We start from the raw sequence: 56418 nt of genomic DNA on the forward strand, positions 1-56418 counted from the left end.
AGGTACTCCGGTTGAAGAGGTTGAAGAAAAAGCGCCTCCTATCGATCCCATCTTGCTGCGTCCTGTAGATGATTTGGAATTAACCGTACGTTCAGCTAATTGTCTGAAAGCTGAAGATATTTACTATATTGGCGATTTGATTCAACGTACTGAAACCGAGCTTCTCAAGACCCCTAATTTGGGTCGTAAATCTTTGAATGAGATCAAAGAAGTGTTGGCCTCTAAAGGTCTGACATTAGGTTCTAAATTAGAAGCTTGGCCGCCTGTAGGCTTAGAAAAGCCGTAAGTTTGAAGATTAAAGGATAATGACATGCGTCATCGTAATGGCAACCGCAAATTAAACCGTACTAGCAGCCACCGTGCTGCGATGCTGCGCAATATGGCGAATTCCTTGTTGACTCACGAAACCATCGTGACAACTTTGCCTAAAGCAAAAGAATTGCGCCGCGTAGTTGAGCCCTTGATTACCTTGGGTAAAAAACCTTCTTTGGCAAACCGTCGTTTGGCTTTTGACCGCACTCGCGATCGTGATGTTGTAGTTAAATTGTTTGACGAATTGGGTCCACGCTTTGCTGCTCGTAACGGCGGCTATATTCGTGTACTGAAATACGGTTTCCGTAAAGGCGACAATGCTCCTTTGGCATTGGTTGAATTGGTTGATAAAGCAGCTGATTCTGCTGAATAAGCAAATTAATATGAAAGCACTACCTGTTTAGGTGGTGCTTTTTTATTTGGATAGACCCTTTATCATTGCGCAGAGTTACAATCCGCCTCGTGTCAATAACTGTTGTAGCTCCCTTTCTCATTTCGCAGTGCTACAATACCCCAACGGGAAACCCTTATCATGTAAGGGTTTCCCGTTTTATTTTGTCTAAAAAAATGAGCTTAAAATAATAATAGTTGGTCGGAATTTACTCTTTTTTCTTGGGTTTTCAGCTCTCCCAACAGCAGTTTCATGGTGGCATATTGCTTTTCTGTTACTTCCAAATAGCGGATTGAGCCTTCTTGCGGTAGGTTTGCACATAGCCTATTGTGGTGTTTTTGCAACGAATCTCGACCTTTGACAATACGGCTGTATACAGAAAGTTGGAGCATTTGGTATCCATCTTTTAATAGAAACTGGCGGAATTGATTGGCGGCTTTGCGCTTGGCCGCTGTGGTAACCGGTAGGTCGAAGAAGACGATAATCCTCATAAATTTGGCCTCACTCATATTGGTATTCTTTTAATGGCAAGATTTCAGGCAGTTTCAGCTGTTTGGCGTTTTTGTTAGTTACGCTGACTTGAAATGAAGAAATCATTTTGTCGATGGCAGCCAAGGTGCTGAAATGTTGCCGTTCGATGCAGATTTGACAGTGAAGGGTCTTGATAAGGTTTTGTTTGAGATTGGAGGTCAGATCAGTTTTCAGACGGCCTTGTTCATGCAAATGTATAACGACCAGATCGGCCAATGGACGTAAGGGTTCGATAAAGTCATCGGCGAGGTTGAATGGATTTAGTTCGCTTTTATGAAACAAGCCTAATGCAGGCAACCAGCCATATAAGGTCAGGGCGCGTGCAACTGCTGCACGGAGCACGGCGTAGGTATAGTTCAATGCGGCATTGACGGCATTGTTGTCATTACGGGTAAACTTTTCTCCAAAGAGGACTTGGAAGTAGAGGGCGGCAGCTTGGGCTTCACAGTTTCCTGTATCGCCTGAACGGACTTCGACTGCCAAAGTGCGCAGCCGTTTGGCTGCAAGATCATTGTCTGTTTCATCTGCGACAAATGCTTGATTCAGGATTTTTTGGCGGACGATATGTTGCCAGAGTTGCTTTTTTAAGGGTTCGCTTAAATTCAGCTGCAGCTTGAGGATTTTAAGTTGGCGGTGATATTGGGCATAAGGCAGCCATTGTCCGCAGGGGAGGAACTGTTCGTCACATGTCAGTAAGGTTGCGCCATGCTCGGCTAAGGCTGATAGGAGTGGGGCAGTAATCAGGGTTTCGCGGTTTTCGATGATGATAACGGCGATGTCCTCTAATGGTACGGTATGGGAATCGCCGTTTTGTTGAATCAGCAGTTGCCGGCGTTGCAAGGATAGTTTGCCGCCGTTTTGAATAAGCAGGCTGCGCCAAGTCATGTTTTTCCCCTTATTTTGATATAAAAAATCCCTGCTTCAGGCCGTCTGAAACAGGGATAGATTAATTTAACGGACAGGCGGGCGTTTTTTCAGACGGCATGGTCTGATTTCTTTGCCCAGTTCGTCAATTTGGTATTTTTGGAATGAAAGGGCGGTTTTGACACCAACACTTTGGAAAATGCCGTTTTTCCCTTTGGTGCTATCTGTGTCATGTACACGGATATCAATCGCTCCTGTGGCTCTATTTAGACTAACAAAATAACCAAAGAATACGTTTTTCTTAGCAGTTACTTTTATTAACTCATTCGAATAAAGTACAAATTTAAATCTGAAGCTTTCATCTATTACAGTCCAGTCCTCTTCATCTGCATAAGCAACAACAGCCCTATCCGGCAAAATCCCTTTCGCTACCTGCCAACTGTAAATCGGTACCAGATAATACTTGCCGCCTTTCTCAAACACATCTACGCGCACCATGGTTGCGTTGTCGGCAATACCGTTATGGTTGCGCACCCATACGCCGGTTTTCTGTACTTGCTCTACGCGTACGGCTTTTACCTGTTGGGTGCGGTTGCCTGCTTTATCGTATTTGTAAAACGGCTCGGCAAAGGCTTTGGCCGGATCGTCTTTATGTGTTTCCAGCCGTGCTTTCAGCGCTTCGTATAGCTTAGGTTCACGCTCCCGATTGACCATTTTTTCCAAGTCTTTCAGTTTTAACTGTGTCAGCGGTACGCGCAACACGCTGATGCCTTCGTCCAGTCGTTTGGCGGATTTGACGGTCTCCATATGGCCTTGCCCGCTCATCTTCCGATTGGGCGCGCGTGAAACAAACAGTGGCGTAACGTATTCATGTACGGCTTCGGGGCGAGATGATAATTTTTCGGCAAGCAACGCGCGCAGTTTTTCTGGGGTATCGGCTTCTTCAAATTCGGGTTTGCCGTCCGGTTTGCCGAAGACGCGAAGCATGACTTCTTGTGCGAAAAATTCCCAAGGTTGCGGGAAGTGTGTTTTTTGATGCAGCACTTCTCCTGTTTCTTTATCTATGGTTTTACCGTCAAACGCGTTCATCTCTTTATAGCGTACAAAACGGGTAATTTTCTGCTGCATGGCAACGGTTGAGCAGGCAACGACGACGGCGTCCAAGGCGTGATGGCGGTCGTTTTCCGCACGCACTTTGCGTAATCCCCAAAAGCCGCGCAACAGATTGGTAATTTGTCCATTGGATGCAAAGACACGTCTTTTCCCTTTACCTGTCAGCCGCATATGGTCGGCAACGAATTGGCACAGGAAACGGTTGACGTAGCGCGTATCGTTCAGATTGCGTTCTTTAAAGCCCTCTTCGTCGAATTTTTGCAGCAGAATCCGTTGTTTTTTACTGCGCGGGAAACGGCTGGTTTCGACACGTGCTTTAAATTCCTGCCATTCGCGGCTGTTGTCTTTGCCGTTGAAGTATTCGTAAGGGGTTTGGTTGCCTTTGTTTTGGTTTTCGCTGCCCAATACCAGCACTTTATTGTTGAAACTGTCGTCCCATGTGCGCGAGAACGGCAGGGCATGGTCGATTTCGACATAGCCTTTTTCGTTCAGACGGCCTAAGTTGATTTCTTTGCCCGAATACAGGCATTTGCCGTATTGTTGCTCGTACAGGCGCAGTTTCAGAATATCTTTGGATTTGGGTTCGCCGACAAAATTGGGGAAATACTCTCGGAATTTAGCGGCGGCTTTTTCCCGGTCTTTACGGTTTTCTTCTTGGCGTTTTTCGATTTCTTTGCGGTCTTTAAACGATTTTCCTACTTCCCTTGCCGTTTCAATATGAATACGTGCAGGAGAGCCGTAACGCCGAACCACGGCATTAATGACCTTACGTGCTTGAGATAAGGCGCGCAAGACGACGGGGTTGCGGATTTCGTCGGCGGGAATCGGTGGCAGATAAATCTCTTCTTCCGTATTTTTCTTGCCGTAATGATCTCCGTAGATTTCGGCACAGGCTTCATCGTAACGTTTGCCTTGTTCCATTAGAGGCACAATTCGGCGCAATGCTTTCAAGGAAATTTGGACGAACTTATCGAAGCTAATGTGTTTCAACAGCGCTTCTAAGATTTTGGGCTGTATACGGTCTTTCAGACGGCCTGTAATATCTTCATCGGTTTTGAACAGGGAGAATGCCATGCCGATTTCATCTTGTAATTCGGGAGAAAGGTTTAATGGGGATTTTTTATCTTTCAATCCTTCTTTTTCCAGTGCACGGCTGATGGCATGGTAGGCCTTCATTTCTATCAATTTGAGGCTTCGGCATTGTCTTTACCATAGCGCAAGCCTTTGAAAAAGGCGGTATCTTCTAAACCCAGCAGCTTACGGGCTTGTGCGTAAGTCAGTTTGGATTTTCTGTATGGCTCGTTCATAAGCGTGGCGCGTTCGGTATCAGTCAATAGCCGCTCGCTGCCTTGCTCTAAAATACGCAGGTTGTTCAGCTTGGTCAGCCAGATGAAACGTTCGGCTGTGTAGGTGTTTTTAGCGGCTTTCGGCTCTGCCGGCTCAAAGGTGCAATGCCCCAACATTTTTTGAATAGCATCGCCGGACAGGGCGGGGCGTTGCGTCATCAGCAGGGTCTCGATACCTTCTTTAAGGCCGTCTGAAACATGCGGATTGCCAAATTCTTTTTGTTTTTCAAACAGTAAATTCAGCTCTGCCTGCAAATCTTTGCGGCTGAACGTATGCGAATAATCACCGCGTTGGTTGCGGATATGGCCGCTTTCTTTCTCAAATTTATTTAAAGCCAATTCGGCCGGTGTGCGGAAATCGCCTGTCTGTAAGGCATGGGCATTGTCGGCTACGCCTTTGAGCAAAGCGCCAAGCTCTTTATCGGCAGTTTCGCCCTCGTTTTTTCTTTGCGACAAATAGCCGCGGTGTTTGATTAAATGCAACAAGACTGCCGACCACTCCAAAGGCGTCAGTTTGCGGTCTAATGCGGCTGCACGAAGTTGCCATGGTGTATTCGGTAAGGATTTAATCAAGCCGTTTTCATCAAAATCGGCGGCTCGTAATACGCCTTCGCGTTTCAATAGGCGACGGGCCCGAAGCAGGCGATGGGCGCGACGGCGAGTCAGGCGGCGAACACTGCGTGCCAAGCGTCTTGCCGCTGCGAGAGAGTCGCCTGTTTTCGGTACTTCCGCACGCTCAAATACGCGCACGCCCAAATCAATCAGGCGGATGGGGTTTTCTTCTTCGTCAATTTCTACCATCGCCCAGCCGACTGATGCGATGCCGATATCGAGGCCGAGGATGTAGTTGATTGGATTGGGTTTGAATGCAGTCATCAGTTTCTCCGTAATGTGATGTTTGGTAAGTATAAATATATCCTAGGTAAGTATTACCATGCAAATGAAATACTTGACCAGGTACCGATTTGGAATTAGAATCTGTCCATATTGTTGCACTGCGAAATGAGAAACGTTGCTACAATAAGGCCGTCTGAAAAGATGTGCCGCAACGCTCTGCCCCTTAAGGCTTCTGCTTTAAGGGGCATCGTTTTGTCTAAATGGCAGGGATTAAAAAGGCCGTCTGAAATTTCAGACGGCCTTTGGTGTTACCAGATATCGGATTTGATTTTGCGTTTCAAACCTGGGTGTTCAGAGAGTTTGAACTCTGGGTCTTTACCCATTTTCAGCTTGGCTGTGTAGTCTTTCAACAGCAGGAAGGCAAGTGGTGACAGGAGCAGGATGGCAACGAGGTTAATCCATGCCATGATGCCCATGGCCATGTCTGCCATATCCCATACCAAGGGTACGTTGGCAATTGCGCCGAAGTAGACCCATGCCAAAACCAGCATACGGAAAACGGCGGTAACCAGCCAATGGCTCTTGATGAATTGGACGTTGGATTCGGCATAGGCATAGTTGCCGATAACGGTTGAAAAGGCAAACATAAACAGGATGGCAGCAAGGAAGCCCGCGCCCCATTCGCCTACCTGGCTGACGATTGCCGCTTGGGTCAGCGCCGCACCGCTCAGGTCGCCGTAAGGCTGTTGATAGATCAAGACGATAAAGGCGGTGCATGAGCAGACGATGATGGTATCGACGAAAACTCCCAGCATTTGAATCATGCCTTGGGAGACGGGGTGTTTCACTTCGGCTGCGGCTGCGGCGTTCGGCGCGGAACCCATACCCGCCTCATTGGAATACAGGCCGCGTTTGATACCCTGCATCATGGTGGTCGAAATCAGACCGCCGAGGAAACCGCCTGCAGCCGAATCGAAGTTGAACGCGTTGGAGAAAATCTGACCGAACACGTCAGGAATCAGGGAAATATTGGTAGCAATGATGAAGAGTGCTATGACGAGATATAAAACCGCCATCAGCGGAACGATAATTTCCGCGGCTTTAGATACGCGGCGGATACCGCCGAAGATAATCGGGGCAGTCAGAATGACCAGGGCGACGCCGACATAGTGTTGATCCCAGCCCCATGCTGCTTTGGTGGTATCGGCGATGGTATTGGTCTGTACGGCTTCAAATACAAAGCCGAAACAGAAAATCAGGCTCAGGGCGAACAAAACGCCCAGCCATTTTTGTCCCAGGCCTTGAGTTATGTAGTAGGCAGGACCGCCGCGGAAGTGGTGGTTGTCGTAGTCCCGGATTTTAAAGAGTTGGGCCAGTGAAGATTCGACAAACGCCGAACTCATGCCGATTAAGGCGGTTACCCACATCCAGAACACCGCGCCCGGCCCGCCGAGTTTGATGGCAATCGCCACACCGGCGATGTTGCCCACGCCTACGCGGCTGGCCAAGCCGGTAACGAATGCTTGGAACGGTGTGATTCCATGCGGATCATCACCTTGTTTGCGACCGCCCAGCATTTCTTTGATACTGCGGCCGAAGAGACGAAATTGTACAAAACCGGTGGTAACGGTGAAAAAGAGGCCTGCGCCTAAAAGCATATATACCAACCCCGACCACATTGGGTCGTTGATGGCGTTTACCCAGCCGTGAAGCTGTTCGAAAAATTGATCCATACAAACCTTTCAGAGTTTCTGCATTTTCAGACAGTCTGTGTGTGGAGGCTGTCTGTAACTGGATGTATTCTAGCAGACTGTCAACAAACTGAAAAACGTTTACATATTCTTTTTTATATTATCTTTTTGATTATCATGTAATTTTATTATTATGGTGTAAAGGATTTATTGATTTTAATTTTCCCGTTTTACATATTTGAACAAAAAGGCCGTCTGAAAACAGAGTTTTGTTTTCAGACGGCCTTGATTTTATTTCAATACGTTATTCGGGACGCATTTGAGGGAACAGAATCACGTCGCGGATGGTTTGCGAATCGGTCAGCAACATTACCAAGCGGTCGATACCGATGCCGCAGCCGCCGGTCGGCGGCAAGCCGAATTCCATGGCGCGGATGTAGTCGGCATCGTAGTGCATGGCTTCGTCGTCGCCGGCGTCTTTTTGCGCCACTTGTGCTTTGAAGCGTTCGGCTTGGTCTTCCGGATCGTTCAACTCAGAGTAGCCGTTTGCCAGTTCGCGGCCGACAACGAAAAGCTCGAAGCGTTCGGTCAGACCCGGTTTGCTGTCGGATGCGCGTGCCAATGGCGACACTTCGACAGGGTAGTCGATGATGAAAGTCGGGTTCCACAGTTTGCCCTCGGCGCAACCTTCAAACAGGGCAAGTTGCAGGCTGCCGATACCCGGAGACGGAGGCAAGCTTTCGCCGTGTTTGACGATTTCTTTTTTCAGCCATTCTTCATCGTTCAACTGCTCATCGGTGTAGTGCGGATTGTATTTTTTGATGGCACCGAGAATGGTTAAACGTTCAAACGGGCTTTCCAAATCGACTTCTTTGCCGTTGTAGCTGATTTTTGCCGTACCGTTTACCGCGCGGGAAGCGTTGCGGATGATGTCTTCCGCCATTTGCATCATGCGTTCGTAGTCGGAGAAGGCTTCGTAGAATTCGATCATGGTGAATTCAGGGTTGTGGCGTACGGACATGCCTTCGTTACGGAAGCTGCGGTTGATTTCAAACACGCGTTCCAAGCCGCCGACAACCAAGCGTTTCAGATACAGCTCGGGCGCAATGCGCAGATAGAGCGGAATATCCAAAGCGTTGTGGTGGGTAACGAAAGGTTTCGCTGTTGCGCCGCCTGGAATCGGGTGCATCATTGGGGTTTCAACTTCCAAATAATGCTCGTTGACCATGAAATTGCGCACGGATTGGATGATTTGGCTGCGTTTGATGAAGGTATTGCGCGATTCTTCGTTGGCAATCAAATCGACGTAGCGTTGACGGTATTTGGTTTCCTGATCGCTCAAGCCTTTGTGTTTGTCCGGCAGCGGACGCAGGGATTTGGACAACAGACGGATGTCGGACACGCGCACGGTCAATTCGCCGTGGTTGGTTTTGAACAAAGTACCTTCAGCGCCGACGATGTCGCCCAAGTCCCAGTGGTTGAAGTCGTCCAAAACTTCTTGGCTTACGCCTTTGTTGTTCAAATAAAGCTGGATTTGACCGGTAACGTCTTGAATGGTGGCGAAGCTGGCTTTGCCCATTTGACGTTTGAGCATCATGCGGCCGGCCACTTTGACAGGAATGCCTTGCGGGTCGAGTTCTTCTTTGCTGATTTCACCGTATTGGTTGTGCAGGTCGGCGGCAAAGCTGTCGCGTTTGAAATCGTTAGGGTAGGCGTTGCGTTCTTTGCGGATGTTGTGCAGTTTCTCGCGGCGCAGGGCGATGATTTGGTTTTCGTCCAACTGCGGCTCGATTTGCGGATTGTTTTGTTCGCTCATGGTGTTTTCCGGAAAAATGAGTCAGGCTGCCGGAGTTTTCAGACGGCCTGAATAAAGTGAAAAATTGGCTCTATTTTACGCGATGTCGGTGTTTTTTTCTATAAAGGCAGAAAGGCCGTCTGAAACCTGAACTGCCTCCCCAAACTGTATTTTTGTGATCGGCTTGTCGGCGATGAAGGGGTTTTTGCGGTGGTCAGTCATGATTTTGGACTGAAGGGTTTGAGTGCGCCGATGCCGCTTTCCTGACAGGCGGTTATCCAACGTCGCAGATGGGTGCGCGAGATGCACTATTGATCTGCGTACGTGTGCAGGTAGTGGAATACGGTTTGGTATTTGAAGTGTAATGCATATAGGGACATAAAAAAACTGCACCTTGTTAGTTGGAGGGCAACTTTGGGGGTGCAGTTCATTCTGTCTAATATCTTGCTCTTCAATTATCAAAACCTCTGGATTGAGATACGGAAATTGCCTCAATACGTCCCGTTTGACGGTAACGCCGAGTTTGATTCGGCGCTTCACCTTTACCCGGATAAATCCCTGTCCCCTGTTCTACTCTAAATCCGAAATGTTTTGGTTGGCGGGCAAATGTTGCGTATTCACGCGCTTCGATTTCTGATAGTTGGATTCCTTTGACTTTGCCCAGCTTGGCTTCTGCGTCTTTAATCTTCATGCCCGGGTGTACACCTGAAGCCGTGTGACAGGTAGGAGAATCGGTTTCCAAAAAATTAATTTTTTTATGCAGTTTTATAGGGGTATCAGGATCATCTTCCCCATCTTGAGAAGCGAAAACCAAGACGTCTTTAGACAGTGCGATGGCAACAAAAGACACGCCATCGGCATCGCTTGTTTTATCCATTTTTGCTTTCGGAAATTTCTGTTTTACCTGCTTCAAGTTTTGCCCCAATTTAATTCCTCCGATACTGTCTTTTTGAATCAAACATTCGGCAGAAGCCGGCATAGCAAGACCCAAGATCAACGCGCTCATTATCCCGATTTTGTGCAACATGGTTACTTTCCTATTTAATAAAAATTAGTTATAAAAAAACTGCACCTTGTTAGTTGGAGTGGCAACTTTTTGGGTGCAGTTTAACCTGAAAAATCAGTTTCAGACGGCCTTTTGTTTCATGAAGGGCCGTATCGGCAGTTAGATATCGGTTTCCAAATAGACGACTTGGGTTTGCAGATATTCTTCCAAACCGTGTTTGCCGTCCGCGCCGCCGATACCTGATTTTTTCCAACCGGCATGGAAGCCCTGCATGGCTTCAAAGTTTTCGCGGTTGATGTAGGTTTCGCCGAAACGCAAGCGGCGGGTTACATAAAACGCTTCATTCAGATTGGTGGTATAGACGGAGCTGGTCAGGCCGAATTCGCTGTCGTTTGCCAAGGCGATGACTTGATCGAGCGTGTCGAAAGTGGCAACCGGCAGGACGGGGCCGAAGGTTTCTTCCTTCATAATGTCCATGCTGTTGTCGGTATCAGTCAGCAGGGTAGGTTCAAAGAAGTAGCCTTTGCCGTCAGCACGTTTGCCGCCGCAAACCAAGGTTGCGCCTTGTCTAACTGCGCGTTCGACTTTCTCGGCAACGGCTTTGACGGCGCGTTCTTCAATCAACGGGCCCATTTCCAGTGCGCCAGGTTCGGCCTCAGCAGGATTGCCGTAGCGCACGCCTTTCATGGCGACGGTCATTTTTTCGATAAATGTGTCTTTCAGGCTGCTGTGGACATATACGCGTTCGGCGCAGTTACAGATTTGGCCGGTATTGCCCACGCGTGAAGCCAAGATGGATTTGACGGCCAAATCCAAGTCGGCATCTTTCAGAACGATGGCAGGGGCTTTGCCGCCCAGTTCCAGCGAGACTTTGGTAATGTTGGCGGCGGCGGCTTCCATCACTTGGCGGCCTGCATCGACAGAACCGGTCAGGCTGACCATATCGACTTGCGGATGCGATGCCAAGGCATTGCCGATTTCTGCACCCGGGCCGTTGACGACGTTGAATACGCCGGCCGGTAAGCCTGAAGCGTGAACGATTTCAGCAAAAATGTGACAGTTGATCGGGGTTACGCTGCTCGGTTTGACGACGATGGTATTGCCTGTTACCAAAGCCGGGCCCATTTTTCGGGCAATCAGGAAGAATGGGAAGTTCCACGGCAAAATGCCGGCGATCACGCCCAAAGGACGTTTGAACAATAAAATGTTTTCGCGCGGGCGGTCGCTTTGGATGATTTCGCCTTCATAACGGCGTGCCCATTCGGCTTGGTAGTCGAGATAATCGGCAGTGAACATGACTTCTATACGTGCCAAATCTTTGGTTTTGCCGCCTTCAGCAACAATGGTGTCGGTCAGCTCGTTGGCACGTTCGCGGATGCCTTGGGCGATTTTGCGCAAGTATGCGCCGCGTTCAACGGCAGGCAAACGCTCCCATGTAGTTTGTGCATCTCTGGCTGCGGCAACGGCACGATCGACATCGGCTTTTCCGCCTTTAGGCTCACGAGCGATGACTTCTTCGGTTGCCGGATTCAATACATCACGCCATGTACCGTTAAAGTCGGTTTCAAAGCGGCCGTTGATATACATAGACAGTTGTTTCATCAAACCTTCTCCTGTTGTTGTAGTTGGATGTAGTTTTAGTCTATGCCTAAATTGTCTGGCATACAAGAGGATTTGGCATGGGTTGATGATAGGTGTTTGGAAGTTTTTAGAAAAAGGTGATGGGTGGAGAGTTGGGTTTGATTGATTCAAGAGGTTTGTGATGCTTTGAGTTACATCTATAACAGCATTGTGGCAAAGCTCGAATATTATTGATGTTGATAATAAGGGAGGTATCAAGTGAAGAAAGGTTTGATGGAGAATATAAAAAAAACCTGCTTTTTTCAAAGCAGGTTTTCATATTTGGTGGGTCGTGAGCGATTCGAACGCTCGACCAACGGATTAAAAGTCCGCTGCTCTACCGACTGAGCTAACGACCCGATGAGCTGTGCATTATAAGGAGCTTGTTTCTTTTCGTCAACTGTTTTTTTGAAATTTTTTTCAAAAAACGTAAACCGGCTGTTATTTGGCGTTAATTCTCCCGTTTTCGAGTATTAATTATGTTATGATTTTCTAATCTGTCAGTTCTGATGGATATTTTTTAGACCAAAGGATATACAACATGAAAAAATTATTGATTGCTGCGATGATGGTAGCCGGCTTGGCGGCGTGTACACAAGAAGCGAAAAAAGAAACCCAAGAGGCGGCTTCTGCTGTTGCTTCCGATGTAAACACTGCTGCTGAAAATGCAGCTTCTACTGTTGATGCTGCTGCTTCTGAAGCCAAAGGTGCAGCTGAGCAAGCTGTTTCTGATGTTAAAGACGCTGCTGCAGATGCTAAAGCAACTGCAGATAAAGCAGTTTCTGACGCAAAAGATGCTGCCGGTAAAGCGGTTGAAGAAGCTAAAGAAGCGGTTTCTGATGCTAAAGATGCTGCCAAAGACGCAGCTAAAGACGCTATGGGTAAAGCTGCCGATGCAACTCAAGAAGCTGCCGACAAATTGAAAGACGCTGCTAAATAAGCTGGTGTTTGATATTTGAAAAGGCCGTCTGAAATGTTCAGACGGCCTTTTTATATCGGCAGATTATTTTTTCTCTTGCTGACGCGTGTACACCAAAGAAGTCAGGATGGACGCGCCCAGTGCGCCGAAGACGACGGACAGGGAAATGGAAATCGGGATATGTATCCAGTGCATAATCAGCATCTTGATACCGATAAAGCTCAACACGAAAGCCAGGCCGTATTTGAGGAAAATAAAGCGTTCGGCAAAGTCTGCTAGTAAGAAGTACATGGCACGCAGGCCCAAGATGGCAAAAATGTTGGAAGTGAGGACGATGAAAGGGTCGGTGGTTACGGCAAAAATAGCGGGGATGCTGTCCACGGCGAAGATGACGTCGCTCAATTCGATCATAATCAATACCAGCAAAAGCGGCGTAGCGATACGTTTGCCGTTTTCGATGGTAAAGAATTTTTCACCGTCAAACTGTTGGCTGGTCGGGATGACTTTTTTGAGCAGGGTCAGGATTTTGTTTTGGGAAAGGTCTTCTTCAGCTTCGGCTTCCGGCTTCATCATGTGAATGCCGGTGTATAAGAGGAAGGCGCCGAAGAGGTACAAAATCCATTCAAATTGTTGTACCAAGGCTGCGCCGATGAAGATCATGATGGCGCGCAGGACGATGGCGCCGAATACGCCATAGAGTAAGACGCGGTGTTGGAATTTGGGTTCGACTTTGAAATAGCCGAAAATCATCAGGAAAACGAAGATGTTATCAACGGCAAGGGATTTTTCAAGCACATAGCCGGTGAAGAATTCGAGGACTTTTTCTTTGGCGACAACGGCCCCATAAATCGGGTTGCCCGCCAGTTCAAAATAGAGCCAGCCTGCAAACGTGCAGGATACGGCCACCCAAATGCCGCTCCAGGCGAGGGCTTCTTTGATGCTGACTTTGTGGGCGCCGTTTTTTTTCAGCGATACCATATCGATGGAGATCATGATTAAGACGGCAATAAAGAAGATGCCGTAAAACATCGGCGAGCCGACGGACGGGTATTGGGTCATAAACAATCCTTGTGTGTGGGGTATGGGTAAGGTTTACCAAGACAGGTAGAACATCGCCTTGGCAAAAAAGACGATAAACAGCATATGGCTGAATACGACGGCGTGTATGTATTTCGACCAGCCGACGGTGAGGGTGTGCCGTGCCATTTTGACGACGGCGATGGCAAAATGTACCAAAACGCTTACTGCCAACAGGATTTTGATGCTCAGCATGATGCCGAAAGAGCTGTCGAATGGGTGGTGAAGTATCGGCAGGTAGCGGTTGTACACCATCACGATGCCGCTGATGAACAAGGTAATGACGACAGGCGGCATTACGCGGACGGCACGATAGGACATGGCACGTTCGACTTCGCGGCGTGATTCGCGCGAAACGCGGCCGGTGTGCAAAACGGAGAGAACCAGCATTTCGAAAAATACGCCGCCGACAAAGGCAATCGCGCAATAAACGTGGATGATGTGTGCCAGTGCGTAGGTACTCATGACGGGTGTTTCCGGTAGTTCAGACAAGTCGTCATTGTATCACTACCGAATGCTGTTGATGTATGCGCAATTTTATGCCAAATATATTAAAATTTATAAATATTCTATCGGAATTTCCGTTTATTTTTGAAGTTAACCGTTCATCAAAAGCTTTATCTTAGTTTAATCAGTCTTTACTTATCAGAAAGTTTATTAATGAAAGGTTGTGCCATACTGCTCCATATACAGCTTAACCCTGATGGAGAATCAAACCATGAAGAAAACTTTTGCAAAAACTGTGACCTTGATCATGTTGGCTGCCTCTTTGGGTGCATGTGCCAATATGACCCAAACCCAACGCAACGCTGCTACTGGTGCGGTATTGGGTGGCGTGGCAGGTAACTTGATTGGTGGCGATACCGGCTCTACTTTGGGTGGTGCGGCTTTGGGTGGCGTTATCGGCAGCCAAGTTCACCATCGTTATTAATTTGTTATTTATTTGAAAATAAATAAGGCCGTCTGAATGTTCAGACGGCCTTTTGTTTTGCGGTTTATTCGTTGACGAACGTTACACCGGTCAGTTGCGATTGCAAAATGGCAGTACGCAAAGCAGTCAGTGCTTTCGGACGGACAAAGTTGCGGCGATAGGCCAAAACGACACGGCGGTGCGGTGCAGTGCCTTCAAACGGGATAATGCTGAAAAGCATGTGGTCGTTTTCGGTCAATGCGGTAGCCGGCATGACGCTGATGGCCAGGCCGCTGGCAACCATGTGGCGGATGGTGTTGATGGAGCTGCCTTGCAGGGTATTGGTCAAACCTTGGATTTTCTGTTTGGAAGCCAATTCGGAACAGCTCGCCAACACTTGGTCGCGCATACAGTTGCCTTCGGACAGCAGCAACACTTGTTCTTCGCCTAAAAGCTGAGGCGTAACGGCATCGAGTTCTTCAAAGTGATGGCCTTTGGGAACGATGACGAAGAAAGGTTCGTCATACAGAGGCTCGGTCACGATGCCCGGCTCTTGGAACGGTTCGGCAACGACGATTGCATCGACATCGCCACGTTTGAGCGACTCGGTCAGGATGTGGGTATAGTTCTCTTCCAGCATCAGCGGCATTTTCGGTGCGGTTTCACGCAGCGCGGTAATGAGCTTGGGCAGAAGGTAGGGGGCAACGGTGAAAATCAGGCCGAGTTTGAATGCGCCTTCCAATTCGTTTTGCTCTTCATTGGCAAGGTGCTTGATGAGTTCTGCTTCTTCCAGAACCCGGCGGGCTTGGGCGACAATGCGCTCGCCTGCTTCGGTCGTGATGATGTCGTTGCTGCTACGGTCGAACAGGGATACCGACAGCTCTTCCTCCAGCTTTTTGATGGCGATGGAGAGGGTGGGCTGGCTGACAAAGCAGCGTCGTGCGGCACGTCCGAAGTGACGTTCTTGTGCGACGGCTACGATGTAACGCAATTCGGTCAAGGTCATGTGTTAAGCCTTTTTTTGTTCCGGCAGGGTGATGTTCAGCTCAAGAACGTCCAAGCCGTCTTGTTTCTCTTGGGAGATGCGGATGTCGTCCAATGATACGTTGACGTATTTGGACAGGACTTCCAACAACTCTTTGCGCAAGGTCGGCAGATAATCCGGAGCTTGGCCTTCTTGTGCGCGCTCTTGCGCGATGATGATTTGCAGGCGGTCGCGCGCGACGGTGGCGGTTTTCGGCTTTCTGCCGAACAGCATATCGAGCAGTGACATGTATTAACCTCCGAACAGTCGTTTTAAGAAACCTTTTTTCTCGGCTTCAAGGAAACGCATTTCGCGGTTTTCACCCAAGAGGCGGGCAATAACGTCTTTGTAGGCTTCGGCTGCGGCGGCATTGTCTTGGTGGATGACAGGTTCGCCGGCGTTGGAAGCTTGCAGAACGTTTTGTGATTCAGGAATCACACCGATCAACGGAATACGCAAGATGTCGCAGATGTCTTGAACAGACAGCATTTCGCCTTTGGCTACGCGCTCAGGGGAGTAGCGGGTAATCAGCAGGTGCTCTTTAACTGTGCCGCCTTGTTCGGCTTTGCGGGATTTGCTTTGCAAAATGCCCAAGATGCGGTCGGAGTCGCGGACGCTGGATACTTCCGGGTTAGTGGTAATGATGGCTTCGTCGGCAAAGTAGAGTGCCATCAGTGCACCTTGTTCGATACCGGCAGGGGAATCGCAGATAATGAATTCGAAGCCCATTTTTTCGCTGGCCAACTCTTTCATCACGTTGTCCACACCTTCGCGGGTCAACGCGTCTTTGTCGCGGGTTTGCGAGGCGGGCAGGATGTAGAGGTTTTCGCAGTTTTTGTCTTTAATCAGGGCTTGGTTGAGTGTGGCTTCGCCTTGGATGACGTTGATGAGGTCGTATACGACGCGGCGTTCGCAACCCATAATCAGGTCAAGGTTGCGCAAACCGACGTCGAAGTCGATCACGGCAGTTTTGTGGCCGCGCAGGGCCAGGCCGGTTGCGATGCTGGCGCTGGTAGTGGTCTTGCCTACGCCGCCTTTACCTGAAGTTACTACGATGATTTTGGACACGATATTTCCTTTTTAAGTACTGATGTTTATTCGGCGTCGATTGCGCTGATAACCAGTCGGTTGTCTTGCAATGATACTTGTACGGGTTTTTTGTGCAGATGCTCGGGCAGGTCTTGCTCGAAGTTGCGGTAGATACCGGCAACGGAGACTAATTCGGCCTGCATGGAATGAATAAAGATGCGCGCGTTGGTATTGCCTTTTGCACCGGCCAACGCTCTGCCGCGCATGGGGGCGTAAATATGGATGTTGCCGTCGGCGATAAGTTCCGCACCTTGGCTGACGATGCCGGTAACGATGAGATCGCCGTTTTCAGCGTAAACCTGCTGGCCGGTACGCACGGGCGTGCTGACCAATACGGTCGGATTGTTGATAACGGTGGCTTGTACGTCTTGCGGCTGCGGTGCTTGGCGCGGAGTAGGTGCTGCTTGTGTGTCGGCTGCCTGGATGGAGTTGCCTTGTTTGAAGACCAAGTGGTAACGCGCTGCCGCTGCCGCCCATGTGTCGCTGGTGTGGTGCAGCCCTAAAATTTGCATGCCGTAACGGGCAAACAGGGAAATCATACCGCCCAAATCGATGGATTCGGGATGGTCGAAATCTTGTACGTCTAAAATGAAGGGAACGAATTCGTCTTGGGATTGGCCTGCCAGTTGGCGCAGGAATTCTTCCAATTCGGTTAGATCTGCGGTGTGCAGATGGATGGATAAGACGTCCAAACGTGACGTTTTTATGTCGAATGCGGGTTTCATTGTAATGAAATAATAAAATTTTTTAATGACGTAAGTTTACCGTGTAAATCTTGGCTATTCAATCTGTTTGGCCGTCTGAAACTAAAATATTTTGTTTGAACGTTTTTCAGCTGTATTTAGTGTGGTTTTTTGGTGTGACCGCAGGTTTCAGACGGCCTTGGGAAAGGGATAGCCGTGTGTATCGATGTCATCGGCGGCGGCCCATGGTGTGTGGATGAGGGTGGAGGGCAGGTGCGCCAATTCGGGGAGGTAACTGCGGATGTAGCTGCCGTCGGGATCGATTTGATGTGAACGGTGGGCATAGCGGACGGTGGCCGTGTCTTGTGCGGTGAGGTGCCAGTTGGCTTGGTTGAGCGCGGGGTCGGTGCCGGTTTGGACGGAGGCTGTCCATGCGATGCCTTGGTTGGGGTCGAAGTTGAGCGCATGGCAGAAATAGTGGGCGCACAGCTGCTGGAGAACGGGGTGTAAGTGGCCGGTGGCTTTGAGGCCGCGGATGGAGGCGTCGATGATGGGCACGCCGGTTTGGCCGAGTTGCCAGTATTCGCGTACCGGAGCGGCATCGGTTGTTTCGGGCAGGCGGCGGTGGTAGGCGAGCTGGTAGCAGTAGTCGCGGAAAATGAGTTTGTCCAGCCACTCGAAATGTCGGTTTGCCAAGCCTTCGGTGGACAGCAGTCGCGGTGAAATGCAGCCTGCGGACAGGTAGGCATTGAGGAGGCTGGTGTTTTTTCGTGCCGGAAAATTTTTGGTAATCGGGTAGTGAACCAAATTCTGTTTGAACGCGTGCCATTGCGTTAAGGCTGCGGTTTCGCCGCCCTGCTGATAGGCAGGCAATACCGTGCCGGTATAGGCTGGAAACAGTGGAATGTTTTGTCCGGTTTGAACAGGCAATTCGGTTTCAGACGGCCTTTGTCCTGAATAAGCCTGCAACCATGCTTGTTTATAGGCGGCAAAATCGGTGTAGGGCAGGCCGTTGGCATCCATGAGGGGGGATTTGGCCAAAATGCCGCGGTCGTTGGCATGTTGCAGGGCAATGCCTGCATGGTCAAAATTATGCCAGAGGTGATTGTCTTGGCGGATTTCGGCTTCGGTGTAGGCTTCGTCTGTGATGACGGTATAGGCATTGAGCGCAGCAGCCAAGGGGAGGAGGTCTTCATCGGAGGCGACAACATATAAAGGAATATGGTGCGCCGCCAGACGGGTATGCAGCTCTTGCGCGGCTTGATAATGGAACAGGCTTTGACGCGGATTGTGGTTTTCAGACGGCCTTTGGCTGACCCAGACGCAGGCGATGGGCAAACCGCTTGCAACGGCGGCATTAAGCGCAGCATTGTCGTGCAGGCGGAGGTTGCGGCGGAACCAGACAAGGACGTAGGCAGATTTCATGAGCATGTTCCGACGGAAAAGGAGAAAACCATTTTATCAGAATCAGCCTCATGTATCAGGCCGTCTGAAAAATCTTTTTGTTTGATTTCGCTATATAATTTTGGTTTTAGCAACGAGATGCAACCATGACCGAGCAAACCGTTTTGGCACTCATTACCTGCCAAACTTATCCCGAACCATCGGACAACTTGAAAACATTGGCGGCATGCTTGGAAACCATGGGCGTGAAAACCGTATTTGATGCGTGGCAAAACCATCCGTCCGCGCCATTTTTGTTGCCTTTGTGCGCATGGGATTATGCCGCCGAACCTGAAACCTTCCGCCAATGGCTGGAGCATGCCGAGAGGGCGGGGCAGCGTTTTATCAATCCGCCCGAGCTGATGGCTTGGAATATGGAAAAGACTTATTTGTGCGATTTGGCGGCGCGCGGCGCGCAAGTGATTCCCAGCGTGTTCGTTCCGCCGCAAAAAGCCGAATTGGCGGACATCCTGAACCAACAGGGCTGGACAGAAGCGGTCATCAAGCCTGCATTCGGGCAGAGCGGCAAAGGCGTGGTCAAAGTTTGTGCGGACGCATTGGACGTGGATATGGCGGATTATCCGCAAGGCATGATTGTTCAACCGTATATCCGCGAAATCGAAACGGCAGGCGAAACATCGCTGGTGTTTTTCAACGGCGTATTCAGCCATGCCGTGCGCCGTCAGCCGCCACAAGGCGAATGGCGCGCCAACTCGGCCTATGGCGTGTCGGTGTTCGGTATTGAGCCGCCCGAGTTTGCCGTCCGTGCCGCGCAAGACGTACTGGCTGCCTTGCCGCAAATGCCGGTTTACGCCCGCGTGGATGGTACATTGGTCGGCGACACATTCCTGCTCAATGAGTTGGAACTCATCGAGCCCGCCCTGTATTTGCACACCAGCGAAGGCGCAACGGAACGCTTTGCCCGAGTGTTGGCGCAATTGCTTGGGCAACATTCATCAACCTGACTTTATCAATATAAATAGCAAGCCTCAGGCCGTCTGAAAACCATCTTTCAGACGGCCTGAGGCTTTTTTTAAACAAGATTTGCGCGTTTGTATTTTTCAATAATGTGCCATTTGTCGATTGTGTCATTTTAATTGTTGCAGTCTTAATTGAAGGTTGATTAACTTTCATTTGGCATTTTATCTCGGCCGCAGCCTTTATTTTTAGCGGATTGTAAACAATCTGGTCGGTCTAAATAGATATCTTTTTAGGGTAAAAATTCAAAAATCTTTTTAAAAAGAAAGATATTGTCTTATTGAATATTCTGTGCTGAAATTACATGACACTACAAAAAGTAGTGCATAAAAAAATAAAACAGACAAAGGAGAAAGCCATGCAATTGTTTTTAGACAATCTTAAAGCCTTTTTCGAAACCATCAGCGGCTGGGTCTGGGGACCTATTATGTTGATGCTGCTGGTCGGTACGGGCATTTTGCTGACCGTTTTGCTGAAAGGCTTGCAGTTCACCATGTTGGGTTATGCGCTGAAACAGGCGTTTGTGCCGTCAAAGAAGCATGAAGACGGCGAAGACCACGAAGGCGATATTTCCCATTTTGCGGCGTTGATGACCGCGCTTTCCGCCACCATAGGCACGGGTAACATCGCCGGTGTGGCGACTGCGGTGGTAACCGGCGGCCCGGGCGCGGTATTTTGGATGTGGATGACCGCCATTTTCGGTATGGCCACCAAATACGGCGAGGGCGTGTTGGCGGTGAAATACCGCGTCACCAATTCCAAAGGCGAAATGTCCGGCGGCCCGATGTATTACATCGAAAAAGGCTTGGGTAAAAATTGGAAGTGGATGGCCGTCGCCTTTGCGCTGTTCGGCACATTCGCTTCATTCGGTATCGGCAGCTCGGTGCAGTCCAACTCGGTTGCGCAGGCAGTGCAAACCAGCTTCGGTGTCGAACCTGCCTACACCGGCGTGATATTGACTGTATTAACGGCCATTGTGCTTTTGGGCGGCATTAAGGGCATCGCCAAAGCCGCGTCCTTTATCGTACCTGCCATGGCAGTGTTTTATGTGGTGGGCGGTATTGCCATTATCGTGATTAATTCCGATGTGCTGATGCCTGCCGTCAAACTGATTTTCTCCGATGCGTTTAGCGCGAAAGCTGTGGCAGGCGGCGCCATCGGTACGGTCATCCGCTACGGCGTGGCGCGCGGCGTGTTCTCCAACGAGGCAGGTATGGGTTCTGCGCCGATTGCCGCCGCCGCCGCGAAAACCGACCACCCCGTCCGTCAGGCTTTGGTTTCCATGACCGGTACGTTTTTGGACACCATCGTTGTCTGCTCGATTACCGGTATCGTTTTGGTCATGGGTCTGCTCGGCGCAGGCGGCGAGTTTGTGAAACCTGAATTGAGCGGCGCGGCACTGACAACCGTCACTTTCCAAAAAATGCTGCCCGGCATCGGTGGCTGGATTGTGACCATCGGCCTGATTTTCTTTGCCTACTCAACCATTCTCGGCTGGTGTTATTACGGCGAGAAATGCGCGGTTTACGTCTTCGGCGAGAAGTTTGCCGGTTTGTACCGCGTCGGTTATGTTTCTTCAGTTATGCTGGGAACCGTGTTGAGCCTTGATTTGGTGTGGCTGGCTTCGGACACATTTAACGGCTTGATGGCATTGCCCAACCTGATTGCGCTTCTGTTGATGGCGAAAGTCATCGTCAATGAAACGCGCGACTTCAAACAAAAAATCAAAAACGGCGAATTGCCGCATTAATATCCAAGGCCGTCTGAATATGAACATTCAGACGGCCCGATGTATATTAAGTTTGTTTTGAAAAAAGTCAGAGGAGGAGAAAAATGAAAGTGCTTGTTTTAGGTGCTGGTGTTGCCGGCGTATCTTCCGCGTGGTATCTGGCAGAGGCAGGACATGAAGTAACGGTCATCGACCGCGCCGAGGGCGTGGCGATGGAAACCAGTTTTGCCAATGCCGGCCAGCTTTCCTACGGCTATACCACGCCTTGGGCTGCACCCGGTATCCCGACCAAAGCGCTGAAATGGCTGTTTAAAAGCCATCCGCCTTTGCTGTTTCGCCCTGACGGCAGCCTGTATCAAATCGAATGGCTGTGGCAAATGCTGCAAAACTGCACGGCAGCGCGCTATCAAATCAATAAAGAGCGCATGGTCAGGATTTCCGAATACAGCCGTGAAATGTTCCGCCGTTTTGAAGCGCAAACCGGCATGAATTTTGAAGGGCGCAAAAAAGGGACGTTGCAGATTTTCCGCCAAGCCAAAGAAGTCGAAGCGGCAGAACAAGACATTGCCGTTTTGGAACGCTACGGCGTACCGTACCGCCGTCTGAAACCCGAAGAATGCGCAGAGTTTGAGCCTGCGCTGGCGCGCGTTACCACCAAAATTGCCGGCGGCCTGCACCTACCTGCGGACGCGACCGGCGACTGCCACCTCTTCACTGAAAACCTATACAAATTGTGTCAGGAGAAGGGCGTACAGTTTCATTTCAACCAAACCATCCGCCGCATCGACCACAACGGGCTGCGCATCAAAGCCGTTGAAACCGAAACAGAACGGTTTGAAGCAGATGCCTTCATCTGCGCGCTCGGCTGCTTCAGCAGGACGGTTTTGGCGCAGTTGGACCTCAATCTGCCCATTTACCCCGTCAAAGGCTATTCCTTGACCCTGCCGATCACAAACTCAGACGGCGCGCCGGTGTCCACCGTTTTGGATGAAAGCTACAAAGTTGCCATCACGCGCTTTGACAACAGAATCCGCGTCGGCGGCATGGCGGAATTATCGGGCTACGAAATCAAACTGCCCGAAAAACGCCGCGAAACCCTGGCTTTGGTCGTCAACGATTTGTTCCCCGAAGGCGGCGACTTGAATCAGGCATTGTTCTGGAGCGGCCTCAGACCAATGACGCCCGACAGCACGCCGCTAATCGGCCGCACCCGCTTTGACAACCTGTTCCTGAATACCGGCCACGGTACTTTAGGCTGGACCATGTCGCTGGGTTCGGCAAAATTGACCGCCGATATCGTGAGCGGCAAAGACACCGAAATCCGCAGCGACGACTTGAGCCTGTCGCGCTATCAGGCTTAAGCTGGAAAGCGATAAGGTTTAGCGGTATTTCAAATTTAAAGGCCGTCTGAAAACCATTTTTCAGACGGCCTTTTGTTTCAAAATCCGTGTATCCAATCAATAAAATAAATAATAACTATTATCATATGCATTAAAAAGTGTTAGTCTGAACCTGTCCCAGCTTTTAGCGCAGGTTTTCTCATGCCCGATTTTTCGATGTCCAATTTGGCCGTTGCCTTTTCCATTACGTTGGCCGCCGGTTTGTTTACCGTATTAGGCAGCGGTTTGGTGATGTTTTCCAAAACGCCCAATCCGCGTGTGTTGTCGTTTGGTTTGGCATTTGCCGGCGGTGCGATGGTGTATGTTTCCCTGACGGAGATTTTCAGCAAATCCAGCGAGGCGTTCGCTGAAATTTATGATAAAGACCACGCGTTTGCGGCGGCGACCATGGCATTTTTGGCCGGGATGGGCGGCATCGCGCTGATTGACCGCCTGGTGCCGAACCCGCATGAAACTTTAGATGCGCAAGACCCGTCGTTTCAAGAAAGCAAACGCCGCCATATCGCGCGAGTCGGCATGATGGCGGCGTTTGCGATTACGGCGCACAATTTTCCCGAAGGCTTGGCGACGTTTTTTGCTACCTTGGAAAATCCGGCGGTCGGGATGCCTTTGGCCTTGGCGATTGCCATCCATAATATTCCGGAGGGCATTTCCATTGCCGCACCGGTTTATTTTGCCACCCGAAGCCGTAAGAAAACGGTATGGGCGTGTCTGCTATCAGGCTTGGCCGAGCCTTTGGGGGCGGCTTTGGGCTATTTGGTTTTGCAGCCGTTTTTATCGCCTGCCGTGTTTGGTTCGGTGTTCGGCGTGATAGCCGGCGTGATGGTGTTTTTGGCGTTGGACGAGCTGCTGCCGGCCGCCAAACGCTATTCAGACGGCCACGAAACCGTTTACGGCCTGACAACGGGTATGGCGGTGATTGCCGTCAGCCTGGTATTGTTCCATTTTTAAAACCCGTATGCCAAAGGCCGTCTGAAATGATTCAGACGGCCTTTTTGCGTTATAATCCGCACATCAAAAATAACCTTAATTTCACAAAGTTCCATCATGTTAGACAAATACAATCCAGCCGAAATCGAATCCAAACATTATCAAAACTGGGAAGAGCAGGGCTATTTCCAGCCTGATATGGATTTGACCAAACCGTCTTTCTCCATCCAACTGCCGCCGCCCAATGTAACCGGCACGCTGCACATGGGCCATGCCTTCAACCAAACCATCATGGACGGCCTGACTCGCTACTACCGCATGAAAGGCTGCAATACCGCCTGGATTCCCGGCACCGACCACGCGGGTATCGCCACGCAAATCGTGGTCGAGCGTCAGCTTGCCGCGCAAAACGTGTCCCGTCATGACTTGGGCCGCGAAAAATTCTTGGAAAAAGTGTGGGAATGGAAAGAAGTTTCCGGCGGTACGATTACCCAACAAATGCGCCGCGTGGGCTGCTCTGCCGACTGGACGCGTGAGTATTTCACAATGGACGACGTGCGTGCCGAAACCGTGACCGAAGTGTTTGTGCGCCTGTATGAGCAAGGCTTGATTTACCGCGGCAAACGCTTGGTGAACTGGGATCCGGTATTGGGTACCGCAGTGTCTGATTTGGAAGTGGAAAGCGTGGAAGAACAAGGCTCTATGTGGCACATCCGCTATCCGCTGGCCGACAATCCTGCCGAAGCCGTTATCGTAGCGACTACCCGTCCTGAAACGCTGCTGGGCGACGTGGCTGTAGCCGTCAATCCTGAAGACGAACGTTACACCCACTTAATCGGCAAAGAATTAATCCTGCCGCTGACCGGCCGTACTATCCCCGTGATTGCCGACGAATACGTTGAAAAAGACTTCGGCACCGGCTGCGTGAAAATCACGCCTGCGCACGACTTCAACGACTACGAAGTCGGCAAACGCCACGACACGCGCCTGATTAATGTATTCGATTTGGAAGCCAAAGTGCTGGCCAATGCCGAAGTGTTCAACTTCAAAGGCGAAGCGCAACAAGGCTTTGCCTTGCCTGAAAAATACGCAGGCTTGGACCGCTTTGCCGCGCGCAAACAAATGGTTGCCGATTTGCAGGAACAAGGCTTCTTGGTCGAAATCAAACCGCACACGCTGATGACGCCGAAAGGCGACCGTACAGGCTCAGTGATTGAACCGATGCTAACCAGTCAATGGTTTGTCGCCATGTCCGCCACGCCAAACGGCGGCGAGCCTGACAGCGAATTCAAAGGCTTGAGCCTCGCCGACAAAGCCAAAAAAGCCGTCGACAGCGGCGCGGTACGCTTTATCCCTGAAAACTGGGTCAATACCTACAACCAATGGATGAACAACATCCAAGACTGGTGTATTTCACGCCAACTGTGGTGGGGTCATCAAATCCCTGCGTGGTATGACAACGAAGGCAATGTGTACGTTGCCCGCAATCAGGAAGAAGCCGAAAAACAAGCCGGCAAAACCGGTTTGACCCGTGAAGAAGACGTATTGGATACATGGTTCTCCTCCGCGCTTGTGCCGTTCTCCACACTCGGCTGGCCGTCTGAAACCGACGAACTCAAAGCCTTCCTGCCGTCCAATGTCTTGGTTACCGGCTACGAAATCATCTTCTTCTGGGTGGCGCGCATGATTATGATGACCACCCACTTCACCGGCAAAGTGCCGTTTAAAGACGTGTACATCCACGGCATCGTACGCGACCACGAAGGCAAAAAAATGTCCAAATCCGAAGGCAACGTCATCGACCCTGTGGATTTGATCGACGGCATCGACTTGGACAAGCTGCTGGTAAAACGTACCACCGGCCTGCGCAAACCCGAAACCGCGCCGAAAGTGGAAGAAGCCACGAAAAAACTTTTCCTCGAAGGCATTCCGAGCATGGGCGCGGACGCATTGCGCTTCACCATGGCGAGCTACGCCAGCCTCGGCCGCAGCGTCAACTTCGACTTCAAACGCGCCGAAGGCTACCGCAACTTCTGCAATAAATTGTGGAACGCCACCAACTTCGTGTTGATGAACACCGAAGACAAAGACTGCGGCCAAGACGAAATGCAGCCGTTGGCGTTTACCTTTGCCGACCAATGGATTATCGGCAAACTGCAACAAGCCGAAGCCGCCGTTGCCGAAGCCTTTGAAACCTACCGCTTCGACCTTGCCGCACAAACGCTGTACGAATTTGTGTGGAACGAATATTGCGACTGGTACATCGAGCTGGCAAAAGTGCAAATCCAAACCGGCTGCCCGACAACCCAGCGCACCACACGCCGCACCCTCGTGCGCGTACTCGAAACCATCCTGCGCCTGCTGCACCCAATCATGCCGTTCATTACCGAAGAGCTGTGGCAGGTTGTTGCGCCTCTGGCGAATGCCAAAACTGCCGACAGCATCATGTTGGCCGCCTATCCGCAAGCCGATAAAGAAAAAATCGTTCAGACGGCCTTCGACAAAATGGCCGCATTGAAAGACTTGGTGGAAGAAGTACGCAAACTGCGCGGCGAAATGGGTATCGCGCCAAACGTCAAAGCGCCGCTCTTCGTCGAAGGCAGCGCAGAACTCGAAGGCCTGCTCAAATACCTGCCATCGCTGACCCGACTGACCGAAGCCAAGCTGGTGGACAACCTGCCCGAAGCGGAAGATGCACCTGTCGCCGTCTGCAACGGCGCACGCCTGATGCTGAAAGTCGAAATCGACAAAGCCGCAGAAACCGCCCGTTTGAGCAAAGAAGCCGAGAAGCTGCAAAAAGCCTTGGACAAACTCAATGCCAAACTCTCCAAACCCGGCTACACCGAAAAAGCCCCGGCGCATTTGGTGGAAAAAGATAAAGCCGATTTGACGGAATTGGAAGACAAAATGGCGAAAGTGCAAACTCAGTTGGCGAAGTTGAAAGGGTAGTATTGTTTGGTTGTGAGAAAGGCAGCCTGAAAACGGTGAGGTGATTTTCAGGCTGCTTTAATTAGAAATAAGGAACAAATTATGTTGGTGAATAATGATAAAAAAAGATACAGCTATAACAATATTGATACTAGAAATAAAAAATTTATCCATAAAAATTTTAATAAAACCACTAGCTACCACTCTAACTTTTCCCACTCCAAATTTATCAATGCCTCTTTTATAGGTGCTAAATTTAAATTTAGTTCACTATTTGGCTCTACTTTTGATAATTGTTACTTAAGGGGAACACTATTCAGAAAATGCAACTTAAAAGAATGTATCTTTAAAAATTGTATTATATCATCCTCCTTATTTGAAAACAGCAAACTAGAGAGTTGTTATTTTGAGAATTGCAAAATTCTTAATTCCCCATCATTATCAAATGCTATTTTGCATAATAAAGAAAATATTACTAATGAAATCCTAGAACAGTACCCTCAAGAACATTGTTTCAGTAAACAATTAATTGAAGAGGTTAAGTTACTAAAGAAAAATGAATTCATTCGTAAATCTTCTATTTTGCATTTAAAAAAACAACGGATAGAAACAGTTTCACTAAAAGTTCTCGTAGAAGAGTTTGGTGAAGAATTCTTAATTAATAACCTAAAAAATCTGAATATTATGGTAACTCGCAATTTTTCATCGCTAAGTTACATAACCAACATCTTGAAAAAAATACAGAATAATGATAAAAAGGAATTCCTCGGCTCCACTACGCTTGATATTCCAAAATTGACTGATGAATGCTCGTCTACGGACTGATGCGAGGTTAAGGCTTTCATTTTAAATATGTTGATGGAGGGATTGCCTATGGTGATGGATTGTTTTACTGTTTTAAGTTTTGTTTCATTAGTTGTTTACAAAATTATGTTGAACGTCAATATCAAGTGGTCTAGTGGGGTTCTAATAGCAAGCATAGGTTGGGTCAAGACCCAACAAAACCGTTAAATCATCTGTTTTGTGTTAGATTTTCAACCCAAGTTACCAAAAGGCCGTCTGAAACTTAATTTTCAGACGGCCTTTTTCTTTTTCAATCCATCAAATTCAATCAAACCAAACAATCTGACTTTCATCCACGCTGATGCGGATTTCCTGTCCGGTTTGCGGTTTGTCTGTATCGTGGTCGGCGTGGGGATACCAAATCAAATCGCCGTATTGCGGATGGGCGAGGGTAAGGCGTATGCCTTCGGCTAGGGGGACGGCTTCGCTGATGCGGACGGCTGTGCCGTTCGGGTCGAATCGGATGGCGTGTTGGGGGATGTAGCGTGTGTCGCCGGTGTTGGCCAAACCGAGCAGCAGGGCGGCTTGGGCGTTGACGGGGCGGCGGATAAGGGTTTCCGGCGTGCCGTGTTGGAGGATGCGGCCTTCGTGCATGATGGCGATGGTGTCGGCCATGGTGCAGGCTTCCTCGGCGGAGTGGGTCACGAGGATGGCGGGGATGTTTTGGCTGCGGATGCGTTCGGCGGTCAGGGTGCGCAGGTGGCGGCGCAGGTGGGTGTCGAGGCTGGAGAAGGCTTCGTCTAAGAGCAACAGCGACGGGCGCGTGATTAGGGCGCGTGCGAGGGCGAGGCGTTGCTGTTCGCCGCCGGAGAGGCTTTCGGGTTTGCGTTGCGCTTCGTGTTCCAAACCGATGTCGCGCAAGGCATGCATGGATTGTTCTTCGATTTCGGCTTTGGGCAGACGGCGCATTTTGAGGCCGAAACCGACGTTGTCGAGGGCGGTTAAATGCGGCAAAAGGGCGTAGTCTTGAAACATCAGCGAGATATTGCGTTTTTCAGACGGCATGTCGGTGATGTTGTCGCCGTTGAGCCAGACTTCGCCGCTGTCGGGACGCACTAGGCCGACGATGGTTTTGAGCAGGGTGGATTTGCCGCAGCCGGAGCGGCCGAGTACGGCAAGGATTTCGCCTGCTTCGACGTTTAGGTTGATGTCTTGGGCAACGGTTTTGCTGCCGAAGCGTTTGTTGATGTTTTTGAGTTGCAACATGGTTTCAGACGGCCTTTAAAAATAGGGTCGGCAACGGATGCTGTCGAGCCATGCGGACAGCGGATGTTTGGGGTCAATCAGGCTGTATCGCCGGCAGGCTTCGATCGTGACCAGCTGGGCATCGTGCATCATGTGTCCGCCCAACATGGCATCGAGCAGGGTGGGGATGTCCATCAGTTCAAAACCGGCGACTTCGCCGTCTTGGTTGGCGGGTTGGAAGCCTTCGGGCAGGACGATGTCGAAGATATGCAGGATTTCGTTGTGGACACCGCGGTTAACGGGGCGCAAACTATATATTTGGGCGGTCGGTCGGATATGGGGTGTCAGAGAAGCGGGAATGCCTGCTTCTTCTTCGCCCTCGCGGCAGACAGCTTCAGACGGCCTCTCGCCGCTGCTGATGCCGCCGCCGGTCAGGTTGTCGAGTTTGTTTGGATCGACGGCTTTGTGCGGACTGCGGCGGCCTATCCAAAAGTGCAAACCGTCTTCTGTTTCGACCAATCCGTTCAAATGAACTGCCTGACTCATCAGGCCGAACGGGCGGAAGGCGGCGCGCTCGAGTGCGCATAAAGGCTTGCCCGACTGGTCGCAGATGTCGAACTTTTCACCGCGCCAACCCTTGAGCCAACCGCACTCGCGCCATTGTTGCGCCAGCGTTTGCAAACTGTCGCCCATCTGAGCCCAGCTGTCGGTTTTCAAATTCAGGCCGTCTGAAAGGGTTGATTGCCTGCCTGTCCAATCTTGCCTGAGGCGTTCGCGCCATAACGGGTTCAGACGGCCTAAAGGCAGACCGTTGAGATACAGAATGCACCAATCGTCGGATGCGCCATAGCTGGTTTGCGCCCAATCCCACAATGCGTCGTGGACATCGGACGCGAATACCTGTTCAAAACGGAAAGACTGAGACATGGCGCATCCTCCAAAAGAACTAAAGATACGTCGATTTTAGCCGTTTACGGCGAATTTGCAAAACAACCGCACTACCCGAAAACCGCTATAATAGAGTAAACCATCCGAAACGAGCACATCATGAGCGAATTGAGCGAAATCCTCGCCTATAACCAACATTTCGTCGAAACGGGCGAATACGAAAAATACTTTACCAACAAATACCCCGGCCGCGAGCTGGCCATTCTTTCCTGCATGGACGCACGCATTATCGAACTGCTGCCCAATGCCTTGGGCTTGAAAAACGGTGACGCCAAGCTCATCAAAAACGCCGGTGCGCTGGTGACCCACCCTTGGGGTTCTGTGATGCGCAGTTTGTTGGTCGCCGTATTTGAACTCAAAGTCAAAGAAATCATGGTCATTGCCCACCACGATTGCGGTATGCGCGGATTGCACGCCGAAGAGTTCCTCCAACGCGTACACGACAGCAATATCCCCGACGACCGCATCGAAACCCTGCGTAATGCCGGTATCGATTTGGACGGCTGGCTGACCGGTTTTGACGATGTTGAAGACAGCGTGCGCCATACCGTCGAGCTGATTCGCAAACATCCGCTGATGCCCGACAATATCGCCATCCACGGCCTGGTCATCCACCCGACCACTGGCAAGCTCAACCTGATTGTTGACGGCAGCCTGCCTGCTTCAGACGGCCAAAACATCTAACGCAGACACCACTACGAAATGAAAAACATCGGATTATTCGGCGGCACGTTTGACCCCATCCACAACGGCCACCTCCACATCGCCCGCGCCTTCGCCGACGAAATCGGTTTGGATCTTGTCGTCTTCCTGCCGGCAGGCGACCCGTACCACAAAGACAGCACGCGCACGCCGGCACAAGAGCGCCTCAATATGGTTGAACTCGCCATTGCCGACGAACCGAAATTCGCCGCCAGCGACTGCGACATCGTCCGTGACGGCGCGACCTATACGTTTGACACCGTCCAGATCTTCCGCCAGCAGTTTCCCGGCGCGCAACTGTGGTGGCTGATGGGCAGCGACAGCCTGATGCAGCTGCATACATGGAAAAAATGGCAAACCCTCGTGCGCCAGACCCATATCGCCATCGCCATGCGCCAAGGTGACAACCTCAACAAAACCCCGCGCGAATTGCACGCATGGCTTGGCGAAGCACTGCAAAACGGCAGCGTCCGCATCCTCAACGCGCCGCTGCACAATACCAGTTCCACCCAAATCCGTGCCAATCTCGCCAAAACGCACCATTCAGACGGCCTGCCACAACCCGTCGCCCAATACATCCGCCAACACAAACTCTATGAAAAATAGCGTTTATTCAGGCAGATAAGCTATAATGCCGTCTGAAAACATTTCAACTAGGAAAACAATGAACGAACAAGAATTGCAAGACCTGCAAAAAATGGTCGAAGTGGCCGTAAACGCCCTCGAAGATATTAAAGCCAAAGACATCTCTGTTTTGGAAACCCAAGACAAAACCTCCCTGTTTGCCCGCATGATTATTGCCAGCGGCGACAGCACACGCCAAGTTAAAGCACTGGCGAACAACGTTGCCGTCGATTTGAAAGAAGCCGGTTTCGAAATCCTCAGCACCGAAGGCGACAGCGGCGAATGGACGCTCGTCGACGCAGGCGACCTCGTTGTCCATGTCATGCTCCCTGCAGTGCGCGACTTTTACGACATCGACACCTTGTGGGGCGGAGAAAAACCGAGTTTCCACGCCGGTATGCAAAAACCTTGGCACGCCGCCGACTAAAACGGTTTATCCATACAAAGGCCGTCTGAAACTTGAAAGCAAGCAAGTTTCAGACGGCCTTTTGCTATAATTCCATTCTTTTCACATTATTTAATTTATTGCACCATCATGCCGCAACCCGATTTCGCCCAAACTCTCTCCAAAGACCGCCATTTTCTGCGATCTGCCTTTAAAAACCCCAATAAATACGGCGGCTTGGCCAAGGTTGAGGAAAAATACAAAAAATCGCACGATCTCTATCTGCAACGCCTGTCCAAACTGCCCAAGCCCGAATTTGACAACACGCTGCCCGTTCACGAAAAACTCGACGAAATCAAAAAAGCCATTGCCGAAAATCAGGTAACGATTATTTGCGGCGAAACCGGTTCGGGCAAAACCACGCAGTTGCCCAAGATTTGTTTGGAACTCGGGCGCGGGGCGGCAGGATTGATCGGGCATACCCAGCCGCGCCGTTTGGCCGCGCGTTCCGTAGCAGAGCGGATTGCCGAAGAGCTGAAATCCGAAATCGGCAGCGCGGTCGGCTATAAAGTACGCTTTACCGACCACACCTCGCGCGATGCCTGCGTCAAGCTGATGACCGACGGCATCCTGTTGGCAGAAACCCAGACCGACCGTTATCTCGCTGCCTACGACACGATTATCATCGACGAAGCGCACGAACGCAGCCTGAACATCGACTTCCTCTTGGGCTATTTGAAACAGCTCCTGCCGCGCCGCCCCGATTTGAAAGTCATCATCACCTCGGCAACGATAGACGCAGAACGCTTTTCCCAACACTTCAACGGCGCGCCTGTGCTGGAAGTAAGCGGACGGACGTATCCCGTCGAAATCCTCTATCGACCGCTGACCAGCAAAGATGAAGACGATGCAGAAGTAGAGCTGACCGACGCGATTGTCGATGCAGCCGACGAATTGGCACGCTATGGCGAAGGCGATATTTTGGTGTTCCTGCCGGGCGAACGCGAAATCCGAGAAGCCGCCGAAGCCCTGCGCAAATCTACACTGCGCCGCAACGACGAAATCCTGCCCCTGTTCGCACGCCTGTCGCACGCCGAGCAGCACAAAATCTTCCACCCCTCCGGCGCAAAACGCCGCATCGTGTTAGCAACAAACGTCGCCGAAACCTCGCTCACCGTGCCGGGTATCAAATACGTCATCGACACCGGCCTCGCGCGCGTCAAACGCTATTCCGCACGGGCAAAGGTGGAGCAGCTTCATGTCGAAAAAATCTCCCAAGCCGCCGCCCGCCAACGCTCCGGCCGCTGCGGCCGCGTCTCCGCAGGCGTCTGTATCCGACTGTTTTCAGAAGAAGATTTCAACAGCCGCCCCGAATTTACCGACCCAGAAATCGTCCGCAGCAACCTCGCCGCCGTCATCCTGCGCATGGCATCACTGAACTTGGGCGACGTAGCAGCATTCCCGTTTTTAGAAATGCCCGATTCGCGGTATATCAATGACGGTTTTCAGGTATTGCTGGAGTTGGGGGCGGTGGAGGCAATATGATTTCAAACAACCAGAAAAAGAAATTACACAAAAAATACCGCTTGGAAAATAAATTTCAGATGGTATTTTGCATTTTTAGACTGGCTGAATACTACACAATTTCTGCTAACGCATTGGCAACGTGCCACATCAATACAGGCGGTACAGCATTGCCAATTGCCCGATATTGACGATTATCTGACACGCTGTCAAATTGAAAATCAAGCGGAAAAGATTGAATATTAGCGGCTTCACGCGGTGAAAATCGGCGATACCGTTCGCCAATCATCAATACAGGGTCTGTGCCATTCAAACTCACTTTTGCCAAATGTGCGCTAATCGTATTGCATGGCTGTTCAATATTTTGTACGCGCCCTTTATTCATTTTTTCACGCACACGCAACATACCCTCTACCGCTTTAGGGCTGAAAAACCATTTTTCATCAAGATTAGCTTGTGCATCCAATGCGAATTTAAGCGGTACTTTTTCAGGCAGCATAACAGGAAATTGAAATTTGAAATAATCGTCAAAATCCCGAAAACCCACCATAAAAACACGTTCGCGCTTTTGCGGTACGCCATATTCAGACGCATTCAGCAATTTATAGTGAATGTGATAACCAGCTTGTTCAAATTCACGCAAAATCATCGGAAAAGCCTGTTTATTATTTGCCGATAACAAACCTTTTACATTTTCCGCAATAAAAAATCGAGGTTGTTTTTCCTTTAAAACTTTAACCATTTCAAAGAATAACTTACCTTTTTCATCTTTATAACCCAAACGCGGCGGATTTTGCGCCACAATAGAAAACGATTGACACGGAAAGCCCCCCAGCAAAATATCATGGTCAGGCAATTCATGTGCCACAATATCGCGAACATCTTTCAATTCAGCATGATGCGTAAAATTGTCGTTGTAAATTTTAATGGCGTAAGGGTCGTTATCGGCAGCATATACAATTTCAAATGGTAATTTGGCGTAGTAGTGCCCTAAATAATCAAATCCACCCAAAATACCTTTATCCATGCCACCGCAACCGCAAAATAGGGATGTTACTCGGAGCATGATACCTCCAACAAAGGCTGCCACTTGCCAGCTTGCGGTAAAAATTCAACCATCCAATGGCTGTCAATTTTTAATAAATTCTCACGATATTTTTTCGCAGGATTTTGAATAATAAAAATATTTTTGCCTGTCTCATTCATAACTAGATAATAAATAAAGTAACTGTCTCCCAAGGTTTCCGCGCTATCCCATTCATTTGGCGTTAATTTAAAGCGATTGCTGTTAATTGCCTTTTTAGAGCGCGTACTTTTCACTTCAATGTATCGTTTATGCTTTTCAATTTCAATACTTTGCAAATCATAACCTACACCCAAAGGCGTTGGGATTTTGTTAATCAAATGTTGGCGGTTGGATTGACCTTTGGTACGTAAATATTCATGCGCCAAAATCAAAGTTTCGCCATAATCGCCAAAAATTTTGGTAGGTAACAATTCTTTACCTTGCATTTTGGCGTAATATTCTTGTACTAATACAGAAATATCTGCTTGTTCCGCTTGATTTAATGACGGAGAAAATTCTGCGATATTGTCAAATTGGTTCACATAATCAAACCATTGTCGTTCTAATGCCCTAATTTCAGCATTACTGATTTCTTTTTGATAATAAAAACAATTGTATTGGTTGAAATAAGCTGTATTTTGCAAATGGCGATTGATTAAATCTGGATTATCCGTATTCAAATAATAGTAATAGTGTGTTCCCTTTGTTTTCAATAAATTAGCCAAAACCATATAATCTAAAATATCGCCAGCATAACGATAGACATCACTAGCAGATGGATAATTACCGTTTATCTTTTTTAATTGCTCATATTCATGAGAGTATTTAATTTTATTTTCTCTATTTTCAATAATGTGCTTGGCAACATCATGTGCTGTTTTGCTATGTTCAGCCGTTACGCGCAAATCAAAATAGGCGCATTGCGTTAATTCTTCGGCGGTTAAACTAAATGGCTTATCGCTTAATTCGCAGGCCGCCTGAAAAATTTGCAAAATAAATTTACACGGCTGAAATTGAATGCCTTTTTTGATCTGTTCAATCACTGCATGATTTTTATTGTGTCCTGCTGGGTATTGAAAAGTGTATAAAAAATAATTAAAAAATTCATCAAGATATTGATTTTCAGCCAGCCTTTTTGCCATGAGACTGGGAAATAATTTTCCTGTTTCGGTTTCTTGAATAAAAGAAAATAAGGCAGCAATTTCAGTGCGCCAATTATCGATGGTTTTTTGTTTAGCAGTTTGATTTTTACCAAAATTTCTCAAAACCGCATTTAATTGTTCGTTAAATTCTTTTTCAGGCAGCGTGTTCAAATCAGAAATAGAATTGGCAACGTACAATAACACTTCTTCTACATTACTTTTAAAACGTGGGCGAATATGATGTAAACGGAAAAAATATTCATCAGGAATTTGATAAATTTGGCTCATAAAAATTCTTTCATTTTCAATGCAATCACTTTTGCCAACATAGGCGGAACAGCATTGCCAACTTGTTTATATTGACTGGTTTTTGTCCCTAAAAACACAAAATCATCAGGAAACGATTGAATCCGCGCACTTTCGCGCACCGTTGGCACACGGTTAAATTCATAATGGAAATGGTGGCGGTGTCCTGTATCAATCGTAAAACTTGGTTTTTGGCTGTTTAAGCGTGTCCATGCAATATTGACGTTTCTCGTTTGGCGCAAATGTTCAGGTAGGCTTTTGTAATTGCCGCCATCAGGTACGAGTGCGATAATTTCTTTTGTTTTATCATTATGTTGAGTGATTTGATGATTAAACAAGCCAGTTGCATTTTGGCGCATCATGTGTTGATATTCGCTGCTGCCTAAAAGTGGATAAGCCGCGCCATCATCAACCGAATAATCAGGTAAATCAGAAATGGCTTGTTTTACAGTAACATATTGATTAACCGTTTGTTTGGGAAAATCAAATGTTATGCCATTTTTAAATCCCACAAAAAATGCGCGTTTACGATTTTGCGGTACCCCATAATCAGAAGCCATTAAAATTTGACTTTTGACGATATAGCCTAGTTGCTCAAAATCTTGAGTAATTTGTTGTTTAATCGCTCCTTTTCCCATTGACATTATATTAGGGACATTTTCCATTAGAAATGCTTTGGGCTGATAAAAACGGACAAAATCCACAAACGCTTTATAAAGTTGATTGCGTTCATCATCAATCATGCGTTTGCCGGCGATAGAAAAACCTTGACATGGTGGCCCGCCAATAATCACATCTATTTGTTTAATTTGAGTTTGTTGGGAGATTTGTTCGGGTGTGATGTTGAATAAATCGGCGACAATGCCTTGTGTGCCTTTGTGTGTGGCGGTGTAGGTGGTAATCGCGTCTTGCCAATAATCTATGCCCAATTTGACATCAAAACCAGCTTGAATAAAACCGAGCGATAAGCCGCCACAGCCGCAAAATAAATCTAAAACAGTAGGTTGGTGTGTGTTATTCATCATATTTTCAAAAATAAGATTTCAGGTGGCCTGAAAAAGCAGAATTATAACTTAGGATAGAACAAATACCGTCTTAAATATTGCTTTAAGACAACATTATCTGTTATTTTTCAGGCAGCCTAAAAGCCCCAAAACCGCACTATCAATTAACCCCTATTGGCAAACAAATGGGTCAACTACCAATTGACCCCAAAGTCAGCCGAATACTGATTGCTGCACAACAAAATGGCTGCATGGCAGAAATATTGGTGATCGCGTACGCGCTGTCGATTCAAGATCCACGCGAGCGGCCGCTAGAGGCGCGCGAGGAGGCAGCCAAAGCACACGAGCGTTTTACCGACAAGCAGTCTGATTTCCTTGCCTACCTGAACATTTGGGACAGCTTCCAGCGCGAGTGCGACAAAGACTTATCCAACAAGCAGTTGGTGCAGTGGTGCCGCCAATATTTCCTGTCGCACCTGCGGATGCGTAAGTCGCGCGCGATTGAAATGGGTTTAACCACCAAGGAAGCCGCTTTCAGACGACCTCCCGAAGTCAGGCAACTTTTATTGTGAAATTTCCCATTATGAAAAAATCCCTTTTCGTTCTTTTTCTCTATTCATTTCTACTTACCGCCAGCGAAATCGCCTATCGCTTTGTATTCGGGATTGAAACTCTGCCGGCAGCAAAAATGGCGGAAACGTTTGCGCTGATATTTGTGATTGCTGCGCTGTATCTGTTTGCGCGTTATAAGGCTTCACGGTTGCTGATTGCGTTGTTTTTTGCGCTCAGCATCATTGCCAACAATGTGCATTACGCGGTTTATCAAAGCTGGATGACGGGCATTAATTATTGGCTGATGCTGAAAGAGGTTACCGAAGTCGGCAGCGCGAGCGCGTCGATGTTGGATAAGTTGTGGCTGCCTGCGTTGTGGGGCGTGGCTGAAGTCGTGCTGTTTTGCAGCCTTGCCAAGTTCCGCCGTAAGACGCATTTTGCCGCCGATATTGTGTTTATTGCGGCGATGTTGCTGATTTTTGGACGTTCATTCAGTACGACGCAGGAACACGGTATTTCGCCCAAGCCGACATACAGCCGCATCAAAGCCAATTATTTCAGCTTCGGCTATTTTATCGGGCGCGTATTGCCGTATCAGTTGTTTGATTTAAGCAAGATTCCTGTTTTCAAACAGCCTGCGCCAAGCAAAATTGGGCAGGGCAGTGTTCAAAATATCATCCTGATTATGGGCGAAAGCGAAAGTGCGGCGCATTTGAAATTGTTTGGCTACGGACGCGAAACTTCGCCGTTTTTAACCCAACTTTCGCAGGCCGACTTTAAACCGATTGTGAAACAAAGCTATTCCGCCGCTTTGATGACGGCTGTGTCCCTGCCCAGCTTTTTCAATGCGATACCGCATGCCAACGGCTATGAGCAAATCAGCAGCGGCGATACCAATATGTTCCGCCTCGCTAAAGAGCAGGGCTATGAAACGTATTTTTATAGCGCGCAGGCGGAAAACGAGATGGCAATTTTGAACTTAATCGGTAAGAAATGGATAGACCATCTGATTCAGCCGACGCAGCTTGGCTACGGCAACGGCGACAATATGCCCGATGAGAAGCTGTTGCCGCTGTTCGATAAAATCAATTTGCAGCAGGGAAAGCATTTTATTGTGTTGCACCAACGCGGTTCGCACGTCCCATACGGCGCATTGTTGCAGCCTCAAGATAAAGTATTCGGCGAAGCCAATATTGTGGATAAGTACGACAACACTATCCACAAAACCGACCAAATGATCCAAACCGTATTCGAGCAGCTGCAAAAGCAGCCTGACGGCAACTGGCTGTTTGCCTATACCTCCGATCATGGCCAGTACGTGCGCCAAGATACCTATAATCAAGGCACGGTACAGCCCGACAGTTATCTCGTGCCGCTGGTGTTGTATAGCCCGGATAAGGGCGTGCAACAGGCTGCCAACCAAGTTTTTGCACCTTGCGAGATTGCCTTCCATCAGCAGCTTTCAACGTTCCTGATTCACACGCTGGGCTACGATATGCCGGTTTCAGGTTGTAGCGAAGGCTCGGTAACGGGCAACCTGATTACGGGCGATGCAGGTAGCTTGAACATTCGCGACGGCAAGGCGGAATATGTTTATCCGCAATAAGCGGCGTGAAAACCAATAAAGACAAATTAAGATGATGTCGGGGAAGATGCCCGACCGACAAGACTATGCAAAATATGAAAAACCAAGTACGTGGATCAGGCATTGATGCACGGTCCAATCCAGCCAATGTTTCAGACGGCCTGCAAAACAGTTCGGGCCATATCGGTGCCAATACGCGCTACCGTCTGACCAAGCTCGGCGAACAAATGGCGCGCCTGCCCATCGACCCGAAAATCGCACGCATTTTGTTGGCGGCGAAGAAACACGACTGTATGGCGGAAATATTGGTGATTGCGTCCGCACTGTCGATTCAAGATCCGCGCGAGCGGCCGCTGGAGGCCCGCGATGCCGCGACCAAGGCGCATGAACGCTTTACCGACAAGCAATCCGATTTCCTTACCTACCTGAATATTTGGGACAGCTTCCAGCGCGAGCGCGATAAAGGCTTGTCCAACAAGCAACTGGTGCAATGGTGTCGTCAATATTTCCTGTCGCACCTGCGTATGCGCGAATGGCGTGAGCTGCACCACCAGCTTGCCCAAACCGCGATTGAAATGGGTTTGACCACCAAAGAAGCCGCGTTTAGGCAACCTCCTACCCAAGAACAATTAAGGCCGTCTGAAAGCCAAGGCGACCAAGATTTAGCGGCCAAACTCAAACAAAAACAACTGGATAAGAAGCAACACCGCGCCCAAATCCGCGCTGCCAAAGAAGCCGGCTACGAACAAATCCACCGCGCCCTGCTGACCGGCCTTATCGCCAACGTCGGTATGAAATCGCCCGACGGCAACGACTATACCGGCGCACGCGGCAGCCGTTTCCACCTTTTTCCTGCATCAGCCCTGTTCAAAGCCAAGCCCAAATGGGTGATGGCGGCAGAATTGGTTGAAACCACGCGCCTTTACGCGCGCGACGTCGCCGTTATCCAGCCCGAATGGATAGAGCAGGAAGCACCGCACCTCGTCCGCTATCATTATTTCGAGCCGCATTGGGAGCAAAAACGCGGCGAAGTCGTCGCCAGCGAACGCGTTACGCTTTACGGCCTGACCGTATTGCCGCGCCGCCCCGTGTCTTACGGCAAAGTTGCGCCCGAAGAAGCGCGCGAAATCTTTATCCGCGGCGCATTGGTGGCGCAGGAAAGCAATCTTCAGACGGCCTTTTTTGCCCACAATAAAAAGCTGATTAAAGAAATTACCGAACTCGAACACAAATCGCGCAAGCAAGACGTATTGGTCGATGACGAAGCCCTATTTGCGTTTTATAACGAACGCTTGCCCGAGTTGGTGTGGAAAGACGCGAAAGGCGGCGTTTGGGGAAGTGAAGAGGGCGGACAAACCCAGTCGGACAAGATAGCCGGACAAAACGGACAAGCAAACCAGCGCAACGCAGGACGTGTGGCGCAAGCCGCGCACGCGGATTTCAAAGATGCGGACAACCGCGAGCGTGAACCGAGTTCACATACCCTACAAAATGTTTCAGACGACCCCAAACCCAAAAAGCAGCCAGTATTTCAAAAAGGCCGTCTGAAACCTTTGCCCCTTGCCGATATTCGCACCTTTGAAGCCTGGCTCAAAACCGCCGAGCGCGACAATCCGCGCCTGCTGTTCCTCAGCCGCGACGATTTGATGCAACACGCCGCCGCGCACATTACCGAAGAGCAGTTCCCTAAATTCTGGCAAACCGCAGACGGCAAGTTCAAACTTTCCTATCGCTTCGAGCCGCACCACCCGCTCGACGGCGTGACCATGACCGTGCCGCTGACCGTCCTCAACCGCCTGCACGCGCCGTCGCTCGAATGGCTCGTGCCCGGTATGTTGCGCGAAAAAATCCAGCTGTTGATTAAAGCCCTGCCGAAGCAAATCCGCCGCATTTGCGTGCCCGTACCCGATTTCATCACCAAATTTCTCGAAAGCAATCCCGACCGCCAAGCGGCCATCATTCCCCAGTTGGCGCACTTTATCGCCAAAAGCGCCGGCGATATGCGGATTCTCGAGCAAATCGATCAAGACGCATGGGCGGCGCAAGAATTGCCCGAACATTGCTATCTGAATCTGCGCATTATCGACGACGGCGGACAAGAGCTTGCCGGCGGCCGCAAACTGCACGAGTTGCAACAACAACTCGGTCAAGCCGCCGCCGTTACCTTCCGCGACAACACCCAAGAATTCGAGCGCGACAACGTTACCGCATGGGACATCGGCACCCTGCCCGAATCCATCAAATTCGCACGCGGCAAACAACAGCTCACCGGCTATCTCGGCCTGCAAAGAGAAAAAGACGGCCGCATCGCCCTGCGCCTGTTTGACACTAACGAAGCCGCCGAACAGGCACACCGTCAAGGCGTGATCGAATTGATGAAGCTGCAATTAAAAGAGCAGGTAAAAGATTTGAACAAAGGCATCCAAGGCTTCACCCAAGCCGCCATGCTGCTCAAACACATCAACGCCGACACCCTGCGCGACGACCTTACCCAGGCCGTCTGCGACCGTGCCTTTATCGGCGAAGACGAGCTGCCGCGCAACGAAAAAGCCTTCAAAGAACAAATCAAACGCGCCCGCAGCCGCCTGCCCGCCGTCAAAGAAGCCCTCAGCCGCTACTTGCAGGAAACCGCCGCCGCCTACGCCGAACTGAACGGCAAACTCGGCAAACACCCGCTCACCCACCTCCTGCGCCAACGCCTGCAAACCCTGCTCGCCGCCGGCTTCGCCACCCGCACCCCGTGGGCACAATGGCCGCGCCTCCCCATCTACCTCAAAGCCATGACCCTGCGCCTCGAAAAATACAGCAGCAACCCCGCCCGCGACGCAGCCCGCGAAGCCGATATACAAGAGCTGGAACAAATGTGGCAGGAAAAAACCGACAGCTTAGTGAAACAAGGACTACCCATTTCAGACGACCTCGCCGCGTTTAAATGGATGATTGAAGAATTGAGGGTGTCGCTGTTTGCGCAGGAATTGAAGACACCGTATCCGGTGTCGGTGAAGAGGTTAATGAAGGAGTGGGAAAAAATTGGAAAATAAAAAAACAGCCTGAAACTTTTCAGGCTGTTTTTTTATTTAACTAATCGAAGTTTTCTATATCTATTTAAGTCCCTCTCAACTAATCCAAAAGTTAAATCAGCAACATCTTTGGGGGATACGTTTAAATTTTCAGCAATCTGTTCAATACCGATACCATCATTTTTTAAAATAGTAAGCATTTTACGTAATGCACTTGATATTTCCCTTTCCATTGGCTCTGGTTCGATAGTTCGATATTTTTTCTTTGCAAACAAAGGACAAAGGTTGTGTATATACATCCTATCGGTAATCATTCCTAATTTATGCATCCGATATGCTAAGGCAACAAGAGAAACACCAAATCGTCTTTTGATTTTTAATAAATTTTCAATAGTGATAGGAACATGACGATATAAGCGTAGTGCAGCCTCTGGCATTAAAAAAGCTGAAGCAAAGGCATTAGCTTCTTTTTCGATAATATCACGAGGTTCATCTGCAGTAATTTCACTATTTTTACTATGTTCCATACTGTATTTATCACGGATTAAGTGTCCCAACTCATGGGCAGCATCAAATCGACTACGTTCTGCAGATTTTTGTGTATTTAAAAATACAAATGGGTGATTCTCATACCAAGTACAAAAGGCATCAATATCCTTTGTATCTAGAGATAGCGAAAATACACGGACACCCTTAGCTTCGAGTAAAGTAAGCATATTTGTTATAGGTTCATTGCCCAGCCCCCATTCTAATCTTAGTTCCTGAGCAGCCTCTTCAGGAGGAATATCAGAAAAATCAGGCAATACGGCTTGACTTAGTGTAAATTCTGTCTCGAGCCAGTCATTCAACAAAAAAGCCGTAATGCTATGATTTAATGCTTGTTTTTCAAGCCTCTTTGAAGTGCGTGAACGGGCACGAAAACTTACTGCCTGAGATTTCAACTCAGGCAGTTTTTCGTCATTAGTAAAAAAATGAACTGGAAACTCTAATAAATTAGCTAATTCATTCAAATCAGGTATTTGCTCATCTTTTACATAGTTTCTTACTTGTCGAGCGGTAATACCTAATAATTCAGCTAATTTAGTTTGCGTAAAACCACGTTTATCGAGTGCAAATTCCAGTCTTTCACGATTAAATGTCTGCATGATATATCATTCAAATTACCCTGCTTTTTGTTTTCTTTCAACCAAAGGTTCATATTCTTCAACAGGCTGCTTACGTTCAATCTCATCAATTTTAGTCAAATCAACATCAGCTAATATAATTCGCTGTTTGTATCCAGTTATTTGATGACTAACAAAACCACTAGGTAAAGATAATTCAAGTTGCACTTTATTATATTCCCAGTGAAACAACAGAACCCAAAACTGAACAGTATCAGGTAAATCTAATTTTGAGTTACGAATAGCCTCCTCAAATTTCCTACCTTTGCTTGAGGTTGTCATTGGCATCCCATTATGCCTACCAACATCTGAAGTAGCAGTAGCTACAATAATACTTTTAGTTCGACATGGCGAGAGACATAGAAATGCACCTCCAGACCAAGGTTCAAGCGTCCAGCCATATTCACTTAAATATACCCTTAACGCAAGTGTAATTTCTCCCTGTCGGTAATTTCCCAATGTGTTTCTATCAGATAATGCTGCTTTGTCCTGAATATTATTATGCGCAGTAAGTACAATCTCTTTAAGTACTTCCTGAGATAAATACTTGCTGATTTTACTCAAAGCAATATCACTATCTTGTTGCTCAACTATTTCTCCTATTTCAAATGGGAAAGGTTCTGACAATGCGAATTCCACCATTATTAATTTCCTAATTTTATACGTAATATTTACGCAATATATCAGGAAATGTGAAAACGTACAACCATATCTATAAAGAAATTAATCAGTAGCTTGTCCAACTACATCCGTACCTTTCTATACCCCTACCTATGAATCATAAAGAATTTGAAATTTATGCGTAGGGTGTGTGCGGTACGCACGCACGCGGTCTTTTGAAAAAATATTCTTTCCAATCAAACCAAAGGCCGTCTGAAAGTACTTTCTACCTTTCAGACGGCCTTTTTATATTCATATTTCTGTTTATTTTTCCACCCGTGCAATCAGTTCATCGGCCAAGTCGAGATAAGCTTGGGTGCCTTTGGCGTGGGCGTCGTAGGCGAGGGCGGGGAGGCCGTGGCTGGGGGCTTCAGCGAGGCGGATGTTGCGGGGGATGACGGTGTCGAAGAGTAGGTTACCGAAGTGTTGTTTGAGCTGTTCGCTGACTTCGACGACGAGGCGGCTGCGGCTGTCGTACATGGTGCGGACGATGCCGGTTACGTCGAGGTCGGGGTTGATGGCTTGGCGGATTTTGCGGACGGTGGCCACGAGGTCGGAGATGCCTTCGAGGGCGTAGTATTCGCAAAGCATAGGGACGATGACGCCGTTGGCGGCGACCAGGCCGTTGAGGGTGAGCAGGGTCAGGGACGGGGGGCAGTCGATGAGGACGTAGTCGTAGTCGTCGGCAACGAGCTGCAGGGCGTTTTTGAGGCGGATTTCGCGTGCGATTTCTTGGACGAGTTCGACTTCTGCGCCGGCCAGTGTGCGGTTGGCGCCCAATACGTCGTAGCCGCCTTCTTTGCTGCGGACGACGGCGTTGGGAATGTCGGTTTCGCCGAGGACAACTTGATATACGCCGTTTTCGATGGTGGCTTTGTTGATGCCGCTGCCTGTGGTGGCGTTGCCTTGGGGGTCGAGGTCGACGACGAGGACGCGGCGGCCTTTGGAGGCTAGGGAGGCGGCTAGGTTGACGGTGGTGGTGGTTTTGCCGACTCCGCCTTTTTGGTTGGCGACGGCGAGGATTTGTGCGCTCATGTGCTTTGCTGTCGTGTTAAGTGTGGATGGCTGGATTGTACCGTTATTCGGTATGCTTGGGTTGTTTTCAGACGGCCTTTTTGAGGATGATGACGATATGGCGTTCGGCATTGAGTTGGGGGACGTGCAATGCTTCGACTTTTTCGACGGCGACGCTTTCGGGCAGTTTGTCGATTTCTTCTTGCGGATATACGCCTTTCATGGCCGCCCAGTAGCCGCCGTCTTTGAGGAGGTGTTCGGTCCAGTTGACGAAGTCGGCGAGTTCGGCAAAGGCGCGGCTGGTGATGACGTCGGCGCGGCAGTCGGCGGCGGCTTCTACGCGGCCGCTGATGACGCGGACGTTTTTAAGGCCGAGTTCGATGACGGCTTGTTGCAGAAAGGCGGTTTTTTTGGTGTTGGCATCGAGGAGGGTGATGTCGAGGTCGGGGCGGCAGATGGCGGTGGGTATGCCGGGCTGTCCGCCGCCGGAGCCGACGTCGAGCATGGTTTGGGCGTGTTCGATATAGGGCAGGAGGGTCAGGCTGTCGAGCAGGTGGTGGCTGACGGTTTGGGCGGGGTCGCGCAGGGCGGTCAGGTTGTAGGTTTTGTTCCACTTTTGCAGCAGGGCGGCATAGTCTAGCAGTTTGGCCTGTTTGGCTTCGTCGATGTCCAAACCCAGTGCCTGTATGCCGTCGCGGAGCTGTTGCGCCTGATTCATTTGTTATTCCTTATTGGTTAAAACGCGTTGGATGTAATGGTAACGGAAAGCATGCCGTCTGAAAATGTTTGTGCCTGTTGAATCAACGTTTCATCTTGTGAAAGACGATGGGCTGCTCCGGTGCGCGCGTGAGCTGTTTGGGCAGGGTCAGCATGGCGATGATCCATACGGAGAGGGTGTAGTAGAACACGCCTTGCCCGCGCATACCGGCCAATGCGGCATTGCCTAAGATGGCTTCAAAAATCAAACCTGCCGCCGCCGAGGCACACGCTGCGACACCGGCAAGGAAGATGGCGTAACGCGAATGCCGGCGCATCATTTTTTTATACGCCAGCTTGGTCAGTCCGCCGGCAATCGGCAGGTTGAGGAAGGCAAACATGCCGCAGACAAACCATGCGACGGAATCCTGCCAACCGCTTTGCCATGCCCACGCGCCGTCTTTGACCGTTATCAGCAGGCCTTGGCCGTCTGAAAAGGCGATTTGCACGATATTGTGCAATATCATCGCCAGCGGCAGGGTGAGGAACATCAGTGCGACCAATAGGGGGCGGTAGGGCTTTTCTTGTGTCAGATACATGGCGGTTTGCCTTGTTGTGGGATAAGTCGAAATGATAGCAGATTGGCGGTTGATTCACGTTTGTTAGCGCTGAAATTGCTGACAAAAACGGTCAATTAAAAAAGAAATGAAAAATTCTTTTTTCTTGGCAAACGTTGGCGGATAAAGGTTAAGAAAACGTTTTCAGACGGCCTAATCTCTTATTTTTATATGAACCGAACAGAAAATCTTTGCATTTCTCCGTAAAATCTACTAAATTCTCAATAACATATTATAAAGACCTGAAATCTGGAACCCAAACCGAAACTGCCTTCCGCCATTTACGCTCGGAAACTCAGCAGGCAACAAAAGTTTCACATACAACAAAAACACAAAACAATTCCTCTGAAATCAGTTGTTTATAATGATAGATAACCACAAGGCAAACCATGCCTGACTTTAGTAGGAGTAAAACCATGGCTGAAGCAACCGATGTCGTATTAGTAGGCGGCGGCATTATGAGCGCCACTTTGGGCGTATTGCTCAAAGAACTCGAACCATCTTGGGAAATCACCCTGATCGAACGCTTGGAAGATGTAGCGTTGGAATCATCAAATGCATGGAACAATGCCGGTACGGGACACTCTGCGCTGTGTGAATTGAACTATGCGCCTCTGACTGCTGACGGCACGATCGATCCGACCCGCGCCCTCAATATTGCCGAACAATTCCATATCAGCCGCCAATTTTGGGCGACTTTGGTCGAAGAAGGCAAACTGACCGACCGTTCTTTCATCAATTCCGTCCCCCATATGTCGCTGGTGATGAACGCCGACCATTGCAGTTATCTGCAAAAACGTTTCGACGTGTTCAAAACCCAAAAACTCTTTGAAAAAATGGAGTTTTCTACCGACCGCGCCAAAATCGCCGAATGGGCGCCGCTGGTTGTCAACGGTCGTGATGAAAGCCAACCCATTGCCGCCAACTACTCCGCCGAAGGTACGGACGTTGATTTCGGCAATCTGACCCGCCAAATGGTGCAATATCTGCGCGAAAAAGGCGTGAAAATGGAATTCAACCGCCATGTTGAAGACATCAAACGCGAATCTGACGGCGCGTGGGTACTCAAAACCTGCAACACTGAAAACCATGAAGACCATTTGACCCTCCGCAGCCGTTTCGTGTTCCTCGGCGCAGGCGGCGGCGCACTGACCCTGCTGCAAAAATCCGGTATTCCGGAAGGCAAAGGCTACGGCGGCTTCCCTGTTTCCGGCCTGTTCTTCCGCAACAGCAACCCTGAAACCGTTGCCCAACACAATGCCAAAGTGTACGGTCAAGCTTCCGTTGGCGCGCCGCCTATGTCCGTTCCGCACTTGGATACCCGCAACGTGAACGGCGAGCGTCATCTGATGTTCGGCCCATACGCAGGCTTCCGCCCCAACTTCCTCAAACAAGGCTCGCTCATGGATCTGCCGATGTCCATCCAAATGGACAACCTCTATCCTATGCTCCGCGCCGGTTGGGCTAATATGCCGCTGACCAAATATCTCTTGGGCGAATTGCGTAAAACCAAAGAAGAACGCTTTAATTCGCTCTTAGAGTATTATCCGGAAGCCAATCCTGACACTTGGGAACTGATTACCGCCGGTCAACGCGTACAAATCATCAAAAAAGACCCGAAAAAAGGCGGCGTACTCCAATTCGGTACCGAAATCGTCGCTCATGCCGACGGCTCGCTGGCCGCATTGCTGGGCGCGTCCCCAGGTGCCTCAACCGCCGTGCCTTTGATGATTAAGCTGATCAACCAATGCTTCCCGGGCCGTATCGAGGCATGGTCAGGCCGTCTGAAAGAATTGGTGCCCGGCTACGGTATCAAGCTGAACGACAATCCGACTTTGGCGGACGAAATCATCAGTCACAACGCGACCGTTTTGGGCATTCATCACTAAATTGAAGCAGACACAAAGGCGGGCATTCTTGCCCGCCTTTTTTCAAACCATTAAAATAGCGGCATTCAGGCCGTCTGAAATCTAATCTGTGACAGCATGTTGCACGATTCAAACCCGAAAATCAGCCCCAATAGAAAAACGCCATGACCGATATTCTCAACAAAATCCTTGCCACCAAAGCAGAAGAAGTAGCCGCCCAAAAAGCCGCCGTTTCCTTGGAAGACATCAAAACCCAAGCGCAGGCTGCTGCGCCGGTTCGCAGCTTTATCGGCTCGATCCGTGAAAAACACGCGCAGAATCTGCCTGCCATTATTGCCGAAGTCAAAAAAGCCAGCCCGAGCAAAGGCCTGATCCGTCCTGATTTTCATCCTGCCGAAATCGCCGCTGCCTATGAAAAAGCCGGCGCGGCCTGTTTGTCCGTGTTGACGGACGAACCTTATTTCCAAGGCTCGCCCGAATATTTGAAACAGGCGCGTGCGGCTGCGGCGCTGCCGGTCTTGCGTAAAGATTTCATCATCGACGAATACCAAATCTATCAGGCGCGCGCGTGGGGTGCGGATGCGGTTCTTCTGATTGCCGCTGCCTTGGAAGCCGAGCAGCTTGAGCGTTTTGAAGCCGTTGCCCACGAATTGGGCATGACTGTATTGTTGGAGTTGCACGATGCGTCCGAGCTGGAAAAATGCCGCAACATGACCACGCCGTTGTGGGGCGTCAACAACCGCAACCTGCGTACGTTTGAAGTGACCCTGCAACAAACCCTCGACCTCTTGCCCGAATTAAACGGCAAAACCGTTGTAACCGAAAGCGGCATCCGCAACAAAGAAGACGTCGATTTCATGCGCGGCCACGGCGTGCATACTTTCCTGATCGGCGAAACCTTTATGCGAGCCGAAGATATTGAAGCCGAAATCAAAAAACTGTTCTAAACCTAAAAAACATCAGGCCGTCTGAATTTTCAGACGGCCTGAATCCATTGGAGACGAGAAAAAATGTTTACTGTACAGCGCATTTACGCCTATCAACCCGATTCTAAACAAACCGCCGTCTTTATCGACCGCCTCTATCCGCGCGGCGTCCATAAAGAAGTTTTCGCTACGGCGCTCTGGCTGAAAGACATTACGCCCAGTGCAAACCTGCGCCGCTGGTATCACGAAAATCCGGCTGAGAATTTTGACAGTTTTGTCAGCCGTTATCATGAAGAGCTGCAAGGCGATGCCAAGCAGGCCGCCATCAAGCGGCTGCTGGATTTGGAGCGGCAACACGGCAATATCCTGTTGCTGACCGCCGTCAAAGATCCCCGACATTCCCACGTCTCTGCGCTGGCTCAATTTTTGGGCACAACGTTTGAATATCGCGATTAAAAAATCAGTGTTTGAACCGGATACAAAAAGGCCGTCTGAAATCAAGGTTTCAGACGGCCTGCTATTTTCAAATCAAGAAGGATAACGGTGTGCCACCAATTTTCCGTCTATGTATTCGCCGATATAGACTTGCGAGGCTTCAAGGTGGAGGCGGTCGAGTTCCTGTTGCAGCCATTCTTCATCACGCTTAATGATTTCGAGGATGTCGGGGTCAACTTGGCCGTCTGTAATCAGTGGATAGCGCAGGCTTTCGTCGCCGTACTTAATGACGGCGAGCTGGCCGTTTTGTTCCATCACGGCACGTTTGACGGCAGAGATTTCGTAGATGCCGGCGGCGCGGAGTTTGAACATGAGGTCGTGTGCGCTGATGCCGTTTTTCATGCATTCATCGGTTTGGATTTTGCCGTTGACGATAACCCAGACGGATTTGCCGTCAATGATGGATTTGACCCAGCGGTTGTGGTTTTTGATGAATTTCAGGCTCAAGACCAACAGCGTCCACAAAATCAGCACGAGGAAAAATTGCAACAGGCCGACGCTGTCGCTGTAAATCACGCCGCCGATGATGCCGCCGAGTACATAGTTTTGCACTTGGTCCATGGCGGAGGTCGGCGCGAGGTTGCCTTTACCTAAGAGGTTGATTTGCAAAATCAAACCTAAAATACCCATCAGTAGTTTGAGGGCGAGCAGGGAGTATGCTTCCATGTGTGTGTATCCTGTTATTCTTTATCGATGAGTTCGATATTGTTGTTGACCAAATTGATGGGTGTCAGCGTGTAGGCGGAGAAGTCTTGATTGAAATGGACTTCGTAGTATTGGTTTTTGATGCCGATAATCATGCCGTTGAACAGGCGCGTGCTGTTGACGATGATGTCTTGTTTTTCAACTTTTTGGTTTTCAATCAAGGCATTGAGAAAACCCACCATGCGCGAAGTATCGGCGGCAAAGTTTTGACGCTCGCTGTATGAAAGATATTGCGTGCCGCAGATGAGGATGAGCAGCAACAGCGCAATAATGCTCAGGTCGCGGTATTTGGTGTCCATGCGGTGGCGCAGGTATTGCGATACGGTGAGCAGGAGGATGACGAGGGCGGCGAAAATCAGGATATATTTCAAGTAGTCGTGGAAATACATATGATTTTCAAGATAAAAGTGAGAAAAGAATTTCATGGTATTTGATAAATTTGGGAAGGGTAATCAGGCCGTCTGAAACTTACATTTCAGACGGCCTTGTCTATTAAACAAGGATTTTGCGTCAAGGTTTCGGATAAAGCATACATGGCGCTTCCCGAAGTAGTATCAGTTGATAAATCCGTCGTCTTTCATTTTCTTTTCGGAAAAATACTGGCCGATGACCAGTAAGCTGGCCAGAATGATAATGAAAAGACCTGCCATGGTCAGGGTGATTTTGAGAAACAAATCGGCATCGACGAAGGAAAACCAAAGTTGCAAAATCAAGAGCAACACCCAGCTGACGAACAATCCGAGACAGGCATAGACGCCGAGTTTAAACACGTTCTTTTTCCAAAATGACGACGTAGGCTTCACGCACGAAAAACAGTAGCATGCGGCGCTGGTCTTTTTCCATGGTAACGACCTTCCAGCCTTGCGAAGCATGGCTATTGAGGAAATCGCTGAATTTGACCGGATTGATTTTGGCGCTGCCGAAAACCAAACTGGACATAAGGTTCTCTTGATAAATGACGGCTTTATATTCTTTCATTTTATTCCTTTAAAAAAGGGGGCTTTAAAGCCCCCTGATTCTACTCCTTATTATTCAACTGCGGTAGTACGGAGCCTTCGCCCAATGCCAACAAACCGCTTTGCGAGTAGATGCCCAGTTTGGCGCGGGTATCGGTGATGTCGAGATTGCGCATGGTCAGTTGGCCGATGCGGTCGAGCGGTGTGAACGCGGCGTCTTCGACTTTTTCCATGCTCAGGCGTTCGGGTTGGTAGGTCAGGTTGGGCGATTCGGTGTTCAGAATCGAGTAGTCGTTGCCGCGGCGCAGCTCCAGCGTTACTTCGCCGGTGATGGCTTTGGCGACCCAGCGTTGGGCGGTTTCGCGTAACATCAGGGCTTGGCTGTCAAACCAGCGGCCTTGATAGAGCAGACGGCCGAGGCGCAGGCCGTTGATGCGGTATTGTTCGATGGTGTCTTCGTTGTGGATACCGGTAACCAAACGTTCGTAGGCGATGTGGAACAACGCCATGCCCGGGGCTTCGTAGATGCCGCGTGATTTGGCTTCGATGATGCGGTTTTCGATTTGGTCGCTCATGCCCAAGCCGTGACGGCCGCCGATGCGGTTGGCTTCGAGGAAGAGTTCGACAGGGTCGGCGTATTCTTTGCCGTTCAGTGCAACCGGCACGCCCTCTTCAAAGCGTACGCTGACTTCTTCGGGTTTGACTTCGACACTTTCGTCCCAGAAGGCAACGCCCATGATGGGCTTAACGATTTTGATGCCGCTGTTGAGGAATTCCAAGTCTTTCGCTTCGTGGGTGGCACCCAGCATATTGGAGTCGGTAGAGTAGGCTTTTTCAACCGACATTTTGTAGTTGAAGCCGTTGGCAATCAGAAATTCGCTCATTTCGTGACGGCCGCCGAGTTCGTCGATAAATTGCTGGTCGAGCCAAGGTTTGTAGATTTTCAACGCCGGATTGGTCAAGAGGCCGTAGCGGTAGAAACGCTCGATGTCGTTGCCTTTGTAGGTGCTGCCGTCGCCCCAGATATTCACATCGTCTTCTTTCATGGCGGAAACGAGCATGGTGCCGGTCACGGCACGGCCCAGAGGCGTGGTGTTGAAGTAGGCGATGCCGCCGGTGGAAACGTGGAACGCGCCGCATTGGATGGCGGCAATGCCTTCGTGTGCCAACTGCGCGCGGCAGTCGATCAGGCGGGCGTTTTCTGCACCGTATTCCATCGCTTTTTTAGGAATGGCGTTGTAATCGTCTTCGTCAGGTTGGCCGAGGTTGGCGGTGTAGGCGTAGGGCAGCGCGCCTTTGAGTTTCATCCACAACAGCGCGGCAGAGGTATCGAGGCCGCCGGAGAAGGCGATGCCGACTTTTTGACCGATGGGGAGATTTTGTAAAATGGTATGGTTTTGGCTCATGGGAATTTCTCCAGACTTGAAAAGTTGAAACCATTATCTTATAAATGGAATACATTGTCAGCAATTAGGCCGTCTGAATGTTCGGAGGGCCGTATTAAAGAAACCTCATCATGAACGCTTTTAACCTCATCATCATTGGCGACGAAATCCTGCACGGCAGCCGTCAAGACAAGCATTTCGCCTTTTTTAAATCTTTATTGGAGTCGCGCGGGCTGAAGCTCAATCAGGTGCAATATCTGCCTGACGAACCTGATTTGCTGGTCAAACAACTGCGCCGCAGTTTTTCAGACGGCCTGCCGACTTTCGTTACCGGCGGCATCGGCTCTACGCCTGACGACCACACCCGCCAAGCCGCAGCGGCTGCTTTGGATTTACCTGTCGTCCGTCATCCTGAAGCTGCCAAGTTTATCGAAGGCGTAACCCTGAAACGCGGCGAGCCGCTTGATTCGCCGGAACACGCCCAACGCCTGAAAATGGCGGATTTTCCCGAAGGCGCGGAATTGGTGCCCAATCCGTTTAACAACATCGCCGGATTTTCCATCCGCGAGCATTATTTCTTCCCCGGTTTCCCCGTGATGGCGCACCCGATGGCCGAATGGGTATTGGAAACTTATTACGCCGACCGCTTCAACCAAACCGAACGCGGCAGCCGCAGCGTGTATGTGTTCGACCAACCCGAATCGCGCATTACGCCGATTATGGAACATCTTGAGCGTACCTACGCCGGTGTCCGTTCGTACAGCCTGCCCACCGTGGGCCGTACCGATTCAGACGGCTGTTACACTCCGCCGCATATTGAGTTCGGTATCAAGGCGGAAGGCGAGGCCTGCCGCTTGCTGGATGTGGCGTGGGAAGATGCGTTGCAGGGTTTGCAGGCGATTGGCGCGACTTTGAAAGAAACGGTGGAATAATGCACTTATCCCCAGCCCAATCCAGACGCGCACTGACTTTTGCCTCTTTGCTGTTTTTACCGCCAACCCTTATCATCGGCATTTGGCTGGCACAATATGGCGGCTTTGCTTTTGAACCGCCGCTGATGCACGCCGTCCATGCCCATGCGGGTACATGGTTTGACCCGATTGCCACTGTGTTGCACTATCTGGGCAAAACCGCGATTGCCGTGCTGCTGATCGGCGCAGTCGCCGCCGCCCTGTATTTCGCCGATAAGAAGCGCGAAGCACTGTTTTGCGTGTTGGCGGCATTGGTGCCGACTTTGAACATGCTGATTGTGAAGGTTTGGTTTGCCCGCGAACGTCCGCTGCTTTGGCCGCGCCTGATTGAAGAGAGCAATTTTTCCTTTCCCAGCGGCCACAGTACGTTTTCCGCCGCTATTGCCGTCATGCTGATATTGCTTTGCCGCTGCACGCGCTACCGCCGCGCCGCTTGGATAGGCGGTATTTCCTTTGCCCTGTTGACCGGGTTTTCACGCATTTATTTGGGCGTGCATTATCCCACCGACGTTTGGGCAGGCTGGACCAATGGCACGTTGACTGCCTTGCTGGTGTATATGCTCATCTTCAGGCCGTCTGAAAAATAGAAGAAACGAATCATGAATACACGTTCACCCAATACGCCTTATTGGCTCAGAAACGGCCATGCCGACACTCTGTTTGCCAAACTGCTGCAAGGCAAGGCGCCCGACTACCGCCGCGAGCTTCTGCCCGACAGTACCGGTACAACCCAAGTTGCCTACGATTTTGTCGACAGCGCCGACCCTGATGCACCGTTGGTGGTTTTGTTCCACGGATTGGAAGGCAGCAGCGAGAGCCATTACGCGGTCGAGCTGATGAAAGCCGTACAGCAGCGCGGTTGGAACGGCGTGGTTGCCCATTTCCGCAGTTGCGGCGGCATAGAAAACACCGCGCCCGTGTTCTACCACCTCGGCGATACGCCCGAAATCGCCTTTATGCTCAACACACTGGCACAACGCTACTCAACCATCTACGCCGTCGGCGTCTCTTTGGGTGGCAATGCCCTGGCCAAATATTTGGGCGAGCAGGGCAGCAATGCCGTTCCGCGTGCTTCTGCCGTCGTTTCCGCGCCGGTCGATGCCGTGGCGGCCGGTACGCGTTTCGATCAGGGTATGACACGCTTGATTTACACGCGCTATTTTTTAAATTCGCTGTTGCCGAAAGCCCGAGCGATTCCCCGGTTTCAGACGGCCTTAAGCCAGCAAAACTGCAAAACGCTTGGCGACTTTGACGACCGCTTTACCGCGCCGCTACACGGTTTTGCCGACCGCCATGATTACTACCGCCGCAATTCCTGCAAACCGTTCCTGAAAGGCGTGGATACGCCGCTGTTGCTGCTCAATGCCGTCAATGACCCTTTCCTGCCGCCGGAAGCCCTGCCGACCGGGCGGGACGTGTCCTCGGCCGTTACGCTGCTGCAACCGGCATACGGCGGTCATGTCGGCTTTGTCAGCCGCGATCAAGGCCGTCTGAATCTGCAATGGCTGCCGCAAACCGTGTTGGACTATTTCAAACAGTATCAGCCGTAAATAGAAAAGGGCATGTATGCAGACATGCCCTTAGGGTGTAGAAAGTAAAAAGGCCGTCTGAAAAGAGTTTCAGACGGCCTTTTGAATAGCTTGATTATTTGCCTTTGTTGTCGGCTTTGGCTTCTTTTTTCAGAGAAGCATACAACTCAGGGTCGCGGTTTTTCAGCAGGGAAGCAACGGCCAAGTCGTCACGGTTAACTTTAGCCAAATCTACGCGCTCGATGTGTACCAAACGCAGCAATTCGCGTACAGGTTTAGGCATATTGCGGCCGGATTCGTAACGGGAACCACCGGATTGAGTCACGCCAATGCGGCTCCAGAAGTCCATTTGGTTCAGGCCGAGTTTTTTACGGATATCGCGGATGTTTTCAATTTTTTCGAACGATTTCATGAATCTTCCTTATTGTGGTATTTGTTGCATGCCTCTAGGCATAAAAATGGGTCTGCAAGAATGCCGGCATCCCTTTCCTGTAGGCTTTGGGGTGATATGTGGGCGTATTGCAAATGACTGATCTAGATAATTAGACAGTATATTCGAAAGAAGTTTTCTGCTGTCTGCCATAATTTGTGTAAATATTTCTTAATTCATTATTTCGGATAATTTTCATCATATAAATCATTAAATTATGCGCTTATCTTAAATATGGTGTAAGCAAATTTTTACATAATTAAACAATTCAATTTGGGTAGAAACTTAATTTCGAGTTTTTATTCGGTTTTATTGGTTGAGAATACGAATAAATTTCAGGCCGTCTGAATCTATGTTTTCAGACGGCCTGAAGGTTTTTTCAAGGTTAAGGCTTACCGCTGGCAGGGCTGATGGTGAGAATTTCGTAGCCGGTTTCGGTAACCAAAACTTCGTGTTCCCACTGGGCGGAGAGTGAGCGGTCTTTAGTGACCACTGTCCAACCGTCGTTCAGGATGCGCAGATGGCGTTTGCCTTGGTTGATCATTGGCTCGATGGTAAAAATCATGCCCGGTTTGAGGACGAGACCCTCGCCTTTGCGGCCGTAGTGGACTACTTGAGGCGCTTCGTGGAAACCGCGGCCGATGCCGTGTCCGCAGAATTCCTGTACGACGGAGTAGCCGGCATTTTCGGCAACCTGCTGGCAGGCATAGCCGACGTCGCCGAGGGTGGCGCCGGGTTTGACCGCTTCGATACCCGCCATCATGGAGGCGTGGGTCACGTCGATCAGGCGTTGGGCAATCGGGGAGACTTTGCCGACGGTAAACATACGGCTGGAGTCGCCGTGGAAACCGTCTTTTTTAATGGTCAGGTCGATGTTGATGATGTCGCCTTCTTTCAGCGGCTTGTCGTCGGGAATGCCGTGGCAGATGACGTGGTTGACGGAGGTGCAGCAGGATTTCGGGTAAGGCGGGTTGCCGTAGTTGAGTGGGGCCGGATAACCGCCTTGAACGTTGACGTGGTAGTCGTAAACGAGTTTGTCGATTTCGTTGGTGGTTACGCCGGGTTTGACGAATTGGCCGATGTAATCGAGGGCTTCGGCGACCAAGCGGCCGAGTTCGCGCATTTTTTCGATTTCTTCGGGGGTTTTGATGATGACTTTGTCCATGAGGTTTCCTTCTTGTTTCAGACGGCATGGAGGCCGTCTGAACGGGACGGGTGTGCCGTCTGTTTAAAACAGGTTGTCGAGATTGTCTTTATTGCGCGGTTTGGCTTGTGGTTTGGCCTCAGGCTCGGCTTTCGGAGTCGGCTTGGACTCGGGGGCTTTGGCTTTTTCCGGTTTGTTTTCTACCGCTTGTGCGGCAGGTTTGCTGTCTGCGGCTTTGTTTGCTACCGGCTGGCTGTCTGCTTGAGGTGTGTTTTGAGCGGCAGGGCTGCTGTTGTCGGATTGTGTTTTTTCTGATTTGTCGGCTTCAGCGCGTTTGTTTTCTGTGCGTTTGCTGCG

53 protein-coding genes, 1 tRNA gene and 2 pseudogenes (2 of these 56 running past the window's edge) are annotated in these 56418 nt (G+C 49.7%); 23 read left to right on the forward strand and 33 right to left on the reverse strand.

The features are described from left to right. Positions 1 to 286: the final stretch of a DNA-directed RNA polymerase subunit alpha gene (locus tag ACTHTS_RS08665; protein WP_003749298.1), read on the forward strand. Its footprint begins 701 nt before the window's first position; 286 of the gene's 987 nt are visible here — the last part of the coding sequence; the start codon falls outside the window, past its left edge; the stop codon is at positions 284 to 286. A 24-nt stretch (positions 287 to 310) separates the two neighbouring features. Continuing rightward, complete coding sequence (gene rplQ, locus ACTHTS_RS08670) at positions 311 to 685, forward strand: 50S ribosomal protein L17 (RefSeq protein WP_039862272.1); 375 nt, start codon at positions 311 to 313, stop codon at positions 683 to 685. A 200-nt stretch (positions 686 to 885) separates the two neighbouring features. Here rplQ and cas2 read toward each other — a convergent pair whose 3' ends face one another. The 8 genes and pseudogenes from cas2 to ACTHTS_RS08710 form a co-directional block, all read right to left on the reverse strand. Further along, positions 886 to 1212, reverse strand: a complete 327-nt coding sequence (gene cas2 / locus ACTHTS_RS08675; protein WP_440369795.1) for a CRISPR-associated endonuclease Cas2 — start codon at positions 1210 to 1212, stop codon at positions 886 to 888. Next, positions 1205 to 2119, reverse strand: coding sequence for a type II CRISPR-associated endonuclease Cas1 (cas1, locus tag ACTHTS_RS08680; protein ID WP_440369796.1), 915 nt, complete (start codon positions 2117 to 2119; stop codon positions 1205 to 1207). The genes cas2 and cas1 overlap by 8 nt, the downstream gene beginning before the upstream one ends. A gap of 66 nt (positions 2120 to 2185) precedes the next feature. Beyond that, positions 2186 to 5433 (reverse strand): annotated as a pseudogene (gene cas9 / locus ACTHTS_RS08685) (type II CRISPR RNA-guided endonuclease Cas9). Between the two features lie 269 nt (positions 5434 to 5702). After that, complete coding sequence (locus tag ACTHTS_RS08690) at positions 5703 to 7127, reverse strand: alanine/glycine:cation symporter family protein (RefSeq protein ID WP_440369797.1); 1425 nt, start codon at positions 7125 to 7127, stop codon at positions 5703 to 5705. Between the two features lie 262 nt (positions 7128 to 7389). Continuing rightward, positions 7390 to 8901, reverse strand: coding sequence for a lysine--tRNA ligase (gene lysS, locus ACTHTS_RS08695; RefSeq protein ID WP_371509943.1), 1512 nt, complete (start codon positions 8899 to 8901; stop codon positions 7390 to 7392). Between the two features lie 430 nt (positions 8902 to 9331). Then, positions 9332 to 9907, reverse strand: a complete 576-nt coding sequence (locus ACTHTS_RS08700) for a hypothetical protein (protein WP_440369798.1) — start codon at positions 9905 to 9907, stop codon at positions 9332 to 9334. Positions 9908 to 10045: 138 nt separating this feature from the next. Continuing rightward, positions 10046 to 11488, reverse strand: a complete 1443-nt coding sequence (gene aldA / locus ACTHTS_RS08705) for an aldehyde dehydrogenase (RefSeq protein WP_440369799.1) — start codon at positions 11486 to 11488, stop codon at positions 10046 to 10048. 301 nt (positions 11489 to 11789) lie between these two features. Beyond that, a tRNA-Lys gene (locus ACTHTS_RS08710) sits at positions 11790 to 11865 on the reverse strand. 182 nt (positions 11866 to 12047) lie between these two features. Between ACTHTS_RS08710 and ACTHTS_RS08715 the strand changes: the two genes are divergently transcribed. After that, on the forward strand, positions 12048 to 12446 hold the full coding sequence (locus tag ACTHTS_RS08715) for an Ag473 family lipoprotein (RefSeq protein ID WP_440369800.1): 399 nt from the start codon (positions 12048 to 12050) through the stop codon (positions 12444 to 12446). A 63-nt stretch (positions 12447 to 12509) separates the two neighbouring features. Here the strand turns inward: ACTHTS_RS08715 and ACTHTS_RS08720 are convergent, their stop codons facing one another. Next, the gene (locus ACTHTS_RS08720) at positions 12510 to 13484 is read right to left on the reverse strand and encodes a TerC family protein (protein ID WP_440369801.1); all 975 of its coding nucleotides are present in this window, start codon (positions 13482 to 13484) and stop codon (positions 12510 to 12512) included. Between the two features lie 33 nt (positions 13485 to 13517). Continuing rightward, a complete protein-coding gene (locus ACTHTS_RS08725; RefSeq protein ID WP_314511412.1) occupies positions 13518 to 13967 on the reverse strand; it encodes a CopD family copper resistance protein in 450 nt (149 codons plus the stop codon). A 253-nt stretch (positions 13968 to 14220) separates the two neighbouring features. On the opposite strand from ACTHTS_RS08725, the gene ACTHTS_RS08730 reads away from it, so the two are divergent. Continuing rightward, positions 14221 to 14433: a glycine zipper 2TM domain-containing protein gene (locus tag ACTHTS_RS08730; RefSeq protein ID WP_283121542.1), complete on the forward strand. Its 213-nt coding sequence runs from the start codon at positions 14221 to 14223 to the stop codon at positions 14431 to 14433. Between the two features lie 64 nt (positions 14434 to 14497). Here ACTHTS_RS08730 and ACTHTS_RS08735 read toward each other — a convergent pair whose 3' ends face one another. The 5 genes from ACTHTS_RS08735 to ACTHTS_RS08755 form a co-directional block, all read right to left on the reverse strand. Then, complete coding sequence (locus ACTHTS_RS08735) at positions 14498 to 15418, reverse strand: hydrogen peroxide-inducible genes activator (protein WP_049330768.1); 921 nt, start codon at positions 15416 to 15418, stop codon at positions 14498 to 14500. 3 nt (positions 15419 to 15421) lie between these two features. Then, positions 15422 to 15685, reverse strand: coding sequence for a cell division topological specificity factor MinE (minE, locus tag ACTHTS_RS08740; protein ID WP_003680625.1), 264 nt, complete (start codon positions 15683 to 15685; stop codon positions 15422 to 15424). Positions 15686 to 15688: 3 nt separating this feature from the next. Next, positions 15689 to 16504, reverse strand: a complete 816-nt coding sequence (gene minD, locus ACTHTS_RS08745; RefSeq protein WP_049336833.1) for a septum site-determining protein MinD — start codon at positions 16502 to 16504, stop codon at positions 15689 to 15691. Positions 16505 to 16530: 26 nt separating this feature from the next. After that, positions 16531 to 17250 (reverse strand): septum site-determining protein MinC, encoded by a 720-nt coding sequence (minC, locus tag ACTHTS_RS08750; protein ID WP_440369802.1) that lies wholly within the window; start codon positions 17248 to 17250, stop codon positions 16531 to 16533. Positions 17251 to 17397: 147 nt separating this feature from the next. After that, on the reverse strand, positions 17398 to 18633 hold the full coding sequence (locus ACTHTS_RS08755) for an FAD-binding domain-containing protein (protein WP_371509751.1): 1236 nt from the start codon (positions 18631 to 18633) through the stop codon (positions 17398 to 17400). Positions 18634 to 18758: 125 nt separating this feature from the next. Here ACTHTS_RS08755 and ACTHTS_RS08760 point away from each other — a divergent pair, with 125 nt between their 5' ends. The 6 genes from ACTHTS_RS08760 to ACTHTS_RS08785 all read left to right on the forward strand — a co-directional run bounded on the left by ACTHTS_RS08760 (position 18759) and on the right by ACTHTS_RS08785 (position 27441). After that, positions 18759 to 19616, forward strand: a complete 858-nt coding sequence (locus ACTHTS_RS08760) for an ATP-grasp domain-containing protein (RefSeq protein ID WP_440369803.1) — start codon at positions 18759 to 18761, stop codon at positions 19614 to 19616. Positions 19617 to 19987: 371 nt separating this feature from the next. Then, on the forward strand, positions 19988 to 21379 hold the full coding sequence (locus ACTHTS_RS08765; protein ID WP_440369804.1) for an alanine/glycine:cation symporter family protein: 1392 nt from the start codon (positions 19988 to 19990) through the stop codon (positions 21377 to 21379). Positions 21380 to 21462: 83 nt separating this feature from the next. Continuing rightward, complete coding sequence (locus ACTHTS_RS08770; protein WP_440369805.1) at positions 21463 to 22719, forward strand: D-amino acid dehydrogenase; 1257 nt, start codon at positions 21463 to 21465, stop codon at positions 22717 to 22719. A 180-nt stretch (positions 22720 to 22899) separates the two neighbouring features. Continuing rightward, positions 22900 to 23709, forward strand: a complete 810-nt coding sequence (zupT, locus tag ACTHTS_RS08775) for a zinc transporter ZupT (protein WP_002224778.1) — start codon at positions 22900 to 22902, stop codon at positions 23707 to 23709. Between the two features lie 96 nt (positions 23710 to 23805). Beyond that, positions 23806 to 26637 carry a valine--tRNA ligase gene (locus ACTHTS_RS08780; protein ID WP_440369806.1) on the forward strand — a complete coding sequence of 944 codons (2832 nt, stop codon included), beginning with the start codon at positions 23806 to 23808 and terminating at the stop codon, positions 26635 to 26637. Positions 26638 to 26718: 81 nt separating this feature from the next. Beyond that, positions 26719 to 27441: a pentapeptide repeat-containing protein gene (locus tag ACTHTS_RS08785; RefSeq protein ID WP_070588197.1), complete on the forward strand. Its 723-nt coding sequence runs from the start codon at positions 26719 to 26721 to the stop codon at positions 27439 to 27441. 282 nt (positions 27442 to 27723) lie between these two features. On the opposite strand, the gene ACTHTS_RS08790 is transcribed toward ACTHTS_RS08785, so the two are convergent. Both ACTHTS_RS08790 and ACTHTS_RS08795 read right to left on the reverse strand, forming a co-directional pair. Next, complete coding sequence (locus tag ACTHTS_RS08790) at positions 27724 to 28665, reverse strand: ABC transporter ATP-binding protein (RefSeq protein WP_070588198.1); 942 nt, start codon at positions 28663 to 28665, stop codon at positions 27724 to 27726. 15 nt (positions 28666 to 28680) lie between these two features. Further along, positions 28681 to 29571, reverse strand: coding sequence for an NUDIX domain-containing protein (locus tag ACTHTS_RS08795; RefSeq protein WP_440369807.1), 891 nt, complete (start codon positions 29569 to 29571; stop codon positions 28681 to 28683). 120 nt (positions 29572 to 29691) lie between these two features. On the opposite strand from ACTHTS_RS08795, the gene ACTHTS_RS08800 reads away from it, so the two are divergent. The 4 genes from ACTHTS_RS08800 (at position 29692) to hrpA (ending at position 32848) form a co-directional block, all read left to right on the forward strand. Beyond that, a complete protein-coding gene (locus ACTHTS_RS08800; RefSeq protein ID WP_049336840.1) occupies positions 29692 to 30276 on the forward strand; it encodes a beta-class carbonic anhydrase in 585 nt (194 codons plus the stop codon). Between the two features lie 18 nt (positions 30277 to 30294). Next, positions 30295 to 30900, forward strand: a complete 606-nt coding sequence (nadD, locus tag ACTHTS_RS08805; protein WP_003749340.1) for a nicotinate-nucleotide adenylyltransferase — start codon at positions 30295 to 30297, stop codon at positions 30898 to 30900. Positions 30901 to 30958: 58 nt separating this feature from the next. Further along, positions 30959 to 31345, forward strand: a complete 387-nt coding sequence (gene rsfS / locus ACTHTS_RS08810; protein WP_002246503.1) for a ribosome silencing factor — start codon at positions 30959 to 30961, stop codon at positions 31343 to 31345. Between the two features lie 108 nt (positions 31346 to 31453). Beyond that, complete coding sequence (hrpA, locus tag ACTHTS_RS08815; protein ID WP_254324132.1) at positions 31454 to 32848, forward strand: ATP-dependent RNA helicase HrpA; 1395 nt, start codon at positions 31454 to 31456, stop codon at positions 32846 to 32848. Between the two features lie 91 nt (positions 32849 to 32939). Here the strand turns inward: hrpA and dcm are convergent, their stop codons facing one another. Genes dcm through ACTHTS_RS08830 form a run of 3 tightly spaced genes read right to left on the reverse strand, consistent with a single transcriptional unit; the run spans position 32940 to position 36363 of the window. Further along, the gene (dcm, locus tag ACTHTS_RS08820) at positions 32940 to 33893 is read right to left on the reverse strand and encodes a DNA (cytosine-5-)-methyltransferase (RefSeq protein ID WP_070631767.1); all 954 of its coding nucleotides are present in this window, start codon (positions 33891 to 33893) and stop codon (positions 32940 to 32942) included. After that, positions 33881 to 35323 (reverse strand): protein NO VEIN domain-containing protein, encoded by a 1443-nt coding sequence (locus ACTHTS_RS08825; RefSeq protein ID WP_070631763.1) that lies wholly within the window; start codon positions 35321 to 35323, stop codon positions 33881 to 33883. The genes dcm and ACTHTS_RS08825 overlap by 13 nt, the downstream gene beginning before the upstream one ends. After that, the gene (locus ACTHTS_RS08830) at positions 35320 to 36363 is read right to left on the reverse strand and encodes a DNA cytosine methyltransferase (RefSeq protein WP_440369808.1); all 1044 of its coding nucleotides are present in this window, start codon (positions 36361 to 36363) and stop codon (positions 35320 to 35322) included. Before ACTHTS_RS08830 ends, ACTHTS_RS08825 begins: the two co-directional genes overlap by 4 nt. 167 nt (positions 36364 to 36530) lie before the next feature. Here ACTHTS_RS08830 and ACTHTS_RS08835 point away from each other — a divergent pair. From ACTHTS_RS08835 to ACTHTS_RS08845, 3 genes and pseudogenes are all read left to right on the forward strand, one after another. Further along, positions 36531 to 36908: pseudogene (locus tag ACTHTS_RS08835) on the forward strand (ATP-dependent helicase); the annotation flags it as partial. A 17-nt stretch (positions 36909 to 36925) separates the two neighbouring features. Continuing rightward, positions 36926 to 38503 (forward strand): phosphoethanolamine transferase, encoded by a 1578-nt coding sequence (locus ACTHTS_RS08840; RefSeq protein ID WP_440369835.1) that lies wholly within the window; start codon positions 36926 to 36928, stop codon positions 38501 to 38503. Positions 38504 to 38568: 65 nt separating this feature from the next. Next, positions 38569 to 41523 carry a DUF3418 domain-containing protein gene (locus ACTHTS_RS08845; RefSeq protein ID WP_440369809.1) on the forward strand — a complete coding sequence of 985 codons (2955 nt, stop codon included), beginning with the start codon at positions 38569 to 38571 and terminating at the stop codon, positions 41521 to 41523. Between the two features lie 32 nt (positions 41524 to 41555). On the opposite strand, the gene ACTHTS_RS08850 is transcribed toward ACTHTS_RS08845, so the two are convergent. The 5 genes from ACTHTS_RS08850 to ACTHTS_RS08870 all read right to left on the reverse strand — a co-directional run bounded on the left by ACTHTS_RS08850 (position 41556) and on the right by ACTHTS_RS08870 (position 45634). Beyond that, positions 41556 to 42647 (reverse strand): XRE family transcriptional regulator, encoded by a 1092-nt coding sequence (locus tag ACTHTS_RS08850; protein WP_049359309.1) that lies wholly within the window; start codon positions 42645 to 42647, stop codon positions 41556 to 41558. A 15-nt stretch (positions 42648 to 42662) separates the two neighbouring features. Next, positions 42663 to 43307: a hypothetical protein gene (locus ACTHTS_RS08855; RefSeq protein ID WP_049359311.1), complete on the reverse strand. Its 645-nt coding sequence runs from the start codon at positions 43305 to 43307 to the stop codon at positions 42663 to 42665. A 282-nt stretch (positions 43308 to 43589) separates the two neighbouring features. After that, a complete protein-coding gene (locus ACTHTS_RS08860) occupies positions 43590 to 44360 on the reverse strand; it encodes a ParA family protein (RefSeq protein ID WP_070624676.1) in 771 nt (256 codons plus the stop codon). 67 nt (positions 44361 to 44427) lie between these two features. Further along, positions 44428 to 45057 (reverse strand): 16S rRNA (guanine(527)-N(7))-methyltransferase RsmG, encoded by a 630-nt coding sequence (rsmG, locus tag ACTHTS_RS08865; protein WP_440369810.1) that lies wholly within the window; start codon positions 45055 to 45057, stop codon positions 44428 to 44430. A gap of 82 nt (positions 45058 to 45139) precedes the next feature. Beyond that, on the reverse strand, positions 45140 to 45634 hold the full coding sequence (locus ACTHTS_RS08870; RefSeq protein ID WP_070712209.1) for a hypothetical protein: 495 nt from the start codon (positions 45632 to 45634) through the stop codon (positions 45140 to 45142). A 434-nt stretch (positions 45635 to 46068) separates the two neighbouring features. Between ACTHTS_RS08870 and ACTHTS_RS08875 the strand changes: the two genes are divergently transcribed. The 3 genes from ACTHTS_RS08875 to ACTHTS_RS08885 all read left to right on the forward strand — a co-directional run bounded on the left by ACTHTS_RS08875 (position 46069) and on the right by ACTHTS_RS08885 (position 48902). Then, on the forward strand, positions 46069 to 47541 hold the full coding sequence (locus ACTHTS_RS08875; RefSeq protein ID WP_440369811.1) for a malate:quinone oxidoreductase: 1473 nt from the start codon (positions 46069 to 46071) through the stop codon (positions 47539 to 47541). A 143-nt stretch (positions 47542 to 47684) separates the two neighbouring features. Next, positions 47685 to 48467 carry an indole-3-glycerol phosphate synthase TrpC gene (trpC, locus tag ACTHTS_RS08880; protein WP_440369812.1) on the forward strand — a complete coding sequence of 261 codons (783 nt, stop codon included), beginning with the start codon at positions 47685 to 47687 and terminating at the stop codon, positions 48465 to 48467. Between the two features lie 63 nt (positions 48468 to 48530). Beyond that, the gene (locus ACTHTS_RS08885; protein ID WP_440369813.1) at positions 48531 to 48902 is read left to right on the forward strand and encodes a DUF488 domain-containing protein; all 372 of its coding nucleotides are present in this window, start codon (positions 48531 to 48533) and stop codon (positions 48900 to 48902) included. A gap of 72 nt (positions 48903 to 48974) precedes the next feature. Here ACTHTS_RS08885 and ACTHTS_RS08890 read toward each other — a convergent pair whose 3' ends face one another. The 5 genes from ACTHTS_RS08890 to argG form a co-directional block, all read right to left on the reverse strand. Next, complete coding sequence (locus tag ACTHTS_RS08890; protein ID WP_049336846.1) at positions 48975 to 49607, reverse strand: DUF421 domain-containing protein; 633 nt, start codon at positions 49605 to 49607, stop codon at positions 48975 to 48977. A 14-nt stretch (positions 49608 to 49621) separates the two neighbouring features. Continuing rightward, a complete protein-coding gene (locus tag ACTHTS_RS08895; RefSeq protein WP_107724199.1) occupies positions 49622 to 50071 on the reverse strand; it encodes a DUF3290 domain-containing protein in 450 nt (149 codons plus the stop codon). Between the two features lie 129 nt (positions 50072 to 50200). After that, complete coding sequence (locus ACTHTS_RS08900; RefSeq protein WP_107858194.1) at positions 50201 to 50416, reverse strand: hypothetical protein; 216 nt, start codon at positions 50414 to 50416, stop codon at positions 50201 to 50203. Next, the gene (locus tag ACTHTS_RS08905) at positions 50409 to 50624 is read right to left on the reverse strand and encodes a DUF4177 domain-containing protein (protein ID WP_107858195.1); all 216 of its coding nucleotides are present in this window, start codon (positions 50622 to 50624) and stop codon (positions 50409 to 50411) included. Before ACTHTS_RS08905 ends, ACTHTS_RS08900 begins: the two co-directional genes overlap by 8 nt. Positions 50625 to 50664: 40 nt before the next feature. Further along, a complete protein-coding gene (argG, locus tag ACTHTS_RS08910) occupies positions 50665 to 52008 on the reverse strand; it encodes an argininosuccinate synthase (RefSeq protein WP_070645264.1) in 1344 nt (447 codons plus the stop codon). A gap of 110 nt (positions 52009 to 52118) precedes the next feature. On the opposite strand from argG, the gene ACTHTS_RS08915 reads away from it, so the two are divergent. From ACTHTS_RS08915 to ACTHTS_RS08925, 3 genes are read left to right on the forward strand one after another with little or no spacing between them, the layout of a single operon-like run. Next, the gene (locus tag ACTHTS_RS08915; RefSeq protein ID WP_440369814.1) at positions 52119 to 52919 is read left to right on the forward strand and encodes a competence/damage-inducible protein A; all 801 of its coding nucleotides are present in this window, start codon (positions 52119 to 52121) and stop codon (positions 52917 to 52919) included. Beyond that, positions 52919 to 53545 carry a phosphatase PAP2 family protein gene (locus tag ACTHTS_RS08920; RefSeq protein ID WP_440369815.1) on the forward strand — a complete coding sequence of 209 codons (627 nt, stop codon included), beginning with the start codon at positions 52919 to 52921 and terminating at the stop codon, positions 53543 to 53545. Before ACTHTS_RS08915 ends, ACTHTS_RS08920 begins: the two co-directional genes overlap by 1 nt. A 12-nt stretch (positions 53546 to 53557) precedes the next feature. Further along, entirely contained in the window at positions 53558 to 54508 is a 951-nt protein-coding gene (locus ACTHTS_RS08925) for a YheT family hydrolase (RefSeq protein WP_440369816.1), read from the forward strand. Between the two features lie 94 nt (positions 54509 to 54602). Here the strand turns inward: ACTHTS_RS08925 and ACTHTS_RS08930 are convergent, their stop codons facing one another. The 3 genes from ACTHTS_RS08930 to ACTHTS_RS08940 form a co-directional block, all read right to left on the reverse strand. Continuing rightward, complete coding sequence (locus ACTHTS_RS08930) at positions 54603 to 54899, reverse strand: helix-turn-helix domain-containing protein (RefSeq protein ID WP_003680641.1); 297 nt, start codon at positions 54897 to 54899, stop codon at positions 54603 to 54605. Between the two features lie 403 nt (positions 54900 to 55302). Next, positions 55303 to 56103 (reverse strand): type I methionyl aminopeptidase, encoded by an 801-nt coding sequence (gene map, locus ACTHTS_RS08935; protein ID WP_440369836.1) that lies wholly within the window; start codon positions 56101 to 56103, stop codon positions 55303 to 55305. Positions 56104 to 56145: 42 nt separating this feature from the next. Beyond that, positions 56146 to 56418 carry the final stretch of a hypothetical protein gene (locus ACTHTS_RS08940; RefSeq protein WP_440369817.1) on the reverse strand. Its footprint extends 333 nt past the window's final position, so the window shows 273 of its 606 coding nt (coding positions 334-606); the start codon falls outside the window, past its right edge; its stop codon occupies positions 56146 to 56148.

The organism is Neisseria sp. P0019.S003 (assembly GCF_051957115.1).
Taxonomy (GTDB): Bacteria; Pseudomonadota; Gammaproteobacteria; order Burkholderiales; family Neisseriaceae; genus Neisseria; species Neisseria flavescens_D.

Excerpts from the sequence above, each read along its gene's own strand:
- ACTHTS_RS08730 (WP_283121542.1), top strand. The coding sequence starts at position 14,221 with ATGAAGAAAACTTTTGCAAAAACTGTGACCTTGATCATGTTGGCTGCC.
- zupT (WP_002224778.1), top strand. The coding sequence starts at position 22,900 with ATGCCCGATTTTTCGATGTCCAATTTGGCCGTTGCCTTTTCCATTACG.
- ACTHTS_RS08905 (WP_107858195.1), bottom strand. The coding sequence starts at position 50,624 with ATGAAAGAATATAAAGCCGTCATTTATCAAGAGAACCTTATGTCCAGT.
- ACTHTS_RS08700 (WP_440369798.1), bottom strand. The coding sequence starts at position 9,907 with ATGTTGCACAAAATCGGGATAATGAGCGCGTTGATCTTGGGTCTTGCT.
- ACTHTS_RS08825 (WP_070631763.1), bottom strand. The coding sequence starts at position 35,323 with ATGAGCCAAATTTATCAAATTCCTGATGAATATTTTTTCCGTTTACAT.
- ACTHTS_RS08855 (WP_049359311.1), bottom strand. The coding sequence starts at position 43,307 with ATGGTGGAATTCGCATTGTCAGAACCTTTCCCATTTGAAATAGGAGAA.
- ACTHTS_RS08765 (WP_440369804.1), top strand. The coding sequence starts at position 19,988 with ATGCAATTGTTTTTAGACAATCTTAAAGCCTTTTTCGAAACCATCAGC.
- ACTHTS_RS08715 (WP_440369800.1), top strand. The coding sequence starts at position 12,048 with ATGAAAAAATTATTGATTGCTGCGATGATGGTAGCCGGCTTGGCGGCG.
- argG (WP_070645264.1), bottom strand. The coding sequence starts at position 52,008 with ATGAGCCAAAACCATACCATTTTACAAAATCTCCCCATCGGTCAAAAA.
- trpC (WP_440369812.1), top strand. The coding sequence starts at position 47,685 with ATGACCGATATTCTCAACAAAATCCTTGCCACCAAAGCAGAAGAAGTA.
- cas1 (WP_440369796.1), bottom strand. The coding sequence starts at position 2,119 with ATGACTTGGCGCAGCCTGCTTATTCAAAACGGCGGCAAACTATCCTTG.
- ACTHTS_RS08930 (WP_003680641.1), bottom strand. The coding sequence starts at position 54,899 with ATGAAATCGTTCGAAAAAATTGAAAACATCCGCGATATCCGTAAAAAA.
- ACTHTS_RS08920 (WP_440369815.1), top strand. The coding sequence starts at position 52,919 with ATGCACTTATCCCCAGCCCAATCCAGACGCGCACTGACTTTTGCCTCT.
- ACTHTS_RS08725 (WP_314511412.1), bottom strand. The coding sequence starts at position 13,967 with ATGAGTACCTACGCACTGGCACACATCATCCACGTTTATTGCGCGATT.
- ACTHTS_RS08785 (WP_070588197.1), top strand. The coding sequence starts at position 26,719 with ATGTTGGTGAATAATGATAAAAAAAGATACAGCTATAACAATATTGAT.
- ACTHTS_RS08875 (WP_440369811.1), top strand. The coding sequence starts at position 46,069 with ATGGCTGAAGCAACCGATGTCGTATTAGTAGGCGGCGGCATTATGAGC.
- rplQ (WP_039862272.1), top strand. The coding sequence starts at position 311 with ATGCGTCATCGTAATGGCAACCGCAAATTAAACCGTACTAGCAGCCAC.
- ACTHTS_RS08890 (WP_049336846.1), bottom strand. The coding sequence starts at position 49,607 with ATGGAAGCATACTCCCTGCTCGCCCTCAAACTACTGATGGGTATTTTA.
- ACTHTS_RS08760 (WP_440369803.1), top strand. The coding sequence starts at position 18,759 with ATGACCGAGCAAACCGTTTTGGCACTCATTACCTGCCAAACTTATCCC.
- ACTHTS_RS08870 (WP_070712209.1), bottom strand. The coding sequence starts at position 45,634 with ATGTATCTGACACAAGAAAAGCCCTACCGCCCCCTATTGGTCGCACTG.
- ACTHTS_RS08720 (WP_440369801.1), bottom strand. The coding sequence starts at position 13,484 with ATGACCCAATACCCGTCCGTCGGCTCGCCGATGTTTTACGGCATCTTC.
- ACTHTS_RS08915 (WP_440369814.1), top strand. The coding sequence starts at position 52,119 with ATGAACGCTTTTAACCTCATCATCATTGGCGACGAAATCCTGCACGGC.
- ACTHTS_RS08850 (WP_049359309.1), bottom strand. The coding sequence starts at position 42,647 with ATGCAGACATTTAATCGTGAAAGACTGGAATTTGCACTCGATAAACGT.
- ACTHTS_RS08755 (WP_371509751.1), bottom strand. The coding sequence starts at position 18,633 with ATGAAATCTGCCTACGTCCTTGTCTGGTTCCGCCGCAACCTCCGCCTG.
- rsfS (WP_002246503.1), top strand. The coding sequence starts at position 30,959 with ATGAACGAACAAGAATTGCAAGACCTGCAAAAAATGGTCGAAGTGGCC.
- ACTHTS_RS08795 (WP_440369807.1), bottom strand. The coding sequence starts at position 29,571 with ATGTCTCAGTCTTTCCGTTTTGAACAGGTATTCGCGTCCGATGTCCAC.
- ACTHTS_RS08895 (WP_107724199.1), bottom strand. The coding sequence starts at position 50,071 with ATGAAATTCTTTTCTCACTTTTATCTTGAAAATCATATGTATTTCCAC.
- ACTHTS_RS08860 (WP_070624676.1), bottom strand. The coding sequence starts at position 44,360 with ATGAGCGCACAAATCCTCGCCGTCGCCAACCAAAAAGGCGGAGTCGGC.
- minE (WP_003680625.1), bottom strand. The coding sequence starts at position 15,685 with ATGTCACTGCTCGATATGCTGTTCGGCAGAAAGCCGAAAACCGCCACC.
- rsmG (WP_440369810.1), bottom strand. The coding sequence starts at position 45,057 with ATGAATCAGGCGCAACAGCTCCGCGACGGCATACAGGCACTGGGTTTG.
- ACTHTS_RS08800 (WP_049336840.1), top strand. The coding sequence starts at position 29,692 with ATGAGCGAATTGAGCGAAATCCTCGCCTATAACCAACATTTCGTCGAA.
- ACTHTS_RS08830 (WP_440369808.1), bottom strand. The coding sequence starts at position 36,363 with ATGAATAACACACACCAACCTACTGTTTTAGATTTATTTTGCGGCTGT.
- ACTHTS_RS08790 (WP_070588198.1), bottom strand. The coding sequence starts at position 28,665 with ATGTTGCAACTCAAAAACATCAACAAACGCTTCGGCAGCAAAACCGTT.
- nadD (WP_003749340.1), top strand. The coding sequence starts at position 30,295 with ATGAAAAACATCGGATTATTCGGCGGCACGTTTGACCCCATCCACAAC.
- dcm (WP_070631767.1), bottom strand. The coding sequence starts at position 33,893 with ATGCTCCGAGTAACATCCCTATTTTGCGGTTGCGGTGGCATGGATAAA.
- ACTHTS_RS08845 (WP_440369809.1), top strand. The coding sequence starts at position 38,569 with ATGCAAAATATGAAAAACCAAGTACGTGGATCAGGCATTGATGCACGG.
- lysS (WP_371509943.1), bottom strand. The coding sequence starts at position 8,901 with ATGAGCGAACAAAACAATCCGCAAATCGAGCCGCAGTTGGACGAAAAC.
- ACTHTS_RS08735 (WP_049330768.1), bottom strand. The coding sequence starts at position 15,418 with ATGACCTTGACCGAATTGCGTTACATCGTAGCCGTCGCACAAGAACGT.
- aldA (WP_440369799.1), bottom strand. The coding sequence starts at position 11,488 with ATGAAACAACTGTCTATGTATATCAACGGCCGCTTTGAAACCGACTTT.
- ACTHTS_RS08885 (WP_440369813.1), top strand. The coding sequence starts at position 48,531 with ATGTTTACTGTACAGCGCATTTACGCCTATCAACCCGATTCTAAACAA.
- ACTHTS_RS08770 (WP_440369805.1), top strand. The coding sequence starts at position 21,463 with ATGAAAGTGCTTGTTTTAGGTGCTGGTGTTGCCGGCGTATCTTCCGCG.
- cas2 (WP_440369795.1), bottom strand. The coding sequence starts at position 1,212 with ATGAGTGAGGCCAAATTTATGAGGATTATCGTCTTCTTCGACCTACCG.
- hrpA (WP_254324132.1), top strand. The coding sequence starts at position 31,454 with ATGCCGCAACCCGATTTCGCCCAAACTCTCTCCAAAGACCGCCATTTT.
- ACTHTS_RS08925 (WP_440369816.1), top strand. The coding sequence starts at position 53,558 with ATGAATACACGTTCACCCAATACGCCTTATTGGCTCAGAAACGGCCAT.
- ACTHTS_RS08780 (WP_440369806.1), top strand. The coding sequence starts at position 23,806 with ATGTTAGACAAATACAATCCAGCCGAAATCGAATCCAAACATTATCAA.
- minC (WP_440369802.1), bottom strand. The coding sequence starts at position 17,250 with ATGAAACCCGCATTCGACATAAAAACGTCACGTTTGGACGTCTTATCC.
- ACTHTS_RS08690 (WP_440369797.1), bottom strand. The coding sequence starts at position 7,127 with ATGGATCAATTTTTCGAACAGCTTCACGGCTGGGTAAACGCCATCAAC.